Origin of the sequence: Rhodanobacter sp. FW021-MT20, from assembly GCF_041107475.1 — a bacterium.
Classification (GTDB): Bacteria; Pseudomonadota; Gammaproteobacteria; order Xanthomonadales; family Rhodanobacteraceae; genus Rhodanobacter_A; species Rhodanobacter_A glycinis.
In genome coordinates this window covers 57,355-115,025 of sequence record NZ_JBGBPX010000013.1, presented here as the reverse complement: position 1 = coordinate 115,025, position 57,671 = coordinate 57,355, and the positions used below count along the sequence as shown (strand labels likewise).

At 64.5% G+C, this 57,671-nt stretch carries 39 protein-coding genes and 1 pseudogene (2 of these 40 only partly in view); 22 read left to right on the top strand and 18 right to left on the bottom strand.

Going from position 1 to position 57,671, the window contains the following annotated elements:
• Window positions 1–684: the 3' portion of an ATP-binding protein gene (locus AB7849_RS14085; RefSeq protein WP_369501190.1), read on the top strand. It extends 300 nt beyond the left edge of the window; 684 of the gene's 984 nt are visible here — the last part of the coding sequence; its start codon lies off the left edge, out of view; its stop codon occupies window positions 682–684.
• A 1,932-nt stretch (window positions 685–2,616) separates the two neighbouring features.
• Here the strand turns inward: AB7849_RS14085 and AB7849_RS14080 are convergent.
• From AB7849_RS14080 to lexA, 4 genes are read right to left on the bottom strand one after another with little or no spacing between them, the layout of a single operon-like run.
• Window positions 2,617–5,685, bottom strand: a complete 3,069-nt coding sequence (locus tag AB7849_RS14080; protein WP_369501189.1) for an error-prone DNA polymerase — start codon at window positions 5,683–5,685, stop codon at window positions 2,617–2,619.
• A complete protein-coding gene (locus tag AB7849_RS14075) occupies window positions 5,682–7,088 on the bottom strand; it encodes a Y-family DNA polymerase (RefSeq protein ID WP_008214344.1) in 1,407 nt (468 codons plus the stop codon). The genes AB7849_RS14080 and AB7849_RS14075 overlap by 4 nt, the downstream gene beginning before the upstream one ends.
• A gap of 12 nt (window positions 7,089–7,100) precedes the next feature.
• Window positions 7,101–7,724, bottom strand: coding sequence for a translesion DNA synthesis-associated protein ImuA (imuA, locus tag AB7849_RS14070; protein ID WP_008214345.1), 624 nt, complete (start codon window positions 7,722–7,724; stop codon window positions 7,101–7,103).
• The gene (lexA, locus tag AB7849_RS14065) at window positions 7,724–8,344 is read right to left on the bottom strand and encodes a transcriptional repressor LexA (RefSeq protein WP_008214347.1); all 621 of its coding nucleotides are present in this window, start codon (window positions 8,342–8,344) and stop codon (window positions 7,724–7,726) included. Before lexA ends, imuA begins: the two co-directional genes overlap by 1 nt.
• Window positions 8,345–8,546: 202 nt before the next feature.
• On the opposite strand from lexA, the pseudogene AB7849_RS14060 reads away from it, so the two are divergent.
• The 4 genes and pseudogenes from AB7849_RS14060 to AB7849_RS14045 all read left to right on the top strand — a co-directional run bounded on the left by AB7849_RS14060 (window position 8,547) and on the right by AB7849_RS14045 (window position 12,577).
• Window positions 8,547–10,955, top strand: a pseudogene (locus AB7849_RS14060) (DEAD/DEAH box helicase).
• Window positions 10,952–11,773, top strand: a complete 822-nt coding sequence (locus AB7849_RS14055) for a ribonuclease H-like domain-containing protein (protein ID WP_192810844.1) — start codon at window positions 10,952–10,954, stop codon at window positions 11,771–11,773. The pseudogene AB7849_RS14060 and the gene AB7849_RS14055 overlap by 4 nt, the downstream one beginning before the upstream one ends.
• Window positions 11,774–11,937: 164 nt before the next feature.
• Complete coding sequence (locus AB7849_RS14050) at window positions 11,938–12,072, top strand: hypothetical protein (RefSeq protein ID WP_256364925.1); 135 nt, start codon at window positions 11,938–11,940, stop codon at window positions 12,070–12,072.
• Window positions 12,056–12,577 carry a hypothetical protein gene (locus AB7849_RS14045; RefSeq protein ID WP_008214351.1) on the top strand — a complete coding sequence of 174 codons (522 nt, stop codon included), beginning with the start codon at window positions 12,056–12,058 and terminating at the stop codon, window positions 12,575–12,577. Before AB7849_RS14050 ends, AB7849_RS14045 begins: the two co-directional genes overlap by 17 nt.
• Window positions 12,578–12,627: 50 nt before the next feature.
• Here the strand turns inward: AB7849_RS14045 and AB7849_RS14040 are convergent, their stop codons facing one another.
• Both AB7849_RS14040 and AB7849_RS14035 read right to left on the bottom strand, forming a co-directional pair.
• Entirely contained in the window at window positions 12,628–14,034 is a 1,407-nt protein-coding gene (locus tag AB7849_RS14040) for a sensor histidine kinase (RefSeq protein WP_369501188.1), read from the bottom strand.
• Window positions 14,021–14,698, bottom strand: coding sequence for a response regulator transcription factor (locus AB7849_RS14035; protein ID WP_008214357.1), 678 nt, complete (start codon window positions 14,696–14,698; stop codon window positions 14,021–14,023). Before AB7849_RS14035 ends, AB7849_RS14040 begins: the two co-directional genes overlap by 14 nt.
• Window positions 14,699–14,897: 199 nt before the next feature.
• On the opposite strand from AB7849_RS14035, the gene AB7849_RS14030 reads away from it, so the two are divergent.
• The 6 genes from AB7849_RS14030 to AB7849_RS14005 all read left to right on the top strand — a co-directional run bounded on the left by AB7849_RS14030 (window position 14,898) and on the right by AB7849_RS14005 (window position 20,602).
• Window positions 14,898–17,546 carry a TonB-dependent receptor gene (locus tag AB7849_RS14030; protein WP_008214359.1) on the top strand — a complete coding sequence of 883 codons (2,649 nt, stop codon included), beginning with the start codon at window positions 14,898–14,900 and terminating at the stop codon, window positions 17,544–17,546.
• Window positions 17,547–17,786: 240 nt separating this feature from the next.
• Window positions 17,787–18,866: a hypothetical protein gene (locus tag AB7849_RS14025; RefSeq protein ID WP_008214360.1), complete on the top strand. Its 1,080-nt coding sequence runs from the start codon at window positions 17,787–17,789 to the stop codon at window positions 18,864–18,866.
• Window positions 18,867–18,882: 16 nt separating this feature from the next.
• Window positions 18,883–19,053, top strand: coding sequence for a hypothetical protein (locus AB7849_RS14020; protein WP_157618174.1), 171 nt, complete (start codon window positions 18,883–18,885; stop codon window positions 19,051–19,053).
• A 5-nt stretch (window positions 19,054–19,058) separates the two neighbouring features.
• The gene (locus AB7849_RS14015; protein WP_369501186.1) at window positions 19,059–19,400 is read left to right on the top strand and encodes a hypothetical protein; all 342 of its coding nucleotides are present in this window, start codon (window positions 19,059–19,061) and stop codon (window positions 19,398–19,400) included.
• A 285-nt stretch (window positions 19,401–19,685) separates the two neighbouring features.
• A complete protein-coding gene (locus tag AB7849_RS14010; RefSeq protein WP_037101463.1) occupies window positions 19,686–20,069 on the top strand; it encodes an HU family DNA-binding protein in 384 nt (127 codons plus the stop codon).
• 110 nt (window positions 20,070–20,179) lie between these two features.
• Window positions 20,180–20,602, top strand: coding sequence for an H-NS histone family protein (locus tag AB7849_RS14005; RefSeq protein ID WP_008214363.1), 423 nt, complete (start codon window positions 20,180–20,182; stop codon window positions 20,600–20,602).
• Window positions 20,603–20,689: 87 nt separating this feature from the next.
• Here AB7849_RS14005 and AB7849_RS14000 read toward each other — a convergent pair whose 3' ends face one another.
• On the bottom strand, window positions 20,690–21,013 hold the full coding sequence (locus AB7849_RS14000) for a thiamine-binding protein (protein WP_008214364.1): 324 nt from the start codon (window positions 21,011–21,013) through the stop codon (window positions 20,690–20,692).
• A 176-nt stretch (window positions 21,014–21,189) separates the two neighbouring features.
• On the opposite strand from AB7849_RS14000, the gene AB7849_RS13995 reads away from it, so the two are divergent.
• Entirely contained in the window at window positions 21,190–22,614 is a 1,425-nt protein-coding gene (locus AB7849_RS13995; protein ID WP_008214366.1) for an FAD-binding oxidoreductase, read from the top strand.
• 99 nt (window positions 22,615–22,713) lie between these two features.
• Here AB7849_RS13995 and AB7849_RS13990 read toward each other — a convergent pair whose 3' ends face one another.
• Window positions 22,714–26,625, bottom strand: coding sequence for a GH36-type glycosyl hydrolase domain-containing protein (locus AB7849_RS13990; RefSeq protein ID WP_369501185.1), 3,912 nt, complete (start codon window positions 26,623–26,625; stop codon window positions 22,714–22,716).
• 277 nt (window positions 26,626–26,902) lie between these two features.
• On the opposite strand from AB7849_RS13990, the gene AB7849_RS13985 reads away from it, so the two are divergent.
• Both AB7849_RS13985 and AB7849_RS13980 read left to right on the top strand, forming a co-directional pair.
• The gene (locus AB7849_RS13985) at window positions 26,903–28,186 is read left to right on the top strand and encodes a glucoamylase family protein (RefSeq protein ID WP_369501184.1); all 1,284 of its coding nucleotides are present in this window, start codon (window positions 26,903–26,905) and stop codon (window positions 28,184–28,186) included.
• On the top strand, window positions 28,186–29,712 hold the full coding sequence (locus tag AB7849_RS13980) for a mercuric reductase (RefSeq protein WP_008214372.1): 1,527 nt from the start codon (window positions 28,186–28,188) through the stop codon (window positions 29,710–29,712). The genes AB7849_RS13985 and AB7849_RS13980 overlap by 1 nt, the downstream gene beginning before the upstream one ends.
• 149 nt (window positions 29,713–29,861) lie before the next feature.
• On the opposite strand, the gene tkt is transcribed toward AB7849_RS13980, so the two are convergent.
• From tkt to AB7849_RS13945, 7 genes are all read right to left on the bottom strand, one after another.
• A complete protein-coding gene (gene tkt, locus AB7849_RS13975) occupies window positions 29,862–31,910 on the bottom strand; it encodes a transketolase (RefSeq protein WP_369501183.1) in 2,049 nt (682 codons plus the stop codon).
• 102 nt (window positions 31,911–32,012) lie between these two features.
• Window positions 32,013–32,669: a VIT1/CCC1 transporter family protein gene (locus AB7849_RS13970; RefSeq protein ID WP_008214376.1), complete on the bottom strand. Its 657-nt coding sequence runs from the start codon at window positions 32,667–32,669 to the stop codon at window positions 32,013–32,015.
• A 100-nt stretch (window positions 32,670–32,769) separates the two neighbouring features.
• A complete protein-coding gene (locus AB7849_RS13965) occupies window positions 32,770–33,312 on the bottom strand; it encodes a cytochrome b (protein WP_037101419.1) in 543 nt (180 codons plus the stop codon).
• Between the two features lie 67 nt (window positions 33,313–33,379).
• Window positions 33,380–35,029, bottom strand: a complete 1,650-nt coding sequence (gene pgm / locus AB7849_RS13960) for a phosphoglucomutase (alpha-D-glucose-1,6-bisphosphate-dependent) (protein ID WP_369501182.1) — start codon at window positions 35,027–35,029, stop codon at window positions 33,380–33,382.
• Between the two features lie 84 nt (window positions 35,030–35,113).
• A complete protein-coding gene (gene tal, locus AB7849_RS13955; RefSeq protein ID WP_008214383.1) occupies window positions 35,114–36,199 on the bottom strand; it encodes a transaldolase in 1,086 nt (361 codons plus the stop codon).
• The gene (locus AB7849_RS13950; RefSeq protein ID WP_008214385.1) at window positions 36,196–36,924 is read right to left on the bottom strand and encodes an HAD family hydrolase; all 729 of its coding nucleotides are present in this window, start codon (window positions 36,922–36,924) and stop codon (window positions 36,196–36,198) included. Before AB7849_RS13950 ends, tal begins: the two co-directional genes overlap by 4 nt.
• 206 nt (window positions 36,925–37,130) lie before the next feature.
• On the bottom strand, window positions 37,131–45,785 hold the full coding sequence (locus AB7849_RS13945) for a glycoside hydrolase family 94 protein (RefSeq protein WP_008214387.1): 8,655 nt from the start codon (window positions 45,783–45,785) through the stop codon (window positions 37,131–37,133).
• Between the two features lie 248 nt (window positions 45,786–46,033).
• Between AB7849_RS13945 and AB7849_RS13940 the strand changes: the two genes are divergently transcribed.
• The 7 genes from AB7849_RS13940 to AB7849_RS13910 all read left to right on the top strand — a co-directional run bounded on the left by AB7849_RS13940 (window position 46,034) and on the right by AB7849_RS13910 (window position 53,922).
• Window positions 46,034–46,630, top strand: coding sequence for an IMPACT family protein (locus tag AB7849_RS13940; protein ID WP_008214389.1), 597 nt, complete (start codon window positions 46,034–46,036; stop codon window positions 46,628–46,630).
• Window positions 46,631–46,834: 204 nt separating this feature from the next.
• Window positions 46,835–47,959 carry an acyltransferase family protein gene (locus AB7849_RS13935; RefSeq protein WP_008214391.1) on the top strand — a complete coding sequence of 375 codons (1,125 nt, stop codon included), beginning with the start codon at window positions 46,835–46,837 and terminating at the stop codon, window positions 47,957–47,959.
• Window positions 47,960–48,016: 57 nt separating this feature from the next.
• A complete protein-coding gene (locus tag AB7849_RS13930) occupies window positions 48,017–49,786 on the top strand; it encodes an ABC transporter transmembrane domain-containing protein (RefSeq protein ID WP_008214392.1) in 1,770 nt (589 codons plus the stop codon).
• Between the two features lie 321 nt (window positions 49,787–50,107).
• Window positions 50,108–50,725: a TetR/AcrR family transcriptional regulator gene (locus tag AB7849_RS13925; RefSeq protein ID WP_369501181.1), complete on the top strand. Its 618-nt coding sequence runs from the start codon at window positions 50,108–50,110 to the stop codon at window positions 50,723–50,725.
• Window positions 50,722–52,110 (top strand): cytochrome P450, encoded by a 1,389-nt coding sequence (locus tag AB7849_RS13920; RefSeq protein ID WP_008214396.1) that lies wholly within the window; start codon window positions 50,722–50,724, stop codon window positions 52,108–52,110. The genes AB7849_RS13925 and AB7849_RS13920 overlap by 4 nt, the downstream gene beginning before the upstream one ends.
• 41 nt (window positions 52,111–52,151) lie before the next feature.
• On the top strand, window positions 52,152–52,709 hold the full coding sequence (locus AB7849_RS13915) for a DUF3228 family protein (protein ID WP_008214399.1): 558 nt from the start codon (window positions 52,152–52,154) through the stop codon (window positions 52,707–52,709).
• Window positions 52,710–52,782: 73 nt separating this feature from the next.
• Window positions 52,783–53,922 carry an MBL fold metallo-hydrolase gene (locus AB7849_RS13910; protein ID WP_008214402.1) on the top strand — a complete coding sequence of 380 codons (1,140 nt, stop codon included), beginning with the start codon at window positions 52,783–52,785 and terminating at the stop codon, window positions 53,920–53,922.
• 181 nt (window positions 53,923–54,103) lie between these two features.
• Here the strand turns inward: AB7849_RS13910 and AB7849_RS13905 are convergent, their stop codons facing one another.
• Entirely contained in the window at window positions 54,104–55,156 is a 1,053-nt protein-coding gene (locus tag AB7849_RS13905; RefSeq protein ID WP_008215614.1) for an NAD(P)-dependent alcohol dehydrogenase, read from the bottom strand.
• Between the two features lie 196 nt (window positions 55,157–55,352).
• Complete coding sequence (locus AB7849_RS13900) at window positions 55,353–56,336, bottom strand: aldo/keto reductase (RefSeq protein WP_008215616.1); 984 nt, start codon at window positions 56,334–56,336, stop codon at window positions 55,353–55,355.
• A gap of 282 nt (window positions 56,337–56,618) precedes the next feature.
• Here AB7849_RS13900 and AB7849_RS13895 point away from each other — a divergent pair, with 282 nt between their 5' ends.
• Window positions 56,619–57,512: a LysR family transcriptional regulator gene (locus AB7849_RS13895; RefSeq protein WP_008215618.1), complete on the top strand. Its 894-nt coding sequence runs from the start codon at window positions 56,619–56,621 to the stop codon at window positions 57,510–57,512.
• 126 nt (window positions 57,513–57,638) lie between these two features.
• On the opposite strand, the gene AB7849_RS13890 is transcribed toward AB7849_RS13895, so the two are convergent.
• On the bottom strand, window positions 57,639–57,671 hold the 3' end of the coding sequence (locus AB7849_RS13890; RefSeq protein ID WP_008215620.1) for a serine hydrolase domain-containing protein. The gene runs 1,182 nt beyond the window's last position; only the last 33 of its 1,215 coding nucleotides appear in the window; the start codon falls outside the window, past its right edge; its stop codon occupies window positions 57,639–57,641.

Sequence of the window (57,671 nt, the reverse complement as noted above, 5' to 3'; positions counted from 1 at the left end):
ACTAATACCGACCGCCTCTCACCCTGCAAGGGGAAGGATCGCCTGATCAACTTCGTCAAAACGCGCTGTGGTCAGGCCGAACAGGACCTCATGGTGATGTTTATCGACAACGCGCAACGCATCACGCGTGCAGAGTTCGACTATCTCGCCGATGTTGACGAACAATTGACCGACGCCAGACTTCGCCTGTTCATCGTGTTCTTCAAGCAGAGCGATGCGTCGGGTGTCGACGTACGCGACGATTGGTCTGAATACCCAAGCCACATGTTGCGTCGGTGGTTCATGGGGACGCACCCCTTTTCGCCGCTCGTCGGCATCGCAGAGATCACGCACGCGCTCGATCGCTATGATCGATCAGTCTGCTGGCCAGCTGCTGATATGCCGTACTCACGGTATTTCGCCTGTGAGGCCTTTGACAACGGCTGGACGCTTGCGAGTCAAGCACCGTTGATGATGGAAGTGGTGGCGAGAATCCGTGCCGAGGCCAACCTCACCCCGAGCGATGCATGGCCGATGTCGACTTTTACCGGCGTGGTTAAACACCTGCTCGCGCACGTTGCGCCGACAACCCCAAACTTCCAGGAGTTCACCGCACAGCAAATCGAACAGGCCATCCGGGTGAGCGGGTATCTCCGCCTCGAGTTTGTCCGCGCGAATCTGCTTGTTACCGGTGAGGCGGCATGAACGCGTGGCGGGACATCCTTTCGTATCGGGTGGAACGGCCCGAATTGCTCGGCGTGGAGCTGGAGCCATTTCCCTACATTTCGGGCTTCGGGATAGCGTTTCGGATCTGTCGCCTGTCTTGCCTTGAGCCGAAGGACCTGTTTCCCGTGCTCGGCATCCGGAGGTCGCAGGACCTCAACCTTTTGCAGGCTTGCCACCGACCGGGTGCGTCCCGCCACCGGTTCGAGGAACGGATTGGGCTCCGCTATACGCAGGCACCCAGGTACTGGACTGTGGGTGCCTGGAGTCCACTGGATCTCCACGGCCATTGGCGTGGCGAAGATCTTCCTCTGCGACATTGCCCAAGGTGTGCGCGATACGGCTACCACTGCGCGCTGTTTCAACTCCCGTCCATAGAGCTCTGTCCCTGGCATGAGGTTCCGCTGCGAACCACCTGCGAACGGTGCGAACAACCGTACGCTTCAAGTACGACGGCCGAACTGGATGTAGGCCGTTGTGCTTGTGGACTGGATCTATTTGACAGCAGCGATGCAGCCACGATGATGTGGCACTTCCCGTACGAGCAAGCCTCGGAGACGCTCAAGGACTACCAGGCATGGGCGTCGTCCGAGCGAACGCGGCGGCACTTTCTGGCACCGCCCAGCGAACCATTGGCACACGCTGGGTTCGCAGTGCTTGCACGACCTCCGATGAAGTGGAACAAGACCACGACCGATAGGCAGACCGAGATAGTCACCTATCGGACGCCTGTCTCTTCGACACCTTCACCTGGTGCGTTCTGGGGGTGGTCGATGTTGGGAACAGACAGGCCGCCTGCATTGGCTCGATTGTCGACATCGGCGCACGGCCGCTTGGCGGATCTATCCAAATCCCGACTTGAACAAGCTCAATCTCAAGCGGTAAACCCGAAGGCCATCGAGAAGTTCATCCCGCCCCTCGACGTCACGCCAGGCGTGGATCGCTGGTTACACCTGTCCGCAGTAGATCCTCGAGCACTGCACACCTGTGCTCTCCTTACAGATGCAGTGTGCAAGTACATGGGCGATATCGACGAACTCGACCTGTACCGTTCGCCCATGGTTCAAAGGTCTAATGCCTTGGACCGTGTTGCTGGCCGGGGCCTTCTCGATCGCGCGCTTGAAGACGTTCTGGTAAAGGGGTACGAGCAAGGCCTCGACGCATTGTGTAGCGCCCACCTGGCACAGCCCTCGCAAATACGGAGGTGGAGAGCTCCGGTGGCGGAAATCGTGGGCCACCAGGGACTCCTAGAACAAGTCCGCATGGCGTGGGTCCCTGCAGTTCCCCTCGTAGCGGAGCCATCGACGGAGATGAATACCGCACGAAGGGGACGGGCGAAAAAGGCTCAACACACGTTCGGAGCACCACGAGCATCGCGTCGCGCCAATGTACAGCGCAAATTGAAGCGCTAGATCTAACGACAAATTCGCGGCGGATTGTTCGTCGCGCCTGCGGATTTGGGTCACATTGTTGGCTCGTCCTCCATTTTGGAGGCGGGTTGTCGGTTGAGCGGCAGATATGCGGCGGGTTGTTGGCTTGTGGACTACACAACAACTCGCCGCGGCCAATCGATGCATTTGTTTAGATTCAAGCACTTACAAATGCGGCAGTTTCAAGTCGTCAGACACGTGAGCAGGTTCCCCAACTTTGGCGATGGATCGATCCATAGGCTCAGTATGGCGGGTCCGGCCACAGAATTTGGCATCGGATCGACTGGCTGACGACGTTGGTCAAGTTGTCCGGTGAGCCTGAGCCTGGTCACCTGTGCCGGTGCTGATTGGTCAGCCAGACATCGAAGGGCAGCTATGGAGCGACTTGATAGAGACGACGACTGACTCAAAGTGGCCGATAGCCGCCATTCTTCGCCGGCCCGATTTCACCTCGGCACTTCGATGGCGGACGGCCCAACACACATCAATGAAAGTCCCGCGATCGCGTGTCCAAGGTACCCAGCAACGGACTCATGTCCAGCAGCCGACTTGCTATCAGATGGTGGACGCCATCGACGTTCTCCCACCGGCCATCGATGCCGAGCAAGGTCGCTTCGAGCAGCACCCGTCGCTGTGCCTCGGCCACGTCGCGCCAGACGATCACGTTCACCATGCCGTGCTCGTCCTCGACCGTCACGAAGGTCACCCCACTGGCCGTCGCGGGTCGTTGGCGCATCGTGACCAGCCCCGCGACACGCACGTAGCTGTTGTGAGGACGCGCGCGTAGTGCCTGCGAGTCCGTGCAGCGGGCGGCTCGCAATCGCATCCGTATCTGGCTCAGGGGGTGCGGGCCCAAGGTCAGTCCGACGCGCGCGTAGTCCGCCGCGGTGTCCTCGGCCTGGGTCGGTGCGGGCAACGCCACCGGCGTTTCGTCCGGGCTGGCGTGGCCGAAGAGTGGCAGCTGCTTCTCGACGCCTGCCACGGCCCAGCGCGCGCGATGCCGGTTGCCGGCCAGTCCCTGCAGCGCTCCAGCCTCTGCCAAGAGCGACTTGTGCCGTTCGTCGAGTTGCGCGCGTGCGCACAGGTCGGGAATGTCTTCGAAACTCCGCCTGGTCCGCGCGGCAGCTATCCGATTGGCCGCCGCCTCGGCAAATCCGCGAATCTCCCGCAGACCCAAGCGAATCGACAGGGATCCATCGCTCTCTTCCAGCGTGCATTCCCACCGACTGCCGCGGACATCGACCGGAAGGACCGCGATGCCATGGCGACGGACGTCCTGGACGATTTGACTAGGCGAGTAAAACCCCATCGGCTGGCTGTTGAGCAAAGCGCAGGCAAATGCCGCCGGTGCGTGACACTTCAGCCAGCAACTGGCGTAGACGATGCCGGCGAAGCTGGCGGCATGGGATTCGGGGAAGCCGTAGCTGCCGAAGCCCTTGATCTGTTCGAACAGCTTCAGCGCGAAGTCGAGGGTATATCCGCGGGCCAACATGCCTGCGGTGATGCGTTCCCGGTGACGCTCCATACCGCCTCGACGTTTCCACGCCGCCATGTCGCGCCGTAGGGTATCCGCTTCGCCCGCGGTGTAGCCGGCAGCAATCATCGCCAGCTGCATCACCTGCTCCTGGAACAGCGGCACGCCCAGGGTGCGCTCAAAAACGACTTTGAGCTCGTCGGAGGGATAGACGACGGGCTCTTCCCCACGCCGGCGACGCAGGTAGGGATGCACCATGTCCCCCTGGATCGGCCCTGGCCGCACGATTGCCACCTGGATAACGAGGTCGTAGAAGTTATCAGGACGATGGCGCGGAAGCATCGCCATCTGTGCCCGGCTCTCGATCTGAAAGACGCCAACGGTATCCGCGCGCTGGATCATCGCGTAGGTGGCCGGATCCTCCGGCGGCAGGGTGGCCATCGAATAATCCTGGCCATGATGTGTCCGCAACAGATCCAGGCATTTGCGCACGCAGGTCAGCATGCCCAGCGCCAGGCAATCGACCTTGAGCAGGTTCATCGTGTCCAGGTCGTCCTTGTCCCACTGGATGATCGTGCGGTCGGGCATGGCCGCGTTCTCGACCGGCACCAACTCGCTCAAGGGAGCATCGGCGATGACAAAACCGCCCACGTGCTGGGAGAGGTGGCGTGGCATGTTCAGAAGCTCGGCCGTGAGCTTGACCACCCGGCGGATAACCGCGCAGTCGGGGTCGAAGCCGTGCTCACGCAGATCGTCCGCCAGCGACGAAGCCCCATCCCACCACGCGAACACCTTGCTGAGCAGATCTACCTGGTCGAGCGGCAGCCCAAGTGTCTTGGCGACATCGCGTACGGCACTCTTGCCGCGGTAGGTGATCACCGTGGCGGCGAGCCCTGCCCGTTCGCGACCGTATTTGCGGTAGATGTACTGGAAGACCTCCTCGCGTCGTTCGTGCTCGAAGTCGATGTCGATGTCCGGCGGCTCATTGCGCTCCTTGCTGATGAACCGTTCGACCAGCAGGCTCATGCGCGCCGGGTCCACCTCGGTCACGCCAAGTGCGAAGCACACGGCGGAGTTGGCTGCGCTGCCGCGCCCTTGGCAGAGGATGTGGCGACTGCGCGCAAACCGCACGATGTCGTAGACGGTGAGGAAATACGACTCGTAACGCAGCTGGGCGATGAGAACGAGCTCGTGTTCGATCTGCGCGCGCACCTTGTCGGGTACGCCACCGGGCCAGCGCCACCTGGCCCCTTCCTCGGTCAGGTGACGCAGCCAGCCCGTCGGTGTGTACCCCTCGGCCACCACCTCGGCGGGATAGCGATAGCGGAGCTCGTCCAGCTGGAAGGTGCAGCGGGCGGCGATCGCTACGGACGCTTTCATCAGGGCGGGTGGGTAGAGGGCCGCCAAGGCATCACGCTGGCGCAGATGGCGTTCGCCGTTCTTGAACAGCACCGCCCCCGCCTCGGCAATCGTCAGGCGGTGGCGGATGGCAGTGAGCGTGTGCAGCAGGGGGAGGCGCCGGCGGATGTGCATGTGCACGTCACCGGCCGCCACCATGGGCAGGTTCAGGGCCTGGCTTAGCGCGTCCAGGTCACGCAGACGTTTCGCATCGTTTGGGCCACGGTGCAGTTCCACGGCGAGCCATGCACGGTCGCCGAAGGTGGTACGCGTCCAACGTCCTTCGTCGACGTCCGGTATCCGGCCCGGGAGCCACAACGCAAGCGTCCCCGGCAGACCGCCAGCGACGTCGGCACGGGTCAGTCGATAGGTACCCTTCGCCGAGGCGCGCCGTCCGGTGGTAATCAACCGGCAGAGCGCCGTGTAGCCCGCCTTCGTTTCGCATAGCACCACCAGTTTCGGTCCGTCCTCCAGTTGGAACTCAGCCCCCACGATCAGCGGCAATCCGGTCTCGCGCGATGCTTCCAGCGCACGGACAATGCCGGCCAGCGAACACTCGTCGGTGATCGCCAGCGCGGTGTAGCCGCAGGCCTTCGCCCGCTCGAACAGTTCGCGCGCACTGGACGCCCCGCGGCCGAACGAGAAGTTCGACAGGCAATGAAGCTCGGCATAGGCGGTCATGCGAACCACCCGTGGATCATCCAGCCGGACTGCTCGCCCGGTGCGCAGAACACCCACGCACACTGCCCCTGCGCGGTTTCCACGGCGTAGTAGTCGCGACACACCTCGCCGCCATCCCACCAGCCGGTTTCCAGCCGCTCGGGGCCGGCAAGGATACGTGGGGCCGGTCCGCGCAACGGTATCGGGCGATCGAGCAGCCACGTCGGACGCGGGAGTACCTCCGCGTCGTTCTGCCACTCGCCTTCGATGGACTGCGCACGCTCCGGGCGGGGATCCACGGTGTCGCGCAACCGATAGACCGCCTGGTCACCGAGGCGAGCGCGCAAGCGTTCGCGCAACTGATCCATCGACACCGCATGCGCGGGCCGCTCGTCGAACAAATCACGGCCAGCGGGTACGAACGGTGGCAGGTCACGCGCGACCAGGCGCATGGCCACGACCGGTTCGGGCAGTTGGACATGATCCAGGCGGCCGCGGGCCAACTCGAACAGCATGGCCGGCTCGCGTTCGGGCGAGAGCAGGCCGACCGGAACCTCCGTGGCGTGCCCGGCGCGATGTTCGAGCTGTACCACGAAGCGCTGCACGCCCCCATCGCGACCGGCCAGGTACGCCGCCAGGTCACCGGTCATGCGTCGCAACGGAAACACCAGGGCGCCGAGATGCTCCACCTCGTGCAGCAACTCGATACGCAGGTCGAAAACATCGGGCGGCACGAAAGGCACCAGGCCGTGCGGTCGATCGCCCGTCAGCCGATCCAGCGCCATCAACAACTCGTTGCCGAACCGGCGACGCAGGCCGTCCCGCGGCAACGCAAGCACCTGGCCCAGCGTGCGCAGGCCCATGCGCGGCAAGGCCGCCACCGCCGTCGCCGGCAACCGGGACTTGCTGACGGGCACCTGCTGGCAGGCACGGCGCAGGGTTTCCGAGGACAGGATCGCCACGCCGTCCTGCACACCCGCCAATACGTACGCGGCATGCGGCGTAGGCGCGGCGGCGATGCGATGACGAAAACCGAGCCGGGTGAAGTCCTCGCGCAGCATCGACTCAAAGCGCGGCCAAGGTCCGAAGAGCCCCATGCTTCCGCTGACTTCAAGCACCACCGCATGGGGGAGCAGGCTGACGTCGGAGCTGTAGCGGTAAGCCACCGCCGCCAGGAAGCGATGCCAGCGCATCGCGTCGGCCGGGTCGTACGGCAGCGCTTCGAATTGCGCCAGCAGCGATTGGGCCGCCGTCAATCGCTGGCCGACTCTCAGCCCCGCCTCGCGTGCGGGGCCATTGGCTGCCACGATCGTGCGTGCGTTGGTCGGCCCATCGACCAGTACCAAGGGACCCGCGAGCTCAGGGCGACGTCGAAGGACCCCGTCCAGCGCCAGGTGCGGCAGCAAAATGCACGCCCATGCCATGGCCGGCGGCCATCAATGCAGCGCGAACGTCAACGGGATCGGCCGTACCGGCACGGCCCCACCGCGGCATTTGCGCACCCACAGCTGATGGTGTGGCTGCGCCTCCAGCTCCAAACGCAGCGGTGCGGGCGACGCGTTCGGCAGGTGCTTGCGATCGCGGAACAGGAAGGCCAAAGCCTTGCCGGTATCGGCGGCGACTTGCAGACGGCGCAAGGCACCGGCATCGGCCTGCGTGGACCAGGCGAGCACGGCCGCACAGCTGCCCGAGCGCAGGCATTGCTCCGTCGCCCACAGCACATCCGTGTCCTTCGCCGCGACGAGCTCGACTCGGCGCATATCCACGCCGTGCTGCCGCCAACCTGTGACATAAGGTGCATAGGGTGGCGCGACGACCACGACGCTTTGGCCTGCCTGCGTGAGACGCGCCAGTGTCGGCAGCACCACGCGCAACTCGCCCACCCCATCGGCCGGCAGCAGGATTTCCGACAACGAGGCGGCCGGCCAGCCGCCCGTGGGCAACACCGCATCCAAGGTTGGCCAGCCGGTGGGCTGGTCCCCGGTGGGCACGGGCATGGCGCGGCCACGCCAGACTTGCCGGGCATCGAGCAACGAGGCAAGGGGCATCACGGCGCTCATCAGCTGCCCCGCAGCAGGCCGGCAAACAGCCCTTCGATGGCGAAGTCTTCCGTGGGGTCGACGTCGATTGGCCTGAAGCCCGGGCTGTTGGGCATCAAGCGGATGACGTCGCCTTTCCAGTGCAGCCGTTTGATCGTGAAGCGATCACTCTCTACACGGGCCGCCACCACCTGGCCATGACGGGCCACCGGCGTGGCATGCACGCCGACCAAGTCGCCATCCAGAATGCCTTCGTTGCGCATCGAATCGCCCACCACCCGCACGAGATAGTCCGGGCGTAAACGGAACAGCCAACGCGATACCCGCAGGCTGCGTTCAACGCGCGCTTCCGAAAACAGCGGCTGGCCCGCCGCAATCCGGCCAACCAGCGGCAGGTCCAGCGTGTCCGCATCCATCGGGTCGGGCTCGTGCACCAGCCGAATGCCGCGTGCCTGGTTCGGCTCGATCGCCAACCGCCCTTTGGCCTGCAGCGAGCGCACGTGCTTGAGCACCGCACTCACGTTCGCGATGCCCAGTGCGTTGCCGATTTCCTCCAACGCGGGCGGCTGCCCATCGCGCTCGATCCGCGCACGGATGAAGGCCAGGACGTTCGATTGGCGGCTGGTGATCTGGAGGGTCATGGCTCGCACAGTTTCACCTTTTATGGTGAAAATGGAAGATGCAAATACACCACGAAAAATCGCCCGTGGGGGATCAACGACTTACCGCGACGATCGCATCCGGTCTCGAACCGCGATTCCGCACCAGCCTCGCGCGAAGCGGTCTCACGGGGTGAGATGGTCAGCCGGTTAACTTCGCATCCACCGTCCGCCAGGCCTTCGCATGAACGCTCTTCTTGACCGCTACGCCTCCGATGAGCTCGTGCTGCGCCACCCCAGCGATGGCCGCACGCTGGCTCAGCGTCTGACGAAACGCTACGCCGCGCGCATTACCGGTGCCTTCGTCGTGCCCGGCCGCGAGGGTTCCTTCGCGTCCCTGCCGGACGATTTGCCACCGGCACTCGCGCAGGCCTTGCGCTCGCGCGGCATTGACCAGCTGTACAGCCATCAGGCCGAGGCGTGGACGGCGACGCAGTCCGGCGCGCATGTCGCCATCGTCACGCCGACCGCATCCGGCAAGTCGCTGTGCTACACGCTGCCGGTGATCACGGCGGCGATGACCCAGCACGCCAAGGCGCTGTACCTGTTTCCGACCAAGGCGCTGGCGCAGGACCAAGTCGCCGAACTGCTGGAGCTCAACCAGGCCGGCCACCTTGGCGTCAAAGCGTTCACCTTCGACGGCGACACCCCGGGGGATGCGCGCCAAGCCATCCGGCTGCATGGCGACATCGTGGTCAGCAACCCGGACATGCTCCACCAGGCGATCCTGCCGCACCACACGAAGTGGGCGCAGTTCTTCGAGAACCTGCGTTACGTGGTGATCGACGAGGTGCACACGTACCGGGGCGTGTTCGGATCGCACGTGGCCAACGTGATCCGCCGGCTCAAGCGGGTGTGTGCGTTCTACGGCGTCACCCCGCAGTTCATCCTCTGCTCCGCGACGATCGGCAACCCGAAGGAGCATGCCCAAGCGCTTATCGAAGACCAGGTCACCGCCATCACCGAAAGCGGGGCACCGACCGGCGACAAGCACGTGCTGTTGTGGAACCCACCGGTCGTCAATCCGGACCTGGGTTTGCGCGCCTCGGCCCGCTCGCAAACCAACCGCATCGCACGGCTGGCCATCAAGTCCGGTATGAAGACTCTGGTGTTCGCGCAGTCACGCACGATGGTCGAGGTGCTGACCAAGTACCTCAAGGACGTGTTCGATCACGACCCACGCAAGCCACCCCGCATCCGCGCGTATCGCGGTGGTTACCTGCCGAAGGAGCGTCGGGCCGCCGAGCGTGACATGCGCGCCGGCACGATCGACGGCATCGTCAGCACCTCGGCGCTGGAACTGGGCGTGGACATCGGCAGCCTGGATGTCGTGGTGCTCAACGGCTATCCCGGCTCGGTGGCCGGCACGTGGCAGCGTTTCGGGCGTGCCGGCCGTCGCCAGCAATCCGCACTGGGTGTCCTGGTGGCAAGCTCCGATCCGCTGGATCAATAACTGGTACGCCATCCGGAATTCTTCCAGGACGCCACGCCGGAACACGCGCGCATCCAGGCGAACCAGCCATTGATCCTCCTCGATCACATCCGCTGTGCCGCCTTCGAGCTGCCCTTTGTCGGGGATGCAATGTTCGGCACTGAAGTGGCCACGCCCTGGCTTGACGTGCTGGGAGAGGAAGGCGTGCTGCATCGCGAAGGCGACCGCTGGGAATGGATTGCCGACAGCTACCCGGCGATCGCGGTGTCGCTGCGCTCCGTGGCCGACGGAAATTTCGTGGTGGTCGATCGCACGGACGGTCGCCAGACCATCATCGCGGAGGTCGACTACACCGCCGTGCCGGTGACGCTCTATGAAGGCGCCATCCACATGGTGCAGTCCGTGCCCTACCAGGTGGAACGGCTTGACTGGGAAGGTCGCAAGGCCTACGTCACGCGCACGCAAGCGGACTATTACACCGACGCAATCGACTACACGAAGTTGAAGGTGCTCGATTGCTTCGACACGTCGCACGCGGGCCGCGGACAGGCCCACCACGGCGAAGTGCATGTGGTGAGGCGCGTGCCCGGCTACAAGAAGATCCGCTTTTATTCGCACGAGAACATTGGCTACGGCCCGGTCAACCTGCCCGATCAGGAACTTCATACCACGGCCGTCTGGTGGCAGCTTCCGCAACAGGTGCTGGAAGCGGCCTTCGAGAACCGACAACAGGCGCTCGATGGATTCCTGGGCGCCGCCTACGCACTGCATATTGTGGCCACTGTTGCCGTGATGGCGGAGGCGCGCGACCTGCAGAAATCCGTGGGCAGTGGCGATGGTGCGTGGTTCGTCAGCGCCGACAGTCAGGGTCGGGGTCAGCTGCGTGGCATCGACGGCCAACGGACCCTCCTTGCCGCCCATGCGCCCTTCACGCCGACGGTGTACCTCTACGACGCCTTCCCCGGCGGCATCGGCCACAGCGAACCGCTGTTTCAGCGTCGCGAGGATCTCGTCGCCCAAGCCGTCACCCTGATCGAGCGATGCGATTGCCGTGGCGGTTGTCCGGCCTGCGTGGGTCCGGTGCTCGCGGCCGACGAAGAGGCCACGACAACACCTAAGTCGCTGGCCTTGCGCGTGCTCGCGCAGTGGGCCGCGCTGTGAGCGCCTTGCTGCAGCGCTTGCGCGGACTACGCACCGAAGCAGGACTACCTGCACATGGCCATGTGCAGGTGCGCACCCCCGCGGTGCCGGCCGAGGTCCGTCGACTGCTGGACGTTCGCGCAAAGCTTACGCGTGCCACGCCGACTCCTCGCTCACTTGATCGGCGAGTGCCCGGCGAGGAAATCGCGCCGGGACTGCAATTCACCGAGGCCTACGCAGACTGGCTAGCGCCACCAGGCGTCATGGATGCGCGTTTTGCCCGGATCGAGGATCCAATTCATGGAGCCAATCTCCTTCACTTCGATACCGAGACGACCGGGCTCGCGGGTGGAACGGGAACACGCGCTTTCATGATCGGCGCGGCGGATTGGGTCGATGGGCGATTTCGTATCCGCCAGCTGACGATCACTGCGATGGGGGCGGAGACGGCCATGCTGCGCACCTTTGCTTCATGGCTGCATCGCGACACCGTACTCGTCAGCTACAACGGCAAATGCTACGACGCACCGCTCTTGGCCACCCGTTACCGATTGGCTCGTTTGCCCAACCCGTTAATGGAATTGCGGCACCTCGATCTCCTTCATCCCGTGCGACGTCGCTGGAAAGGGGCGTGGGAGAACTGTCGCCTCGCAACGGCAGAGCGACAGCTGCTTGGGGTCGTGCGCGAGGATGACTTGCCGGGAGCAGAAGTGCCGGCTGCGTGGCTGACGTATCTGCGCGGCGGCTCGGCAGCCAACTTGCGACGCGTGGCTAACCACAACGCCCAAGACCTTCGCAGCTTGGCGGGCGTGCTGCTATACATGGTGGGGATTCCCTGACGCACCGCGTCGACAACGGCTGCTTCAAGTCATTGCATGGCGAGGACACGATGGCGTCGTCCCGCGAGTCTGGACCGAACCGACTGGATGTCAGGCCCTGCCGACGTCGGACGAGTCAGGTGGCACCGACGAGCGGGATGCTACAACTTCCAGGCCGAGCAACGATGAACATCGCCTACCCCATCGACGAACGTCGCGGTAGCCTGATGTCGAACTTGTTTGCGCTCTACGTTATCTTTGAAGACAAGCAACACCCGTACTACGAACAAGAAGGCAGGCTGCATGAGTTCGACGTTTGAGCGTCTGGACGAAATCCTGGGTGTGTCGTTTGGCGACATCGTTCCAGAGTTTGAAGGTGTGCTGGTCGACGTCCATATCCGCGCCAACATAACTTTTGGGGGGAAAGAAGGCACTCGAGGGGGCCTCTTGCTTCATACGGGCGTGGTCAGAGGTCTGGTAGCCGGGCTGCCCGAAGTGATCGAAGCGATGCGAAAAGATGGCGCGGACCACGACCTCCTGCCACCCGCGGCACTCCCTGTTCCCGCGTGGAATGCAGGCCCGCGATGGAACCCCGGTAGATCCGGCGTGCATCTGTGTATGGGCTTCGGCGTGCGCGCCATTGCGCCTGAGCATGGTGCCGCTGTGATGGTCATTCAGTCGGGCAGCCCTGAGGGCACACCCGGAATGCCCGATGTCGCGGACTATCTGATGGGATGGAGCGTGCTTCTGGGATTCGAGGAAGCACTACCCAAGGTACTGCGAAAGCTCGAGCGCGTTGCCACTCCGAAATGGCGACGTCAGTGAGGCCAACGCAGCCCTACCCTCGATAACCCTTCATAATCGCAGCCGGCACATCATCCAACCCGCCTACGCGTCAACCTTCCCCTCGGTGGGCGCTCGACGTACTGAAGTTCGACCCGCAAGCCGGGTACGGCATCTTTCAACTGCAACACTATGCCGTGTAGATCGGCAACGGCAACGACCAGCGCCAGTCCCAAACCATTGCCAGGAGTACTCCGGCTGCTTTCCAACCGGACGAAACGGCCGAGTACGTGCCGGTGTAGCGCGGCCGGTATGCCTTGGCCATGGTCGGTCACCGAGCCGAGCCAGCCTCCCGCACATCGACGCAGGCTGAGTACAATGCGAGTGCCCTTTGGTGTGTGGTGAAGCGCATTCTCGATCAGATTGGCAAGACTCTGCGTCAGCAGCGACCGGTCACCATGCATCTGCACGCCAGCGGCAATATCGGAAGAAAACGGATAGCCATCGTCTTCCGCCACCGGTCGGTAGGTTTCGGCCACGTGCTCGAACAGTGCGGACAGATCCACCAGATCGAAGCCGCTGTGGCGCTGTTTCGTCTCAACGCTGGCAATCCGCAGCAATGCACTGAAGGTAGCCTGGATGCCATCGACATCATCAATTGCTTGGTTGACCACGGACTTCGGGATATCACCTGTTTCGTTTCTCGTCAGGCTGGCTTCTAGCCGTTGCCGCAGCGTGCCCAGTGGCGTGCGCAGATCGTGAGCAATGTTGTTGGAGACCTGCTGCATCCCCGCCATCAGTACTTGCGTCCGCGCCAACATCTGGTTTAGGCGTGTTGCCAATCGATCGATTTCGTCGCCGCGCCCGCTACCGATGAGCGGTAGCTCATGGTTGCCCTCCAGCACTCGTTCGGCACGGGCTCCCAGTGTGTCGATGCAATGGAAGTAACGCCAACCGACCAGTCCACCGCTGAGTAGCACTAGCGCGATGGCGAGCACACCCAGTTCGATGAAGCTCTGGCTGAGAACTTCACCCAGTTCAATCAGCGAGCGGTTGTCACGGCCCACCACCAACCAGCGGCCATCCGCCAGATGCGTGACCAGCAAATGCACCTGATCGGCATCGCTGTGGTCTGCGCCAATCGCCCCCTCCAACGGCACTATCTGCCAGCCGGGGGCCGTGGGCCGGTAATGCAGGTTGCCCTCGATCAGCTGCTGCCGGGCATCAGTCAGAAGATAGTATTCGGACGCGGCGACGTGGCCGGACAATTGGCGCCGAAGCCGCGCCGGCAAAGTGCCTGACGCAGCCGCCTGACGCAGATTGCTCACCTCGCCGACTACCTCGTCGTGCAGCTCGCTTTCCGCGTAGTGATTGATCTTCTGCCAGACCACGCCCAGCAAGGCCGTCAACATCAGCGCGAACAGGCCGGCCTGCCACATGGCCATGCGAAATGCCGCGGTGCGCAACAGCGGGCCGCGAAATCGATCAGTCAGCGGCACGCAGGATGTACCCGACATTGCGCACCGTATGCAGGAGTTCATCCTCGAAGCCACGATCGATCTTGCTGCGCAACCGGCTAATGTGAGTCTCCACCACGCTGGTTTGCGGGTCGAAATCAAACTTCCATACATGCTCCAGCAGCATGCTGCGAGTGACCACGCGTCCGGCCTGGGACATAAGGTAATCCAACAGGCGAAACTCACGCGGCTGCAGCTCGATCGTGCGCCCGCCTCGACACACTTCACGGCTGATCCGGTCCAGCGTGAGGTTCCCTAATGCCAATTGGGTAGGCGCTGCGGCGAGGCGTGGCCGACGTGCCAGCGCCATAATCCGGGCATGCAGCTCAGTCATCGCAAAGGGCTTGGCTAGATAGTCGTCGGCACCGGCCTCCAACCCGTCAACCCGTGACTGGACCTCGGCCAGCGCCGACAGTATCAGTACCGGCACCTGCGCATCCCGTGCGCGCAGCTCACGCACCAGGCTGAGTCCATCTAAGCCGGGCAGCATGCGGTCGACAATGAGTAGGTCGTATGGTTGGTGCAGCGCCAGATCCAGACCCTGGTGGCCGTCGTCAGCATGCTCTATCGCGACGGCATGCTGACGGAGTTCCGTCATGATATGCGTGGCAGTCGACTGGTTGTCTTCGACGATCAGGACTCTCATCGGAATATATCTGTCGCGTGCACTGACACCAACTCATGCGACGGGCGAAATCGCCCGGGCTCCTGCTGACTTACCGATCGGTAAGTCCGGCGCAGTCCAGCTGTAATAACACGCACTTAATGTCGCGCTGATGACAGGCCGCGGCCAGCGCTGCGCCCCCCCCTTCACGCCTGATCCCCTCTCCAGCACGAGGTTTCCAATGTATCGTTCGCCTGCCCGCAACCTGTTGTTCGGTTGCATCGCTCTTGGTGGTATCGGTTCCGCCCACGCTGCCACGACAGCATTGTCCACAATGGCCACAAAGAATGATGGTGGCCCCTTGGTGGGCGACAGTGTGACGGCGACTGGCGTCTCCGGTGCATTCGGGAAAAAGTTGGCGATCAAGACGCTCCAGGATGTGCACGTGGTGGCACCACGCACCACCGCAGAGATGGCGCGCCAGACTCAGCAGGACGCCCCCAACCTGATCAATATCCGTACCGAGGGCCAGATCAAACAGCTGCCAGATGTGAACACGGCCGAAGCAGTACGGCGAATTCCCGGCATCTCGATCGAGACCGATGAAGGCGAGGGGCGCTACGTCAATATTCGCGGATTCGACGCCGATCTCAACAGCACCACCTACGCCGGTGTGCATCTGCTACCTACCAACAATGCCTCGCCTTTCGGCGGCTATCGAGCGGTGGCGCTGGACTCGATTCCAACCGGCTTCATCGGTGCCATCAAGGTCACCAAATCCAATCTGCCCAGCCAGGACGCTCAGGCACTTGGCGGCACTATCGAGGTGCTTCCAAAGACGGCACCAGAGGAACAAGGATTGTTTCTTCAGGGCAACGTGGGCGGCGGCTACGAGCCGCTGCGCGGCACCGGGGTCACCGATTTCTCCGTGGTCGGCGGCGGGCGCTTCGGCCCCTTCTCGCTGGTGCTCACTGCCTCCAATTACACCGACTCCAGGGGCATTGATGACGTCGAACCGGCCTATTTCGACGACTCTGCGCACCCCTATCAGGCGGTCAACAACATTGAGCAACGCGACTACGAACTGCACCGTCGTCGCCATGGCTATGCCATCGACTTGGGGTATCAACCCGACGAGAACAACGAGTGGTATTTCCGTGCCTTCAATGCCGGTTACACCGAGAACTACAAGCGCCAATTCACCGATATCAACCCGGACGGCAACACGACAGTCGCGCCAGGTGGCGCCATCCGAGACACGCTGAGCTTTCCCGGTGGCATCCAGAAATCACTGAGAAATGAACAGGAAACCTCGGTCGAGCAGTTTTACATGGTCGGCGGCAAGAACGTGCTCGGCTCCAGCACGCTGGACTATCACGTGGCCTATGTACAGGGCACCTACAAGAAGCCCTACGATTATGGCGCATCCTTCGATTACAACCCCGCGACACCATCCACGGGGACCATCGTCTACAGCCCCACCGGCCCCGGCCATGTGCCGCTGTACAGCCTCAGTGGCGCCCCCGGCCATCTCGACCCGAACAATTACACTTTGAGCAGCCTGAGCAACAGCACGGCCAACAACTTCGACCGTGAAATGTCGTATGCGGTTAACCTGAACGCCCCGCTGGACTGGGGCGATCTGGACGACGAGAACATCAAGTTCGGTTTGAGCGCGCGCATCCGTCATAAACGCACCACGGCCCAACCGTATTCACTCAGCCCACCTGCGTTGTCGATGGCCTCCGTGTCATCCGATCCCACCGAGACCTACTACGACGGCCACTACCAGAACGGCGTCGACATCGTGCCGGGGCGACTGCGCAGCATGTTTGGCCAGGGCACCATCACTCCGTCCGATACGGTCAGCAGCCAGCAGCAGTATCTGGATGCGCATGAGGATATTTACGCTGGCTATGGCGAGTACACAGCCACCTGGGGCAAGCTCGGCATTCTCGGAGGGGCACGCTTCGAGCGCACGCGAGACCGTGCTAGCGCCTACTCGGCAGGATTCGATGCGACAGGCAATCCTTTTTCGTTGCCCATCGCCACTCGACACAGTTACAACAATTTCTTTCCCAGCCTGCAGCTGCGTTACGCCCTCCAGCCAGACCTGATCGTGCGGGCGGCTTTCTCTTCAACCATCGCCCGGCCCGGCTTCAATCAAGCCAATCCGGCCTTGGCGATCGATATCGGCTCGGGCATTGTCACCACCGGCAACCCGCAGTTGAAGCCAGCCACGGCAAGCAATTTCGATTTCAGCATCGAGAAATACCTGTCCAACGGCGGCATCCTGTCTGCAGGTATTTTCGACAAAGTACTGAGCCATTACATCATTCCGGTCGAAACTACGCAGACTTTGCCAAACACCAATCTGTATCCTGGTAGCCCGCAACCCTTCAAGGTATTTACCTTCAAGAACGCCGGCTCGGCCTATGCGCGCGGGCTGGAGGTGAACTGGAAGCAGACCTTTTCAATGCTTCCCGGCATCTGGCGCGGTCTTGGCGCAGGCATCAACTACACGCTGGTCGACTCGCGCGTTGAAATCCGCTCCGGCGAATACTCCCAGCTTCCCTCAACCTCAAAGAACACCTGGAACGCGAATCTGTTCTACAACTACGACGGTCTCACGCTGAATCTTGCTGCCTACTACGTCTCAGCCGACCTGTTCGGCATCGGTAACGGAAAATCCAGCGACGTCTACAACGGCGAACGCACCTCCATGGACTTCGGTGCAAGCTATCAGTTTCCGGGCCACTGGACTGCCTATTTCGACGTCAAGAACCTGCTGAATACACCACACACCTTCTATCAGGGAACAGCGAACCGGCCGATCCAGCGCGAGTTCTACGGCCTGACGTATCTCGGAGGTGTGCGGTTCGAGTTCTGAAATGGTGTCAGAACTATCTGAATTTCGATTGAGCCCCGCTTGCTGACCCAACGAGAAGGCGGATTGGACTCTGAAGTGCGGCGTGTTTGAAAGATAAGATCAGCACGCTTGTTCGCGATGGCCGACCGGCATGAGTCCTAAGCTCAACGAAAGCAGCGCGCAGGAGAATGCCGTGTCAGCCGCCCTCCCCCGCAGGCCACGTGCCCCACTGGCCCGCATCGAGACCCCAGGATTGTTCCGATGAAAAAAACCTTTCTTGCATTACTCGCCGTGGCCACCCTGGTGCCTGCCACCGCAGCCATGGCTACCCAGGGTACGCATGGCACCGGACTACGTCGCACCGCGACCATTGCCGTGCCAGGCCAGCCGCTGAAGAGTTTTGACATCAGCGCCTTTTCTGCGCCCGCGGGTATCTACGGCTTTTCGGACCGATCAAACCATTCAGTGGACCTGTTCAACGCCAAGACCAATGCTTTCATCGCGCATGTCGACGGCTTTGCGCACGGCGGTCCGAACGGTCTGGTTGCGGTCGGCAAGGATCAGTTCTGGGCCGGCGATGGCGGTAGCATGCTGCGCATCGTCGACATCAGCACGCGCAAGATCATCGGCACGGTCGATACCGGCGGCAAGCAGCGTGTCGACGAGATCGCGTACGATCCGCGCCAGCAGGTCGTCATTGCGGCGAACAACGACGACGCGCCACCGTTCATCAGCTTCGTCTCCACCGCGCCAGGCCATCGCATTCTCGGCAAGCTCAGCTTTCCTCAGGCCACCAGTGGGTTGGAGCAGCCGGTATGGAACCCGCAGGACGGATTGGTCTATCTGGCAGTGCCGGAGTTGAATAAGCAGCAGGCCGATGGCGGCGTCGCCGTCATCAATCCATCCACGCACAAACTGGAACAGATGATCCACGTGAGCAAGTGCGTGCCGGCTGGGCTGGCACTGGGACCGCACGACCAACTGCTGGTGGGCTGCAGCGACGATGCGGTGGCGGCCGGTTTTGCGCCCAAGTCGCTGATCATCAGCCTGCGTACGCGTAAGGTCGTCGCCGATATACCTCAGGTCGGTGGCTCCGACGAAGTCTGGTATGACCCGGGTGCCCGCAAGTACTACCTGGGGGCCGTGGCCAACACCGGTGGCCCAGTGCTGGGCGTGATAGATGCCGTGGACGGGGTCTGGCTAGGCAACCTTCCAAGTGGCCCCAAGGCGCACTCGGTGGCAGCCGACCCGCGCAGCGGCAAGGTGTTCGTGCCGGTCGCTGCCAATGGCAAGGTCGAGGGCTGTGACAACGGTTGTGTCGAGGTGTTTGGCAAGAAGTAATCCGCGAGAGGTGTTCGTGACAAGTGCGCGTCCGGAAAGGCTGATCATCGGGGCCTTCCTCGATATCAACATCTTTACGGCGCGCCTGTTGCATGAAGAATCGTCGCTTCATGATGGGCACTTGCTTGACGTTGTCATCCCCGCAAAAGCGGAAATGGCGATATTTTTCAGCGGGTGCCTCAAGTAAGTGCCATGCTTTCCCGACACCTTTCCCGGATGCTGCATGTGACCCAAAAGAAACTTCGCAACGTGCTTCTCGGAGGCGTTGCGCTGGTGCTTGTGCTCGGTGGCTTCTGGCACTTCTCTCGCGGACGTGCGGCGGCGGCCAAACCGCACAACAAAGCAGCACCGGTGCGGGTGGCAACAGTGCAGCGGCGCGACATGAGCGCCGTTGTGCACACTCTGGGCAGCATCGTCGCCAATGCCACCGCGCAAGTTACACCGATGGTTCAGGGCACACTTGAATTCGCCTGCTTCAAGGAAGGGCAATTCGTTAAGCAAGGAGATCGGCTGTTTCAATCTGTCTCGCTATGAGACTTTGTACGGCAAGCACCTGATCTCGGCGCAACTGCACGATACGTCCGCAACCAATGTGGACGTGCTTGCCGCTACGGTTTGGCACCCTCGCTTTCCCCTACCGGAAGCGCCCTCTGCTCTTCGCTCAGCCCTGCTGCTGCCAAGCCGACACGACCTCCTTTTTAACCCTGCGACCGGTTCCGTGTCGTTGAAAGTGGCTTAGAACACGAGAACCACGTAGATTTAGCGGGCCGGACGGCCATCGCTTCATGAGGAGCGGTGCATCGTATGAGACCCAAGATCATGGCTACCAAATCCACTGCCAAGAAGACCACGAAAGCAAAGGCTGCCCCCAAGGCGGCACCCGCCATCAAGCCGATCAAAGACGCTTTCAGCAAATCAGCGCTGATCGCACACCTGGCCGAGCAGGCCAGTGTCGAAACGAAGCACGTCAAGGCCGTGCTTGCGGCACTTGAGCAAACCGTGCTCGGCGCGGTGCACAAGAAGGGCGCTGGCAATTTCACCCTTCCCGGCCTGTTCAAGATCAACGCGGTGAAGGTGCCGGCAAAGCCGAAGCGCAAGGGCAAGAATCCCTTCACCGGTGAAGAGCAGGTGTTCGCCGCCAAGCCGGCGTCCGTGAAGGTGAAGGTGCGGCCGCTCAAGAAGCTCAAGGATGCGGCACTCTGATTTCTGCCCGGGATCGCCTGCAGCCGCCTCGGCTGCAGGCGGTCACGGACGGAAAGTACACTGACACATCGCAACAAAGTGATTTGCTGGTTCTATTCTCGAGGACAAACATGGCTATCAATCTCGACTCACTCTCCCCTGCCGAACTCCAGGCACTCATCAAAAACGCCGAAGCGCAGATGGAATCTTCCCGAAAGAATCAGATCCAGGAGGTCCGCACCAAGATCGAGGCACTTCTCAAGAGCTCCCGCCTGAGCATTGATGAGGTTTACCCCAGGCGCGGCGGCAAGGCCGCGAAAGGCACGAAGGCCGCGGTTGCACCGAAGTATCGGAACCCGGCGAATGCCACCCAGACCTGGTCTGGCCGCGGCAAGCGTCCGTTGTGGTTTGTCGACGCGCTCAAGAAGCGCGGGGTGACTGCCGAGAGTCTTCTGATCGAGGGAGCAACGAAGAAGGCTCCTGCAAAAGCGGCCAAAAAGACCGCGCGCAAGACCGCAAAGAAGGCTTCGGCAAGGAAAGCGGCAAAGAAGTAAGCCACGCCTCGCGGTAAGACAGGGCTCCGCAGTGCGCGGCCCTGTCTTGTTCCGGGCGCTGCCGCTTTGCGTGGCAAGGCGAGGTGATCACGATGGAAGCCCTGCCGAGTCCTGCGCCGTGATGGCTTTTTCCAGGCGTTCCACCTTGCCGGTGATCTCGTTCCGGTGCCCGGGACGGATATCGGCCTTGATCACCAGGCCGACTCGGGATCCGTAGGCGGCGACGGCTTCGGTCGCCTCGCGAATCACCTTGAACACTTCGTCCCATTCGCCTTCGATGGTGGTGAACATCGCATCGGTGTGGTTCGGCAAGCCGGACGCGCGCACGACGCGGACGGCCGCAGCAACGGCGTCATGCACGGAATCGCCTTCGGAGCCACCGTGCGGCCAAACGGAAAAAGCTGCCAACATGTCCATTCTCCCTTCAGGATGATTTCGGATGCACCGGTGAATTATGCGCCGGTCTCACCCGAGGCAAGGTTCAAGGAATGACACCGCATCGATGACCTCCTTTCGCAGGGCGAGCCTCCCGGGCACCGCGTGGCCCTACAATGCCCGCCTCCCCTGCCCTGGATTCGGGAACGACCATGAGCCATCTGGATGACTTGCGCCTTGCCGCAGGCGAACCACACGTGCTGACCGGCATTGATGCTGCGCCGTATCTGACGGATTGGCGTGAACGCTACAGCGGCCGCGCGTTGGCCGTGGTGCGCCCGGGTTCGACCGATGAAGTGGCTGCCGTGGTGCGTGCGTGCGCCGCTGCCGGCGTGCCCATCGTTCCACAGGGCGGCAATACGGGCCTGTGCGGTGGCGCCACGCCGGATGAGTCCGGTCATGCAGTGGTGCTTTCGCTGCAACGCCTGAATCGCGTGCGCAGCATCGATCCGGACAATGACACGATGGTGGTCGAGGCCGGTTGCGTGCTGCAAACAGTGCAGGAGGCTGCGCACGGCGCGGGTCGATTGTTCCCACTGAGCCTGGGGGCCGAAGGCAGTTGCACCATCGGCGGCAATCTTTCCACCAATGCCGGCGGCACCCAGGTGCTGCGCTATGGCACGATGCGCGAGCTTACGCTCGGACTCGAAGTGGTCACGGCGCAGGGCGATGTCTGGCATGGCTTGCGCGGGCTGCGCAAGGACAACACCGGCTACGACCTCCGTGACTTGTTCATCGGCAGCGAAGGCACGCTGGGCATCATCACCGCCGCCACGCTCAAGCTTTATCCGTTGCCGGTGGCACGCTGCACCGCGCTGCTGGCATTGGCGTCGATCGAGGATGCGATCGGCATGCTGTCGCGCGCGCGCCGCGGTTTTGGCGCTTCACTCACCGGCTTCGAACTGATGTCCGGCGACTGCCTGGCATCCGTGGTGCGCTGCTTTCCCCAGCAAAGCCTGCCGTTCGAAGGCGGAGCTGCCGCCCTGCCCTGGTATGCCCTGCTGGAACTGTCCGACAGCGAAAGCGAGACGCATGCGCGCGAACGTTTCGAAACCGTGCTGGGCGAGGCCATCGAGTCGGGTTGCGTCAAGGATGCGGTGATTGCCGGTTCCGTGGCGCAAAGCAACGCCTTGTGGCATCTGCGCGAAAGCATTCCGCTGGCGGAAAAGGCCTTGGGCAAGGCCATCAAGCACGATGTATCGATTCCGGTGTCGCGCATGGCGGATTTCGTGCGCGACACCAACCATGCCTTGCAGCAGGCATTCCCAGGGATTCGCAACGTGGTCTTCGGCCACCTTGGCGACGGCAACCTGCATTACAACGTGGCGCCCGGCGAAGGCTGGACCGACGCCAGTCTGCTGGCCCGGCAGGACGACGTGTTCGCACTGGTGCACGACAGCGTGCATGCCGTGGGCGGATCGATCAGTGCCGAGCATGGCGTCGGCCAGCTCAAACGCGATGCGCTGGTGCGTTACAAGGAACCGCTCGAGCTGGCGTTGATGCGCTCCGTGAAGCAGGCGCTGGATCCGCTGGGGATCATGAATCCGGGCAAGGTGCTGGCGGTGGCTTCCCGCTGAAGGAAGGCTTCGGGCCTGTTTTCGCCGCGGCGATGCAGGCCGAGTGAGCCGCAGGAATGACGGGAAAAAGCACCCGCACAGGGTCGCGGATGGTTGAAATTATTCCGGACGGCGGTGCGCGTTCCCCAGGACGATTCGCACCTGATGGGTTTTCCCGTCGTCGACTAGCGCAATACCTGGGCTTTCGCCAGCACCTTGCGATGGCACCGCGCCATCCAGTTCCAGCTTGGCAACGCCAGAGCAAACATGATCCGGATTCTCGACGGTGATCTCGTAACGCGTGAGGGTGTCCTTGTCGCCGTGACGGCAATAGGTGATTTCGTAGTGTGACCAGTCCCTGGGAATGCAGGGATTGATCAGCAAACGGTCGCCTTGCAAATGGAAGCCGAGGATGGCTTCAAGTCCCGCCCGATAGATCCATGCCGCCGAGCCGGTGTACCAGGTCCAGCCGCCACAACCCACGTACGGCTTTACCGAATAGACGTCCGCACAAGCCACGTACGGCTCCACCCGATAACGCTCGATGGCGGCGGCACTGCGGCTGTGGTTGATCGGGTTGAGCCTGTCGAACAATTGGCCGGCACGATTGCCCTGGCCAAGTTGCGCCAGGGCGAACACCGACCAGGTGGCGCCATGGGTGTACTGGCCGCCATTTTCGCGGATACCGGGTGGGTAACCCTTGATATAACCGGGATCCTTCGGTGTGCGGTCAAAGGGCGGCGTCAACAGCAGGGCGATGCCCTTGTCGTGCATCACCAGATATTTCTCCACGGCATCCATCGCTGCAGCGGCGTGCTGCCGGTTGGATGCGTTGGCCAGCACGCTCCACGACTGGGCAATGACATCGATGCGGCATTCCTCGCTGGTGCGGGTGCCCAACGGCGTGCCGTCGTCGTAGTAACCGCGTCGATACCACTCGCCATCCCAGCCGGCTTCGCCATCCAGTGCGGCTCTCAGATCGTCGGCATGTTGGCGCCATCGTTGGGCGCGGTCGCCGTCGCCACGGGTTTCGGCGAAGGGCGCGAAAGCTTCGATGGTGGACAGCAGGAACCAGCCCATCCAGACGCTTTCGCCCTTCCCTTGCGCGCCCACGTTATTCATGCCGTCGTTCCAGTCGCCGGTACCCATCAACGGCAGGCCGTGCGAACCGGTGGCCAGGCTGGAATCGATGGACCTGGCGGCGTGTTCGTACAGGCTGCTCTTGTCGTCGGAGACGCCGGGGAAGAAGAACGCATCAGTGGCATCGGGTTTGACCGCATCGCCTTCGAGGAAAGGCAGCGCTTCGTCGAGCACGGCCTGGTCGCCGGTGCTTTTGATGTAATGAGCGGCAACGTAAGGCAACCACAGGCGATCGTCGCGAATCTTGGTGCGGATACCCTTCCCGGTCGGCGGCAACCACCAATGCTGCACATCACCCTCGGCGAACTGGCGCCCGGCCGCACGCAGCAGATGCTCACGCGCAACATCGGGACGCGACACGCATAGCGCCATCGAGTCCTGCAACTGGTCGCGGAAACCGTAGGCACCGCTGGCCTGGTAATAGGCGGTGCGCGCCCACATCCGACAACCCAGCGTCTGGTAGGGCAGCCAGTCGTTCAGCACGATATCCATGGCCCGGTTTGGCGTGTGCACCTGCACGGTGTCGAGCACCCGGTCCCAGGTATCGCGTATTCCGGCCAGCACGGCGTCGACATCGGTGTCGCGATACTTTCGTATCAATGCCTGCGCCTCGGCTTCCGATGCGGCATCGCCAAGCATGAACACCAGCTCGACCTGTGCGCCTGCCGCCAGTTCGATACGCGTTTGCAACGCACCGCACGGATCAAGCCCGGCACCGGTGTGGCCGGAGAGCGGCTCGCCTCGGATCAGACCATCCGGTCGACCCACGTCGCCATGCTGGCCGAGCACTTCGCGACGATCACCGGAACACGTGGTGCCCTGCCCGCCAAGATCGATGAAGGCCACGCGTTCGCCGAATTCCTCGCGCCACGCATTGCGGGCGAACATGGCGCCGGTGGATTCGTCGCGGGAGGTCACCACATACGGCGTCGTGACGGCACCGTTGGGACCCAACGCCCATTCGACATAGCTGGTGACCGTCAGATGCCGCGCATGCGCCGAACCGTTGCGCAGACGCAGGCGCGACAACTTCAACGAACCGCTGGACGGCACGCATTGCAGCAGTTCCACCTCGATGTCGTGCGCCCGATGCGTAAAGCGGCTCCAGCCCTTGCCATGCACGGTGCGATAGCGCGCGGAGGGCACCCGGATCGGCGAAGCTGTGGCGCTCCACACCTCGCCGCCGTCTTCGTCGCGCAGGTACAGCGCCTCGTGCGGCATGTCGGCCACCGAGTCGTTGGGCCACGGCGTCAGCGCGTTTTGCTGGCTGTTGATCGACCATGTGTAGCCGCCACCTTCGGCCGACACCAGGCAACCGAAATCCGCGTTGGCCATCACGTTGACCCATGGCATCGGCGTGCGCTGCTCGCCCTTCAGGCTGATGGCGTAACTGCGGCCACCGTCGACAAAGCCACCCAGGCCATTGTCGAATTCGCGTGCCTCGGTGTCGTTTTCATCGGGGGATTCACGCGTGGGAGCACGCGGAATCGGCGCCCTTCCGGTCGGCGCACTGTCGATCGACTGCCGACCATAATCGGCTGCGGGCCACGGCTTGGCGGCGTCCAGCTCGATGCGCGCCACGGTGCGAAGGCCATCGCGCACGCTCGCGTCGATGGCCGCGTCGTCCAATGCGAAGCACTCCGCCTTCACGGCGTTCTTTGCCGCTTTCAGCGTGTCGTTCTGCGCTTTGGCCAGCTTGGCCAGCGCGTCATGCTGGTCAGCCGCGCCCAACATCACCACATCGCAGGCCAGTCGTTTCGACTGCCAATAGCGCTGTGCCCGCAGCAACTCGTGGGCGGAGGCCAGGCCGGCTTCATCCGCAACATGCAGCAACACGATGGGTCGATCGCCGGAAATGCTGGAGCCCCACAACACCGGGGCACCGCCATGACCACGGGCCACGACCTCCGCCGGCGCACGACAATGACTGTCGGCGCGAAGCAGCGGTCCGATCATGCCGTCGAAATGCGCTGCCTGCGACACATCGATATCCTGTTGCTGACGCCGCGACGCCGCGTGCGCTTGTGCGCTGCGGAGCAGCTGATCGGCAGCGTCCGCCACGCGTAATGCCGGCAGCAACGACAGCACGCTTTCGCGCGAATCGGCCAGCGCGGTCCAGAACATGGCTTTCACGCTGGCGCCGGGTGCAAGTGTCACGCCACGGCGCAGGCTGAATACCGGATCGAGCACGCAGCCGCTGCTGTTCGACAAGCCGATGCCGGGCCGCATGGCGTGTGCGTCGCGCAGCACGTGGCCACGCCCGAGAAAGCGCAACCGGCTGGATTCGAATTCGTGCGTATCCCCATCCTGTCCGTCGACAAGCAGCATGTGCGCAGCCCATACGCTGGGCTCGTCCGAACTGCGTTTGCGTCGCGTGGCCAGCAGCACGCCGCCCTGCTCCACCCATTCGGTCTGCACGAACATCTTGGAAAAGGCCGGGTGCGAGGCATCGGCACCGGCTGGCCCGAGCACCAGTTCCGCATACGAGGTCAACGTGATCGTGCGCGGGCGATCGCCGTGGTTGGTCAACGTGATGCGCCGAAGTTCCACGTCATGTTCGCCAGCCACTGCCACGTCGAGCACGCTTTCGAGCGTGTCGTGGCAACGCTGCACGCGCACCGAGCCTTCATGGAAGTCGACGGCAAATTCTTCCGCTTCGCCACCGCAGGGCTGTTGGGTGGCCGACCACGTTTCACCGCTGTGCTCGTCGCGCAGGAAAATGAAGCTGCCCCAGGCGTGGCCCACGGGATTCTCGTGCCAACGGGTAACCGCCTGCCCCCGCCAGTGGCTGCCGCCTGAACCGGACGCGTCGAGAAAGGCGGAATAGCTGCCGTTGGAAAGCCATTGCACGGGATGCGCAACGTTCACGCGTGACGAAGCTTGCGAAGACATGGGTGGGGGAAACTCCTCCGCACGATCCGTTTCGGCCTCGCCGCTACGGTCCCGTGCGCGTCAGACGGGGAAAGCACGAGACTAAGGCCCGCCCGGGGAAATGCCGCGTGAAATCAGCGGCACGTAGCGCTCTACACACGCTCGATGCACGTCGCGCGGGATGATTCCGGGGATTCCTGCCACTGACCGGCCCACCATGCCCGAAGAACGATCATCATCGTCCATTCCGTCCAGCGCCGCCGCTGCCGCGGAACTTTGCGCGCTCGCCGATGACGCCATGCTTGATCGCCTCGAACAGGCTTCGTTCAACTACTTCATGCAGGCGTGCAATCCGCGCAACGGGCTGGTGGCGGATACCTCGCGCGAGCATTCGCCATCGAGCATCGCCGTGGTCGGCTTCGCCCTCTCCACTTACCCGGTAGCAGTGGAACGCGGTTGGATGAGTCGCGCCGATGCCTTGCAGCGCAGCCTTGTCACGTTGCGCTTCTTCCGCAACTCCGACCAGAGCGGCAAGCCCGATGCCACCGGCTACAAGGGCTTCTACTACCACTTTCTGGACATGGACCGCGGTACGCGCGTGTGGTCGTCAGAGCTGTCGATGATCGACACCGCCCTGCTCATCGCCGGCATGCTGGTCGCGCGCACGTATTTCGACGCGGATTCGCCCGGGGAAAAGGAATTGCGCGACCTGGCCGATGCCTTGTATCGCCGCGTCGACTGGCGTTGGGCACAGGATGGCGGCCCCACGATCCGCCAGGGCTGGAAACCCGAATGCGGCTTCCTGCATTACGGCTGGGAAGGCTACAGCGAGGCGATTCTGCTGTATGCGCTGGCCGCCGGCTCGCCCACGCATCGCATCACCGATGATTGCTACAAGGAATGGACGGCCACCTACCAGTGGGAAAATCTGTACGACCAGGATTACCTCTATGCCGGCCCGCTGTTCGTGCATCATTTTTCGCACGCGTGGATCGACTTCCGTGGCATCCATGACCATTTCATGCACGAGAAGCGTTCGGATTATTTCGAGAACAGCCGACGCGCCACGCTGGTCCAGCGCGAATACGCCAGGATCAACCCACACGAATTCGCGGGCTATGACGAAAATTGCTGGGGACTGTCGGCCTGCGATGGTCCTTCCGACGACCAGCCGGACGTGGCCAACGAAGAACGCCGGCTGTTCGGCTACGCCGCGCGCGGCGTTCCCTACGGACCGGACGACGGCACGCTGTCGCCGCCGTCAATCCTGGCCTCGCTGCCGTTCGCTCCGGACATCGCGCTCGGCACGCTGCGGCACGTGCTCGATCATTATCCCGAGGTTCTGCACCAGGATCGTCTGGCGGCCAGCTTCAATCCCTCGCTGGCCGGTGACGATGGCCGCGCCTGGGTATCGCCGGGGCATTACGGTCTGGACCAGGGCATCGTGCTGATGATGATCGAGAACTTTCGCAGCGGCCGGCTCTGGCAATGGATGCGGCGTTGCCAGCCTATTATCGATGGCCTGCATAGGGCGGGCTTTCGTGATGGCTGGCTGGCCGATGCCGCGGAGGATGCGCGCTGATGGCCGGGACGACGAAAAAGGATGCGCCAGCGACACCGCGGGATGACGCCGAGCAACAGCGGCTGGCCAACGTTCGCCCCGAAGGGTGGCGCAATCCGCAGCCGGCGACGCGCTATCACCTGGCCATCATCGGTGCCGGCGCGGCCGGGCTGGTGGCCGCGGAAACGGCGGCCGCGCTGGGCGCCAGGGTCGCGTTGATCGAGCGCGCGCAAATCGGTGGCAGTCGCCTCAATACCGGCTGCGTGCCGTCCAAGGCGCTTATCCGCACCTCACGCCTGTATGCGGAAATGCGCGACGCAAACCACTACGGCGCCCGCGCCCCCGATGACATACCTCCGGACTTCGCCCGCGCCATGGAACGTGTGCGGCATGTGCGTGCCCACCTCAGCGGCGACGACTCCGTGCAGCGGCTGATCGCCGCGGGCGTGGATGTGTTTTTCGGCGATGCCCGTTTCGAAAGCGCCGACTGCCTGCGCATCGGTGAGCAGGCCCTGCGCTTCGACAAGGCGCTGATCGCCACCGGGGCTCGGCCGAGCATTCCGGATATTCCCGGCTTGAAGCAGGCAGGCTACCTGACCAACGAAAACGTGTTCGATCTCACCAGGCTGCCCTCGCGACTGCTGGTGATCGGTGGCGGCCCGCTGGGCTGCGAGCTGGCGCAGGCATTCTGTCGGCTGGGAGCCAAGGTCACCATCGTGCAGGACAAACCGCTGTTCCTGCCACGCGAGGAACGCGACGCGGCGCAACTGCTGTCCGACGCGTTTGCACGCGATGGCCTGGAAGTGCGCTTGAACACCACCGTCACCGAGGTACGCAGCAGCAACGGTTGCAAACAGGTCGACCTGGTCAGCGACAACTATCGCAACACCATCGAAGTGGATGCCATCCTCACCGGCATCGGGCATGTGCCGAACGTGCAGGGTCTGGGACTGGACACCATCGGGGTCGATCACGATGCCGAGCGCGGCATCCACGTCGACGATTTCCTGCGCAGCAGCCAGCCGAACGTCTACGCCGCCGGCGACGTCTGCATGGAGCACAAATACACCCATGCCGCTGCCGCCGCCGCCCGCATCGTGGTGCAGAACGCCCTGTTCCACGGTCGCGAGCGACTGAGCGAACTGGTGATTCCGTGGTGCACCTTCACCGACCCGGAAATCGCCCACGTCGGCTTGTACGTGCGCGAAGCGAACCGCCTCGGCATCCCGGTCCGGACCTTCACCGTGCCCATGCACGAGATCGATCGCGCCGTGACCGACAGCGAGGAACGCGGCTTCGTGAAGATCCACGTCAAAGGCCGCACCGATCGCATCATCGGCGCCACCATCGTGGCCAGCCACGCCGGCGAGATGATCAACGGCATCACCCTGGCGATGGTGGCCGGGCTGGGGCTGCGCGGCCTTGGCCGGGTGATCCACGCCTACCCCACCCAGGCCGAAGCCATCCGTCGCGCCGCCGACGCCTATCGACGCACACGACTGACGCCACGCATCCGCGAGCGACTGGGGCGCTGGCTGGCGCGTTGAGGCTAAAGCCTCCGCCTATCCCCGTGCCCTCTGTAGGAGCCCGCTAGCGGGCGATGCTCTTTGCTCTGACGCTCTCCGAACCGGAAAACAACAGCATCGCCCGCCAGCGGGCTCCTACCATTGGGGCGGAAAGGGTGCAGGGGGCGTGCTCAGCCCAGCAAGGCTTTCGCACGTTTGCACACGTTGTCGACGGTGAATCCGTACTCGCGCAGCAATACCTCGGCCGGAGCGGACGCGCCGAAACGTTCCACGCCGAGCATATCGCCGTGCGGGCCGACGTAACGCTCCCAGCCCTGCGACACGCCCAGCTCGACCGCCAGGCGCGCGGTCACGCCGGGCGGCAAGACCTTGTCGCGCTCGGCCTGCGGCAAGGCGTCGAACAGCTCCCAGCTCGGCATCGACACGCAACGCACGGCGATGCCTTCGCCGCGCAGGCACTCGGCCGCCGCCAGGATCAGGGCCACTTCGGAGCCACTGGCGATCAGGATCAGCGACGGCTTGCCGTCCTTGGCATCGCTGAGCACATAGGCGCCGCGACGCAAGCCGTCGGCGCCGGCGTACTGCTGGCGGTCCAGCGTGGGCAAGGCCTGCCGGGTCAGCACCAACACCGCCGGGCGGTCGCGGGTTTCCAGCGCCACGCGCCAGGCCTCGGCGGTTTCGTTGGCGTCGCACGGACGGATCACGGTGAGGTTGGGCACCGCGCGCAGGTTTGCCAGTTGCTCCACCGGCTGGTGGGTGGGGCCGTCCTCGCCCAGAGCGATGCTGTCGTGGGTGAACACGTTGACCACGTGCAAGCCCATCAGCGCGGCCAGGCGCATCGGCGGACGCATGTAGTCGGAGAAGATCATGAAGGTGGCGGTAAACGGGATGAAGCCGCCATGCGCGGCCAGACCGTTGGCAATCGCGCCCATCGCGTGTTCGCGCACGCCGAAATGCAGGTTGCGGCCAGCGCGGCTCCAGCCGCCGCCATCGGAACCCTGCTCGTCTTCGCCGGGCGATGGCGACGGATTGAAGTCGCCCAGGCCCTTCAGTGCGGTCTTGGTCGAGGGATCGAGATCGGCCGAACCACCGACCAGCGCGGGCAACGCCGGCGCGATCGCATTCATCACCTTGCCGGAAGCCTCGCGCGTGGCCAGTCCCTTGGCATCGGCAGGAAACGCGGGAACGTCCGCATCCCAGCCCGGCGGCCGTTCGCCGCGCAGGCGGCCCAGCAGCTCGCGCGCCAATTCGGGGAAGGCACGGACATACGCAGCCATGCGCTCGTCCCAAGCCGCTTCGTCGCGGGAGCCGCGCGATACGGCCTGGCGGAAATGCTCGCGTGCTTCGTCCGGAACCAGGAACGTCGGCTCGGTGGGCCAGCCGAGCTTCTGCTTGGTGGCGCGCACATTGTCTTCGCCCAGCGGCGAACCGTGCGCCTTGAAGCTGTCCTGCTCGGGCGAACCGAAACCGAGATGCGTGCGCACCAGGATCAGCGACGGTCGCGTGGTTTCCTTGCGCGCTGCCTGCAGTGCGGCATCGATCGCATCGAGGTCGTTGCCATCTTCCACGGTCACGGTATGCCAACCGTAGGCCTCGAAGCGCTTGGCGCGATCCTCGGAAAAGGTGATGTCGGTGCCGGCGGACAGGGTGACGTAGTTGTCGTCGTACAGGCAGGTGAGCTTGCCCAGTTGCAGGTGACCGGCCAGCGAGGCGGCTTCCGATGCCACGCCTTCCATCAGGTCGCCGTCGCTGACGATGGCGAAGGTGTGATGGTCGACCACTGCGTGATCAGGCCGGTTGTAGCGTGCGGCCAGTTGCGCTTCGGCCATGGCCATGCCGACGGCATTGGCCAACCCCTGTCCCAGCGGGCCGGTAGTGGTTTCCACGCCCGGCGTATGGCCCCGTTCGGGGTGCCCGGGGGTCTTGCTGCCCCATTGGCGGAACTGCTTCAGATCGTCCAGCGAGAGGTCGTAGCCGGCCATGTACAGCAGGCTGTAGAGCAGCGCCGAACCATGCCCGGCCGATAGCACGAAGCGGTCGCGGTCGAACCAGTGCGGGTCCTTCGGCTGGTACTTCATGTGCTTCGTCCACAGCACATAGGCCATCGGTGCCGCACCGAGCGGCAGGCCGGGATGGCCGCTGTCCGCTTTTTGCACCATGTCCACCGACAGGAAACGCAGGGTATCGATGCATTGCTGGTCGAGTGTGGCGTCGGTCATGGGGCTAGCCTCGCGCGGACGGGAATGAGTACTCGCACAGGATGACCGGGCGCAGGTCAAGCGGACGTCATCCCGTCCTGCCGCCGGGACGCCGGCGGCTGCTCAGCCTGCCACGCCGAACAGCATGCCGACACCGGTAGTGATCGCCATCGCCAGCGCACCCCAGAACGTGATGCGGATGGCACCGGCGCGGATTCGGGCACCGCCGGTACGGGCAGCCAGCCCGCCGAGGATGGCCAGAAAGACCAGCGAGGTGATGAACACCGACCACAGCAGCACGGAGGCCGGACTCAGCAGCACCACCAGCAGCGGCAATGCCGCACCGATCGCGAAGCTCAGCGCCGAAGCACCGGCGGCCTGCAGCGGCTTGGCCCGCAGGATCTCGGTGATGCCCAGCTCGTCGCGGGCGTGGGCATCCAGCGCATCGTGCGCCATCAGCTGTTCGGCGACCTGGTTGGCAAGTGCCTTGTCCAGCCCGCGACCGACGTAGATCGCCGCCAGTTCCTTGTGCTCGCCGGCCACGTCGGTCAGCAGCTCGTGCCTTTCCTTCTCCAGTTCGGCATGTTCGCTGTCGGCCTGCGAGTGCACCGAGACGTATTCGCCGGCCGCCATCGACATCGCACCGGCGACCAGCCCGGCACTGCCGGCGACCAGGATGGCATGGCCGGAAGCATGAGCCGCCGCCACGCCCAGCACCAGGCTGGCAGTGGAAACGATGCCGTCATTGGCGCCGAGCACGGCCGCGCGCAACCAGCCCATCCGGCGGGTGAGGTGTCGTTCGTTGTGGTGGCGTCGGGACACGCATGTTCTCCGCGATCAGGGCATGTGCATGGACCGTACCCTGCCGGATACGGCGTGTTCAGAGCATCCGCTTCAGGGTGTCGTCGCGGCGGCCGAAGTGGTGCCACAGCGCGGCCAGGATATGCAGCGCGATCACGTAGTAGAAGATGGTGCCGATAGTGCCATGGATTTCCTCGATCTGGTGCGCCAGCGCCCGGTCGGGCTGGCCCACGAACGAGGGCAGCAGGGTCAAGCCGAACAGCACGACCGGCTTGCCCTCGATCTGCAGCGTGATCACGCCCAGGATCGGCTGGATCAACAGAAACGCATAGAGGGCCAGATGGGTGAGCTTGCCCATCAGTTCGCTCCAGCGCGGCGGCGGCGGCGAGATCGGCGGCTGGCCGTTGCGCAGTCGCAACCATAGCCGCGGCAATATCAGCAGCAGCACGGCGATCCCGGCAACGAAATGCGAGGCGAGCACATTGGCACGGGCGGCACTACCCTTGGCAAACAGCTCGAACAGGTTGATGCAAAGGTAGGCCAGCAGCACCAGGGCGAAGATAATCCAGTGCATCCACCGGCTGGATGCTGCGTAGCGTGATTTCAGGTTTGTGGAAGGCATGGACGACCCCGGACAGGTGACAAGGAAGGCGCAGTGTGTGTGCAGTCAAGGCCACGGCAAACCGGAATCAGCCCGCGATGGCGCCATCGACGATTTTCTGTGCCTCGGCCAGAATGCCTTGCAATTCTTCGGGATTGCTGAAGCTCTCCGCGTAAATTTTGTAGATTTCCTCGGTGCCGGACGGGCGCGCGGCAAACCAGCCGCTGGCCGCCACCACCTTGATGCCGCCGATCGCTGCACCGTTGCCCGGTGCATGGCTCAGTACCTGTTCGATCTTCTCGCCGGCCAGCCGCTCGATCTTCAGCTGGTCCGGCGACAGCTTGGCGAGCCGGGCCTTCTGTGCCGGCGTGGCCGCCGCCTCGACCCGGTCGGCGAACGGCTTGCCCAGCTCGCCGGTCAGTTTGGCATACAACTGGCCGGGGTCCTTGCCCTCGCGGGCGGCGATCTCGGCCGACAACAGCGCCGGCACCAGGCCGTCCTTGTCGGTGGTCCACACCGAACCGTCGTGGCGCAGCAACGAGGCACCGGCGCTTTCCTCGCAGCCGAGGCCAAGCGAACCGTCGAACAGCCCCTCGGAAAACCACTTGAAGCCCACCGGCACTTCATAGAGCCTGCGCCCCAATCGCTTCGCCACGCGGTCGATCAGGGCCGTACTGACCACGGTCTTGCCCACCGCCGCGCTGGCGTTCCACTGCGGCCGGTGGCGGAACAGGTAGTCGATCAGCACCGACAGGTAGTGGTTGGGCGCCATCAGCCCACTGCTGCGGGTGACGATGCCGTGGCGGTCGTGATCGGTGTCGCAGGCAAAGGCCACGTCGTACTGGTCCTTCAGCCCGATCAGCCGCTGCATGGCGTAGGACGAAGACGGATCCATGCGGATCTTGCCGTCCCAGTCCACCGTCATGAAGCCGAACTGCGGGTCGACCTCGTCGCTGACCACGGTGAGGTCGAGCTTGTAGCGTTCGGCGATCGGCGCCCAGTAATGCACGCCGGCACCGCCGAGCGGATCCACGCCCATGTGCACGCCGGCGCTGCGGATCACGTCGAAGTCGACCACGTTGGCGAGATCGCCGATATAGGCCTCGCGGTAATCGTGCTCGCGGGTGGTGTCGGCGCGGCGGGCCTGCTCGAACGGCACGCGCTTGACCTCCTTCAACCCGCCTTCCAGCAAGGCGTTCGCACGTTGCTGGATCCAGCCGGTGATGTCGGTGTCGGCCGGGCCGCCATTGGGCGGGTTGTACTTGAAACCGCCGTTGTCCGGCGGATTGTGCGAAGGCGTGATGACGATACCGTCGGCCAGCCCCGCGTTGCGCTTTTCGTTGTAGGTGAGGATGGCATGCGATATCACCGGCGTGGGAGTGAACTCGCCGCGCCTGGCAATCAGCGTTTGCACGCCGTTGGCGGCCAGCACCTCCAGCGCGCTTTCGAACGCCGGCTGCGACAGCGCGTGCGTGTCGAAGCCGATGAACAGCGGGCCGTCGATGCCCTTGCCCTTGCGGTACTCGCAAATGGCCTGGCTGATCGCCAACACGTGCCACTCGTTGAAGCTGCGCTCGAACGAACTGCCGCGATGACCGGACGTTCCGAAGGCCACTCGCTGGGCCGGTACCGAAGGATCAGGGCGCAAGTCGCCATAGGCTGCCAACAGCTTGGAGACGTCGACCAGCAGCGAGGCCGGTGCCGGCTTGCCGGCGAGCGGGCTGACGTGGGTGCTCATGCGAATACTCCCCTGCCCTGCAAAGCGGCGCAATCGACTGGCGGATAAGACGAAATGGCGAATGAAGTCATGAAGGGTCCGTATTCAGCCCGCGCGCGCCAGGGCGGCGCCGCGATCGGCAATGTTCTGCAGGAGGTCCTGCCAGGATTTCACGAAGGCGGCGGCGCCCTCGTGCTGCAGCTGGGTGGCCAGTGCGTCGAGGTCGACACCCGCCTGGGTGAAGCGCGCCAATTGCGCTTCGGCATCGCCGCCGTCCGGTGCCATCACTCCGCCCACTTTGCCGTGCTCGGCAAACGCATGCAGGGTTTGCTCGGGAATGGTGTCTATCGTGTCGGGGGCGGCCAGCGTCTCCACGTACAAGGTGTCCGGCGCGGCCGGGTCCTTGGTGCCGGTGCTGGCCCAGAGCAGCCGCTGCGGATGCGCACCGGCGTCGGCCAGCTTGCGCCAGCGCGGCGACGCCAGCCGTTCGCGGTAGGCGCGATACGTCTGCCGGCTTACCGCGATGCCGAGCTTGTTGTGCAGCTCGGCCGGAACCTTGTCCTTTACCGCCACGTCCCAGCGGCTGACGAACAGCGAGGCGACCGAGGCCACGTCCGGGCTCAGTCCGGCCTCGATGCGGCGTTCGATGCCGCGTGCCCACGCCTCGGCGGCGGCCTGGTATTGCGCACACGAGAACAGCAAGGTGACGTTGACCGGCACCCCGGCGAAGATCGCTTCCTCGATGGCCGGAACGCCTTCGGGCGTGCCGGGAATCTTCACGAACAGGTTCGGCCGCCGGGCCTGCTGATGGATGTCTTTCGCGGCCTTGATGCTGCCCTCGGTATCGCTGGCCAGCAGCGGCGACACTTCCATCGAGACCCAGCCATCGACGTGATCGGTCGCATCGAATACCGGCTTGAACAGGTCGGCGGCACGGCGCAGGTCTTCCAGCGCCAGCTCGATGAACAGTGCCTCGCCGGACTTGCCGGCCAGCACCTTGGCGTGGATGCCGGGATCGTAGGCGTGGCCGCTGCCGATGGCCTTGTCGAAGATGGTCGGGTTGGAGGTCAGCCCGGTCACCGAATATTCGTTGATGTAGTGGGCCAGGCCACCGTCATCGAGCAATTCGCGGGTGATGTTGTCCAGCCACAGGCTCTGGCCGAGATCATGCAATTGTCGGGTCGCTTTCATGAGGCCTCCGGGGCGGCTGCGGTTCGAAGTGAGGAATCCCCTGTGGCATGCGCAAGCGTGCGGATGTCGGACATGGTCAGGTTGCACAGGTCGCCGATGTGCGCAATCGCGTGATCGGGCGGCGGCGTGACGGATGCGTTGTCGCTGGCGGCGGCGTAATGGCCTTGCCGCACGAACACCGTGGTGAGGCGATCGCCCAGCACGCGTTTCATCGCGGCCAGCAGTTTCGGCTTGTCGTCCACCATCACGTAATGACTTGCCGGGAAATGCCTTTGCATGGCATCGAGCATGCGCTCCTTGTGCACATACACCAGCACCTTGCCGTCGACGGCATCCCACAGGCCCGCGCGGTGGATCTTGCGCGGCTGGAACACGATGTCGCCATCGGACAGGATGCCGACCGTGCCCAGCGTACGCAGGTGGGCGATGGCCTCCAGCGCGCGTGGATAGAGGCGTTCGGCGAACGGGTAATCAAGCAGGAAGCCGGACATCTGCAGCAGTTGGTCTTCCCGGTCGTTGCCGTCGCGGAACGCCTGCAACGCACCGAGATAATCGGCGTAGCCCACTTCGTCGCGCCGGGCCTCGTAAAGGGCGTGGTAGCGGTCGCGCTCGCTTGCGCCGAAATCCCGCTCCAGCCGCGCGGCCAGGTCATCGCCGAAACGGTCGTTGTCCAGCAAGGTGTCGTCGACGTCGAGCAGGAATACCAGGTCGTCAGGCGTGGACATGGGGCAGTTCCGGCGAAGTGAGGGTGGGTTCGATCAGCCGGGACCGGCCGCGGAAATCTCGTGGTCGCATGACCTTCATGACGCGTTGTTCGCTCCGGGGTCGATGGAAAAGCTGCAGCATGCCGCCAGGCGACACGGTTTCCAAGCATGCGCGGATCAACGTAAACATCGGGTATGCACGCGGCAGGTGCGACACCACGCCACGTTTACCGCAGCTCCTCCGGTGAGTGGCAATACACCTCGACCCGATGCTCGTGGCCGTCGTCAACCAGCGTGAGGAAAGGCTCGGCCTGCACCTGGCCGTCGAGGATGTAGCGTTCTTCATCGCTGGGGTGGTCCGTCCGTTGCACGATGACGTGGTAATCCGTCTCCCGGTAACGATAATCCAGCGCGAATGAACGCCAGTCGGCGGGCAGCACCGGCGCGAAGCGCAGGCGTTCGCCTTCCACGCGCATGCCGAGCAGCGATTCGACGATCAGCCGGTACATCCAGCCCGCCGAGCCGGTATACCAGCTCCAGCCGCCGCGCCCCACATGCGGTGGCACGCCGTAGACGTCGGCGGTCACCACGTAGGGCTCCACCTTGTAGACATCGATGCCGTCGCCCTGGCCGTGGTTCACCGGGTTGATCATGCGCAGCAATTCCCAGGCACGGGCGCTGTCGCCCAGCTCCGCAAACGCCATCGCGGCCCAGGTGGCCGCATGCGTGTACTGGCCGCCGTTTTCGCGTACGCCCGGCACATAACCCTTGATGTAGCCGGGGTCCAGAGCCGACTTGTCGAACGGCGGGTCCAGCAATTGCACCAGCCCGGCATCGCGGCGTACCAGGTGCGCATCCAGCGATTCCATCGCCTGGCGTTGTCGCGCCGGGTCGCCGGCACCGGAAATCACCGACCAGCTTTGCGCGATGGAGTCGATGCGGCACTCGTCGTTGGCGGCCGAGCCCAACGGCGTGCCGTCGTCGAAATACGCGCGGCGATACCAGGCGCCGTCCCAGCCGTGTTGATGGATCGCCGCCTGCAACGCCGCCGCTTCGCTTTCGCATTGATCGGCGAAAGCCTCCTCACCACGCAGGCGCGCCACCGGCGCGAAACGGTGCAGGACGTGGTGCAGGAAGAAGCCCAGCCAGATGCTCTCGCCCAGGCCGCCCTCGCCCACCTTGTTCATGCCGTCGTTCCAGTCGCCGCTGCCCATCAGCGGCAGGCCGCGCGCACCCCGCGACCGACCATGTTCCAGCGCGCGCACGCAATGCTGGTACAGCGTTTCGTGCAGTTCCGAATGCGCGGGAAGGTCGTAGTAGGACTCTTCGCCGGCGCCAAGCAGCCGCCCTTCGATGTAGTCCACGCGCTCGTCGAGTACCGCATGGTCGCCGGTGACCTCCAGGTAGCGGCACACCGCCAGTGGCAGCCACAGGTAGTCATCGGAGCAGCGCGTGCGCACGCCGCGGTCCAGCGGCGGGTGCCACCAGTGCTGCGCGTCGCCTTCCGGGAACTGGTGCGCGGCGCACAGCAGCAGGTGCTGGCGCACGCTGTACGGCGAGGCGTGGACCATGGCCATCGCATCCTGCAACTGGTCGCGGAAACCGATCGCGCCGCCGGACTGGTAATAACCGCTGCGCGCCTGGAAGCGGCAGGCGATCGTCTGGTACATCAGCCAGCCGTTGACCAGCACGTCGACTGCGGGGTCCGGGGTATGCACCTGCACCTTGCCCAGGGTCCAGCGCCAGTGCATGCGCACCGCGTCCAGCGCCGCACTCGCCGTACCTCGGCGACGGAAGCGTTGCACCAGGTCGCTGGCAGCCTTTGCGTCATGCGCCGAGCCCAGGCGGAAAATGACTTCGTACTCGTCATCATCGTCCAGCTCGAATGCCACCTGCACGGCACCGCACGGGTCCATGCCGGCGCCGAGTTGCCCGGACAGCCGCGCATTCGCCATCGCTGCCGGTTGGCGCAGGCTGCCATTGCGGCCCAGGAATTCGACGCGGTCGCCGGTGACGCTGCGCGCGGGGTGATCGACATCGATAAAGGCCACGCGGCCCTGGAATTCCGTATTCCACGTGTTGCGCGCCATCAAGGCGCCGCTGGCCGGGTCCGAGCCGGTGACGACGTGCATGGCGGCCTTTTCGCGCAAGTCGCCGAGTACCCATTCCACATAGCCGGTGGCGCTGAGCTTGCGCGCACGCCCGGAGCGGTTGCGCACCTTCAGCACGGAAAACTTCACCGGCGCATCCAGCGCCACGTACACCCACAGCTCGCTGCGAATGCCGTCCTGCTCGTGCTCGAACACGCTATAGCCGAAACCGTGGCGCGTGCGGTAGCTGCCATGGCCGCGGCACGGCAACGGCGTGGGCGACCAGAACGCGCCAGTCTGCTCATCGCGCAAGTAGAACGCCTCGCCGCCGGCATCGGTGACCGGGTCGTTGTACCAGGGCGTCAAACGGAATTCGTGCGCGTTCTCGGACCAGCTATAGGCGCTGCCGCTTTCTGAAATGACGGTGCCGAACTGCGCATTCGCCAGCACGTTCACCCACGGCGCCGGCGTGGCCTGGCCGGGCGCCAGGGTCACCACGTATTCGCTGCCGTCCTTGCTGAAACCGCCGCAGGCATTGCCCAGCTGCAGTTCGCCGGTCGGCGCATTGCCGCTGCCCGTCGCTGCAGGCTCAAGCGTGCGCTCTTCGCTGGGCTTGAACGGCGCCGGCAGCGACTGCATCCGGCGCCGCTCGATCTGTTCGGCCAGGCTGCCGCGGCTGTCCGACAGCACCAACCGTGCCGCCGCCTGCATCAACAGTCGTTCCTCGCCGGACAACTGTTGCGCCGGCCGCACGTAGATGCCGCCGGGCCGGTCGATCAGGCTGGCCTCGGCGCCGGAGGCGATCAGCCCCATGATCAGGTCCTGCAACTGTTGCCGGTATCCGGCGTGATCCTCGTTCCAGATCACCAGGTCCACCGCCAACCCTTTCAGCCGCCAGTAGGCGTGGGCTTGGACCAGCTGCCGCACCAGCTCGATCTTCGACTGGTCGGCAATGTGCAGCAGCACGATCGGCAGATCGCCGGATACCGACTGCCCCCACAAGCCGGATTGCCCGCGCCGATTCGCGCGCAGGATGCCGGCATCGGCGCGCAGCGAGGCATTGGCATAGACAATGGACGTGGCCATGTGCTCGTAGAGCTGCGCGTCGGCGAGACTGGCATTGAGCTGGCGCAGCAGCACCTGGCTGTGCGTCCAGGCCAGGTCGAACACGCGGTCGGCCAGGTGGCGGTCGCGGTATTTTTCGATCAGACGCATGCAGCCATCGCGGTCATCGCCCACCCCGGTGACCAGGTCGATCACCGCCGACTGCTCCGGCTCCAGCGTGATGCGGCAGCGGATCGCCACGATGGGATCAAGCACCGCCCCTTCGCTGTCGGACAGCACGCGATGTTCATCGCCCGGGTCCAGCGCCTGCGGCGCGGCCAGGCATCGACCGCGACCGATGAAACGATTGCGATCCGTTTCGTAGGAGATCTCGTCGATGTCGGCGTTGTGCACGGCCAGCAGATGGCACATCCACGGCACCTGTTCGTCGGCCGAACGCGGCCGCCGCGTGCAGACGATGGCCTGCAGCGCACGCACCAGCTCGGTCTGCACGAACAACTTGCTGAAGGCCGGGTGCATCGCATCGGCCATGGCCGGGGCCAGCACCACTTCGGCATAGCTGGTGATCTCGATGGTACGGCGCGTTCGCGAGCGATTGGTGATGCGCGTGCGGCGCAGCTCGATGTCGTCCTCCGGCGACACCACGATTTCCGTGTGTGCGTCGAACTCGCGCTCGCGTACGCGGAACTCGGCGCGCGCATCGGAGAAGATCGCCTCGTGGAATGCCGTCTTGCGACGCGTCGGCTGGTGCGTGGTGGCCCAGAACTCGCCGCTCTGCACGTCGCGCAGGTAGCAGAACTGGCCGGCGGCATCGCGGCTGATGTCTTCCTGCCAACGGGTGACCGCCATGCCCTTGCAGCGGCTGTAGCCACCGCCGGCGCTGCTCACCATCACGTGGTAGCGGCCATTGGAAAGCAGCTGCACGGCCGGGCGTGGCCGGTTGGGATCGGCGAACACGCGCAGGCGGGTTTCCGCACCGCGCGACAACGCCTCGGGCGTCGGGAATGGCGCGGTGTGCTGGTACTCGGCGGCGCTGCGTGGCACGCGTTCCTGCAACAGCAGCAAGGTAGCCTGCAGGCCGGGATCGGTGGTGAAGCGTCGCTGCATCGGCTGACCACACAGCACGTGGTCCAGCGCCAGCAGGCTCATGCCCTGGTGATGCGCCATGTACGAGCGGATCACCGCCGAATGCTGACCGGTCGGCAGGCGCGCGGGCGTGTAGTCCACCGCCTCGTGCATGCCGAAGCGCCCTTCCACGCCTTCATCGGACAGCCGCTGCAGGTTGGCGCAGGCCTCTTCGGGCGCCACCATCAAGGCCAGCGCCGAGGCGTACGGCGCCACCACCAGTTCCTCGCCAAGGCCGCGCTTGAGGCCAAGGCCCGGCACGCCGAACGCGCGATACTGGTAATTGAAATGGACGTCCATCGTGTTGTAGCCCGATTCGGACACGCCCCACGGCAGGCCGAGCTGGTGGCCGTATTCGATCTGCCGCGCCACCGCTGCCTGGCAGGTCTGGTCGAGCAGCGTGCCTTCGTAGCTGGGCATCACCAGCATCGGCATCAGGTATTCGAACATCGAGCCGGTCCACGACAGCAGCACCGGCTCGCCGCCGGTGGTGGTGAGCAGCCGTCCCAGCGCAAACCAGCTGGCCTGCGGCAGTCGTTCCTGCGCGATCGCCACGAAGCTGGTGAGCCGTGCCTCGGAGGCCAGCAAATCGTAGAAGCCGCTGTCCAGGCGACGCTCGTCCACGTTGTAGCCGATCGACAGCAGGTCGCGACGCTTGTCGTGCAGGAATCCGTATTCCATGGTGGCCAGCTCGCCGGCCTGGCGCACCAGCCGGTCGATCCTCACCAGCAGGCCGATCGCGCGGCGGCGTGCTTCGAGCAAGGGAATGGATGCCTGCGCCTCGTCCGTTTCCGCCACCTGCCGCAGCGACGGGATCGCCACGCCGCCCTCGTCCGACTGCAGACCGGCGAACGGATGCAGGTAATCGCGGGCGTCCCGGCATTGCGTGCACAACGACTGCAACCAGAATTCCGCTGCACTGTCCGGCTCGACCGTCAGCGCTGCAGCAGCCGAGTCCGCGCAGTCACGAAGTTTTTCCATGCACGTCGCGGCAGCCGCAAGCGTGCCCGGCGGCTCGGCCAGCGCCGCGTCCAGTTCCCCGCGCAATGCGGCCAGAGCCTCGGCGCCGGGATCGGCCGCCGCCAGCGCTCCCTCGAGAATGTCGAGCGTGTCCACCAGGCCATCGAGCAGGCGCCGTTCGAACAGCGGCACATCGGCCAGTTCCATCAAGCCCGGTCGCAGTGTCAGCAAATGGCCAGCGAGGTTGCCGCTGTCCACGGTGGAGACATACAGCGGCGGCAGCGGCTGCAGCGACAGGGTGTCGTACCAGTTGTAGAAATGCCCGCGATGCCGCGGCAAACCCTGCATGGTGTGCAACGTGGCGTCGGTGCGATCGATCAGGCGCGCGGTGCTGACATAACCCAGGTCCCAGGCCGACAGGTTGGCCAGCAGCGCCAGACCGATATTGGTGGGCGAGGTGCGATGGGCGATCACCAGCTCGGGCGTTTCCTGGCGGTTATCCGGCGGCAGCCAGTTTTCCTGTGGCCCGACGTGAACCTCGAAGAAGGCCCAGGTCTTGCGCGCCAGCTTGCGCAGGTAACGCAGGTCTTTCGGCGTGGCGGCAAAGGTGCGTGGCCGTGGCGGTCGGCTGATCCACCACGCCACGGATGGCGAGACCAGCCACAGCAACAGGAATGGCCACGCCACGCCCAGCGATGCCGGGCGATGCACCGCCATGGCCACGACGCCAAGCACTGCCAGCAGCGGCCCGATCCACATCGACCGCCACAGGGCTGCATGGCTGCTGCCGCTGCGCGCCACCTGCCGCGACGGATTCCATTGCAGCAGGTGCCGTCGGCTGACCAACAAGCGCCACAGCGTGCGCAGCACCGCGTCGAGGGTGTACAGGGCTTCGTGCGGCAGCCACACCAGTCCCAGCACGGTGCGCGCGACATGCTGGCCGACCCCGCGCAAGGCCGCGCGCAGATGCTGGTCGAACACCGCATCGCGCGGTTTCTGGAACAGTTCCAGCAAGGAGGACAGCAGCAGCGGCACCAGCACCACCAGCAAGGCCGCAAACGTCCACGACGGCTGGTGGGTGTGCGCCGCCAGCCAGCCGAACCACAGCAGCACCAGCAGCGAGGGCGCCACCAGGCTGCGCCGCAAATTGTCCAGGATCTTCCAGCGCGACAACGCCGACAGCGGATTGCGTTGCCAACCGCCCCGCCCCGACGGTGCCCACGGCAACAGCCACGGCAACAGCTGCCAGTCGCCGCGAATCCAGCGATGGCGACGTTTCACGTCATCGCCGTAGCGCGCCGGGTATTCCTCGTAGAGCTGCACGTCGCTGATCAGTCCGGAACGCGTGTAACAGCCTTCCACCAGGTCGTGGCTGAGGATGTGGTTGTCCGGGAAGCGACCGTCGATGACCTGCTCGAACGCATCCACGTCGTAGATGCCCTTGCCGATGAACGAGCCCTCGTCGAACAGGTCCTGGTAGACGTCCGACACGGCGCGCGTATACGGGTCGATCCCGGCGTCGCTGCCGAACAGCCGGGCGTAGGACGAGCGCGTGGCGCTGGACAGGCTGATGCCCACCCGCGGCTGCAGGATCGCGTGCCCCGCCGTGACACAACGCCTGGCCGGGTCGATCACCGGGCGATTGAGCGGGTGCGCCATGGCACCGACGAAATGCCGGGCCGAGTCGCGCGGCAATTGCGTGTCCGCATCCAGCGTGATCACGTAGCGCACGCTTGCCAGCGCTTCGGTTTGCCCCACCACCAGCGAGAAGCAGTCATGCGCACCGCCGCGCAGCCACGCGTTCAACTCGGCCAGCTTGCCGCGCTTGCGCTCGCGGCCCATCCATTTGCGCGCACGCGGGTTCCAGCGACGTGGTCGATGAAACAGGAAGAAGCGATCGGCGCCCTCGGCGGCATGAATGTTGTTCAATGCTTCGATGCGCTGCTGCGCCAGCGCGAGCAAGGCATCGTCCTGCGGCAGGCTTTCGCTGTCGGCATCGGTAAAATCGGTGAGCAAGGCGAAATGCAGGCAGGGATCGCGGTTGCCCAGGAAGCGCACTTCCAGCGCCTCGACCAGGTCATCCACGTCTTCGGGACTGGCGATCAACGCCGGCACCGCAACCAGGCTGCGCATCGCCGGCGGCAATCCGTCGGCATAATCCATCCGCGGCAGGATGTTGGGGCTGGTGGCGATCGTGGCGATCCAGTTCACCAGACTGATCGCCAACTGGCTGCTTACCAGCACCGCGGGCACCACCAGCAGCGCGAGCAGCCAGCCGTATTCGCCATCGATCAGCATGCTCTCGGCCAGCGGCCACGCCAGCAGCACCGTCAACAGGGCGATCAGCCCCAGATACAGCACCAGCGCCGGTCGCCCGCTCAGCATCCAGCGCGAGGCTCGCGCGCCGACCGCACGCACGCCAAGGCGGCGTTCCAGCGCATCCAGCCCGCCATCGACCAGATAGAAGCCGACATGCGAGCGCGCTTCCGGACGCGGACCGTCGCGACCGGCTTCAGCCAGTTCGACAGCAGCCTTCGCCACCTCGATTTCCGTATGCGGGCAGTGCTTTGCCAGGCGTTCCACCGCGTGCCGGTAATGGTCACGGGTAGCGAAATCCATATGGGCATAGACGCCGGCCGGATCACCGCACAAAGCCTGTTCGACCAGGCTGGTGTTTTCGACAAAAGCGGGCCAATCCATCGCCGACAACATGCGCAGGCTGCCGATGCTGTTGCCGATGGACACCTGGTCGGCGGCCTGCTGCTGCGCTTCCATCTGCACCAGGTGCTCGACGCCCAGGCCCGATTCGGAGAGCCGCTGTTCGACCCAGGTCAACGGCAATGCCAGTGCCGGGCCCTGCCCCTGCAACCGACGCGCCAATTCGGCCACGAACGAACCGACCATCGGCGGATTCGAACGCGCCATGTCGGCCACCGCCAGCACCACGCTCTTGGGGTCGCGCTCGGCGATCTCGGTCATCCGGGTCGCCCAGCGGGCGGCCAGCCGGCGGTCGCCCCAGTCGGTCATCACGCGCGCGGCCACGCGGCGCAGGTTTTCGATCAGCGCCAGCCGCAGCATGATCGGAATCGCCCACAGTTCGCCCAGGGTCAGCGGTGCCACCGTCTGGTATGAAGCCACAAAGCGGCGCAGGCTTTCGCCGTCCACGCGGCCGTCACCATGCGCGATGGTTTCCTGGGCAATCTCGTACACCCGCGGCATGTGCGCACACGGGCCACTCAGCAACACCGGCAGCTCGCGGTTGTAGCCCTTGGGCAGATGCCGCTGCGCGGTGCGGATCTGTTCCTCGATCAGGTAGTAGTTGTCGAGCAGCCACTCCGCCGCCGGCGTGATGCGACGGCCATCGCGCATGGCCTTGGTAAGGCGATCACCCGCATGCGCCAGTACGCTGCGATTGCTGGCCAAGCGCGTCAACAGCGCATTGGACCGCGTCAGCGGGCTGATCCGGTGCCGCTCGGCCAGCGCTGCGCCGTGCTGGTCCATCTGGTCGGCACTGAACAGTTCAGCGCGAAGCGCCGACTCGGGCTCCAGGCGCCGATTGCGCATGGAGCGCAGACGGAACACGGCCCGCAGGCGGTGGAAATTGAGCATGGCGAGCCGATGGCCGATCTTCAACAGCAGCATTCCTCGTGAAAGTCCGGCAAGCCGTCACTACCCGGTAGCGGCGGGGGGATCTGCCGGAACACGGACAGCCTCTGGATTCAGCCCCGTCCCCCATTCATATCGGGCGGAGCGAAAGCGCTGCGTGAAGGCCGACCCCGAAGACCATCCGATTCGCTCATCCGTACCTGCATCCGGCCGGGCAATCGCTTACCCTCGTCCCATGCTTCCTGCCGTCTGCGCCCCGCCATGCCACGCCCCCTGTCTTTCACATGAATGAGCCGTTGCACACGTTGGCGCAGGCAAGCCAGCACGCCCAGGACATCCGCAAAAGCCGCTTCCTGGCCCAGGCCGCGCCGGTAGAGAGCCCCGAGCAGGCGCTGGCCTTTCTGCGCGAGATCGCCGACCCCGCCGCCACGCACAACTGCTGGGCCTGGCGCATCGGCCAGGACTACCGCTTCAACGACGATGGCGAACCCGGCGGCACCGCGGGTCGGCCGATCCTGCAGGCCATCGAAGGCCAGGGCATGGACCATGTGATGGTGGTGGTGACGCGCTGGTATGGCGGCATCAAGTTGGGTGCCGGCGGTCTGGCCCGCGCTTATGGCGGCACCGCAGCCGAATGCCTGCGACTGGCCGAGCGCGTTCCGCTGATTGCGATGACCCACTTGGCCACCCGTTGCGACTTTGCCGAACACGCCTTGTTCCGGGCCCGCCTGAAGGAACTGGGCGCCGACATCGAGCAGGAACATTTCGAGGCCGACGGCGTTTCGCTGCACTTCCAGTTGCCGCAGGACCGCGTGGACGAGGTGCGTCAGCGCATCACCGACCTCAGCCGCGGACGCAGCGAAGTGCGCGTATTGGAGTGAGCCTCGATTGCTCGTCATTCCGGCCTTCGCCGGAATGACGTAACTTGCGAGGTTTTTCGAAACCCTCCCGAGCAATCCTTACAGAAACATCCAAGCCCAGCCTTGCCATCGAATCGCCAGAAATCCGCCACGCGCAGCAAAGCTTTCCGTTGCAGGCTCTCCGCAGCCCGGACACGCGTCCCGGCGCCGCCATCCGGGGAATCCATGAAACGTCTGCCAGGGCTCGACCTGCTGCGCGCCATCGCCATCGTGTGGGTGATGCTGTTCCATTCGTGGATCGTCGGCGGGCTGGGTGGGCCTTTCCAGCCTGTCGCCGACTATGGCTGGATGGGCGTGGACCTGTTCTTCGTGCTCAGCGGCTACCTGATCGGTTTCCAGTTGCTGGAACCATTGAGCCGGGGCGAACCGCTGCGTTTCGGGCGCTTCTACCTGCGTCGGGCCTTCCGCATCCTGCCGGTGTTTCTGGTGGTGCTGGCGATATACACGTGGTTGCCGTCGTGGCGCGAAGCGCCGGGCATGCAGCCGGTCTGGCAATTCCTCACCTTCACCGTGAACCTGCTGATCGATTACCCGCGCAACCAGGCGTTTTCGCATGCCTGGTCGCTGTGCGTCGAAGAGCATTTCTACCTGGTCTTCCCGTGGTTGGCGTGGCTGCTGACGCGGCGGCCGTCGCTTCGGGTGACCATTGCCGTCGGCGTGGGCATCGTGGCGGCCGGCATGCTGATTCGCGGCTACGTCTCACTGCACGACATGGATTTCATCAAGAGCGTCTATTTTCCGACGTGGTCGCGACTGGATGGCCTGCTGGCTGGCGTGGTGCTGGCCACCCTGCAGATTTACCACCCGTCAGGCTGGAAAGCCTGGCAGGCGAAAGCCAACCTCGTCGCACTGGCCGGCCTCGTCGTAACGGGCGCGGCCATCTGGCTGTTCCGGCACCGCGCGTCGTTTGCGGCGGATGTGTTCGGTTATCCGTTGCTGTCCTTTGGACTGGCGCTGCTTGTCACTGCTGCCGCCAGCCCGCACGGTTGGCTCGGACGCTGGCGCGTGCCCGGTGCAGGCTGGATCGCCGCGATCTCCTACAGCCTCTACCTCAGCCACAAGCTGGCCATGCACCGGGTCGAAACCCTGCTGGCTGCGCACCCCGGCATCCATGGCCTGGCGGCTTTTGCCGCCTATGCGATCGCCATCTTCGCCACCGGCGCCCTGCTCTACTACACCGTGGAACGGCCCTTCCTGCGCCTGCGCTCGCGGTTGATGCGCCACCAACCTGCCAGCGCAGGCTTGCCCGCGGCCGGGACCCCGCGCGAAGCGCTCGCCGTGAATGATTGAATCGGCACGCGACAGCCCCATGTAGCTTGATTCCGGATTCGCCCGAAACGGTTACCCATGACGACCAAGCCCGCCGCTGAACGACCGAAACGCCGCATCGGCGCCCTCCGCGGCATGTGGCCGTTCCTGAAGCCGCACAAGACACTGGCATTCGGCTGGCTGCTTTTCCTGTGTCTCTCGTCGGGCGCCTCGCTGGTGCTGCCGCTGGCCTTTCGCTACATCATCGACAAGGGCTTCGGGCATTCCAGCCAGGCGGTGATCAACGAGACCTTCATCGCCTTGTTCGGCGTGGCGGTCGTGCTCGCGCTGGCCACTGCCGCCCGCTATTTCTGCATCACCCTGCTCAGCGAACGCGCACTGGCCTCGCTGCGGCAGACGCTGTATGCGCAGGTGATCCGCCTCGACGTGGGCTTCTTCGAGCGCAGCCGCGTCGGCGAACTGCTGTCGCGCCTCAGCGCCGACACCGAAGTGGTGCAGGCGCTGATCGGTTCGGGCGTGTCGGTCGCGCTGCGCAGCGCGGTGATGCTGCTTGGTGCCAGCGCCATGATGGTGTGGACCGCACCGTCGCTGGCTGGGCTTACCGCGCTGGTGATTCCCGCGGTGATGCTGCCGATCCTGGTCTTCGGCCGCCGCGTGCAGAAGCTTTCGCGTGCCAGCCAGGATCGCCTCGCGGACGCGGCGGCCATCGCCAACGAAACCCTCAACGCCGCCACCGCGGTGAAGGCCTACGCCCGCGAAAACATCGAGAGCACCCGTTACAGCAACGCCATCCTGCGCGCGCTGGCCACCGCGCGTCGGCGCATCGGCATGCGTGCGCTGCTGACCATGGCAGTGATCGTGCTGGTGTTCGGCGCCATCACCCTGGTGCTCTGGGCCGGCGCCCGCCACGTGCTGGCCGGCACGCTGGACCCGGGCGTGCTGGGCCAGTTCGTGCTGTACGCCGTGTTCGCCGCCGGTTCGGTGGCCGGCTTGTCCGAAGTGTGGGGCGACGTGTTGCGCGCCGCCGGCGCAATGGAACGCCTGAGCGAACTGCTGGATGAGCGCCCGGACATCGTCGAGCCGGCGCAGCCGCTGGCGCTACCGCGCCCGCTCAGCGGCGCCCTGCATTTCGATCACGTGAGCTTCCACTACCCCACCCGACCCGACACCGCCGCCCTGCACGACTTCACCCTGGACGTGCGCCCCGGCGAAACCGTTGCACTGGTTGGACCCTCCGGCGCCGGCAAAAGCACCGTGTTCTCGCTGCTGCTGCGCTTCTACGATCCGCAAAGCGGCAGCATCAGTGTCGACGGCATCGACCTGCGCGCCGTGACTCTCAACGACCTGCGCAGCGCCATCGCGCTGGTCCCGCAGGAAACCGTGATCTTCAGCGGCAGCGCCGCCGACAACATCCGCTTCGGTCGCGACGGCGCCAGCGACGAGGAAGTGCACGAAGCCGCCCGCGCCGCCGAAGCCCATGATTTCCTCAGCGCGCTGGAAGACGGCTACCAGTCCGAAATGGGCGAACGCGGCGTACGCCTCTCCGGCGGACAACGCCAGCGCATCGCCATCGCCCGCGCCATCCTGCGCGACGCCCCGCTGCTGCTGCTCGACGAAGCCACCTCGGCCCTCGACGCGCAATCCGAAGCGGCCATCCAGCAAGCCCTGGAACGGTTGGAGAAAGGCCGCACCACCCTCGTCATCGCCCACCGCCTCGCCACCGTGCAACGCGCCGACCGCATCGTGGTACTTGATGGTGGCCGCATCGTGGCGCAAGGCACGCACGAAAGCCTGCTGGCCGAAGGTGGGTTGTATGCGGAGCTGGCAAGGCTGCAGTTCGTGGCCTGAGGGCCTGCTCACAACCTTTTCCCAGTAGGAGCGGCTTCAGCCGCGATGCCTTCGATCTTTCGAACGCCACAGCAAAAGCATCGCGGCTGAAGCCGCTGCTGCCCCGGGGCCGGCCGGGATAAATGGCCGCCATTCTCCGGATGCACATCAAGATGCGGGCTAGTAACCGCCATCAGCCGACGCCTGTCGCTTGACGATAATAACCATACGTCGTATGTTTTTATCCATAGTCTACATATGGCGAATGCGATGACAGACTCGAAACCGGCATCGGAGCCATCAGGGCGCAGGCAGCGAAAGCGGCAGCGCATGGCATCCCACATGGCGACGGTCGCCTTCGAACTGTTCGAGATGTCCGGCTACGAGGCCGTCACCATGGAGCAGATCGCAGCCGAGGCCGACGTGGCAAAGGCCACGCTGTACAGCTACTTCCCGGTGAAAGAGGCGCTGGTCGCACATCGGCTCAAGGATGAAATCGCCGACGGCATGGCCGCGCTCGCGGACCGGCTCAGCACACACCGCAGCTTCATGTCGCGGATGCGTTTCCTGTTGCGCGAATCCGCCGCATGGCACGCCGCGAAGCGGGCATACCTGCCGCATTACCTGCGCTACCTGAACAGTGTCGCGGAGTACGCCGTCAGCGACGTACGCAGGGAACCCGGCAGCAAACTGACGTGGGACATCATGACCACGATGTTCCGCGCCGGGCAGCAAAGCGGTGAAGTCGCCACAACCCTTCCGGCCGAGAAACTGGCCTGGTCGCTGCATTACCTGCTGTACGGCGCGGTCACTCACTGGCTCGTCCATCCCACAGCAGACCTCGCCAAGGAATTCCTGCAATCGTTCGACCTGCTGATGAAGGGTGCGGCAGCCGGCCGGCCCACCAGGACACACAAAGCTGCAGTCACGGGTAAAAAGCCCAAGGAGAAAACCCGATGACGCCGAGACAAGCGCCCGTCCGGCCATGGCCCTTCGGACTGCCGCTGTTGCATGCCATCCGCCGCGACCCGCTCGGCTTTCCCGCGCGACTGCACGCGCAGCATGGCGACATCGCGAGGCTGAAGGTGCTCTCCACCGACGTCTACTACCTGTTCAGGCCGGAAGCGGCACGGCAAGTGCTGGTGAACCACCACGACGACTTCGCGAAGGACGAGCGCGTACTGGAGATCATGCAATCGGTGCATGGCGCCAACGTGATCACGACGGAAGGCGCCCTGTGGGAGCGCCAGCGTCGGATGCTTGCGCCCGCCTTCGCGCCGAAACGCATCGTGGCCTGCGCGACGTTGATGGCCGCGGCAGCGGATGAATGCGCCAGTCGCGAGCTGCCGGCCGAAGTGGGTGCCAGTACTGTCGTCGACGTGGATGGGCTGACCACCCGCATCACCATGGACGTGATCCTGCGGGCGCTGTTCTCCTACCGGTACCAGCCAGCGGAAGCTGCCGCCGTGTCCACGGCCATCCGCGCGTTGTCGCGGCAATTGATGCGGGAATTCTTCTGGCCGTTGCGGCCGGTCGCATGGCTACCCTCCCCCGGCCGTGCGGAAAAGCTGCGCAACCTTGCCGTGATCCACAAGCTGATCCGTGCACGGATCGAGGCGCGCAGGCGCGATGCGGCGAACGACGCCAGCACGACAGAGGACATCCTCGGCCTGATGCTGGCCGCCCGCGACGAGCAGGCCGAGGCGCCCCAGAAGGCATTGAGCGAAACGGAAATCCTCGACAACTGCGTCGGCCTGTTCGGCGCGGGGCACGATACCTCGGCGACGGCGCTGACCTGGTGGATCGGACTGATGGCCATGCACCCGGACATCGCTACGCGAGTGCGCGATGAAGTGCGCAGTCTGCCGGAAGATCATGTCCTGGCAGTGAAGGAGATCGCGGAGGCGAAGCTGCTCAACGCCACGATCAAGGAAGCCATGCGCCTGTACCCGCCATCGGTGGCGACGTTCTCACGGCGCGCCTTGCGCGACGTGGAACTGGATGGCCAGACGATCGGCAAGGGCGCGCTGGTCATCATTCCCATATGGAACCTGCATCACGACGAGCGCTGGTTTCCGGAACCCGGCGCGTTCCGTCCCGAGCGCTTCCTGCCGGGCGCGCCAGCCTTGCCGCGCAGCGCCTTCATGCCGTTCGGCATCGGCCCGCACTTCTGCCTGGGGCAGCAGTTCGCCACGGTGGAAATGGCGCTGATCGCGGCACGGCTGATCCGCCACCACGCATTTTCCCTCGACCACCGCGCGGCATTGCCAGCCCCCGAAGTGACCTTGGTATTGAAACCACGTGAGCGATTGAACGTACGCTTCACACGCCTCGAACACGCTTGAGCAGCACCGCTCCCGAACCCTGCCGATCAATTCAAGACGCCATGTCCATCATCCTCACCCCTTTCGCCCGCACCCGCCTGTTCCCGCGCGACCGGCGCCGCAGCGCCATCCAGGACTGCAGCGCCGAGGAATTCGAGCGGCACCTCAACGACGAAGCGCCCGTAAAAGTGTTGGATGGCTACGCCCCATTCTGCAAGTTGCATGTGCACCGCAACTGGACCAGTACGCGCTGCACCGCCACGCCGATCACCGAGACCAACCGCCACCTGCTGCGCTCGGCGTACGAGGCACGCAGTCGCGAGGAGCTGCCGGTGCTGGTGCGCTGGTTCGAGGGTATCGATCCGCCGGTGGCCAACTATCTGTTGCCGATTCTCTACAGCCGCGAGCAACTGGCGAAGGAAGGCGCGCCGATCGATGCCGACTGGGGCGTGGTCGGCTGCCTGTACACGATGGAGCCGGAGGAAATCCCGATGGTGCCGATCACCATGCTGCGCAATGCGCTGGGCGTGGCCGAAGGCGGCTCGGGCGTGCCGCTGGACCGCGAGGCGTATCGGCGTGCGGTGGCGTTCTGGGAAGGGCACGCGAACTGGCGCGGGTAATCCCTGGCCCTTGATTTGTGCCTGCGCCGTACGCATTCCTCGGATGTGCTGCACTCGCCACAGGAATCACGCCATGCGATCTTTCGGCAAACCCGCCCAGGGTGAACGTCTCGAACGTCTGCACGATCTGCCACTGTGGGATGGCGAACGGCTGCGCAATATCCATCCGGTGTTGCCCGGTTTGCGCGATGCGTCCGCGCCGCGGCCGACCATCCGTGACTTTGTCTTTGGCGGCGCGGATCGTACCCCGCCAGCGCCACTGCCTGCCGATGATCCCCGGGCGACATGGCTGAAACGGCCGACCAGCGGATTGCGCGCGACCTGGCTGGGCCATTCCACCGTATTGCTGGAGATCGATGGCTGGCGCGTGCTGACCGACCCGGTGTGGGGCCAGCGCGCCTCGCCATTCACCCTGCTCGGCCCGAAGCGCTTCCAGCCGGTACCGGTGAACCTGCGCGACCTGCCGCACATCGATGCGGTGGTGATTTCGCATGACCACTACGATCACCTGGACTATCCGACCATCCGCGCGCTGGCGAAATCGGAGGTTCCCTTCATCACCTCGCTCGGCGTGGGTGCCCATCTGGAAGCCTGGGGCATTGCCCCGACGCGCATCACCGAATTGACCTGGTGGCAGACCCACCGCGTGCCGGGCACCGGCCTGGACATCACCGCCGCGCCGTCGCAGCACTTCTCCGGACGCGGCCTGAAGGATCGCAACCAGACACTGTGGTCGTCACTGGTGATGCAGGGTGAACGCCACAGCGTGTTCTTCAGCGGTGACACCGGCCTTACCAACGAATACGAAGCCATCCGCGATCGGCTGGGTCCGTTCGACCTGGTGATGCTGGAGGTTGGCGCGTTCCATCCCTCGTGGGGCGACATCCACCTGGGTCCGGAAAATGCGTTGAAGGCGCACGCGATGCTCGGCGGTGGCGTGCTGATGCCAGTGCACTGGGGCACGTTCGCGCTGTCCACGCACGCCTGGGACGAGCCGGTGGAAACCCTGCTGTCGCAAGCTGATCCGCGATACGCGCATTTGCTGCTGCCCCATCTCGGCCAAGCGGTGGAGCCGGCGGAACGGCGACCGGCAACGCCGTGGTGGCGCAGCGGCGATGACCGCATTGAGCGAAAGCACGCGGTCGAGCCGGACCCTGTCGAGACTTCCGAGGCGGAACGCCTTGCAGGCTCGGTGCCCTGGCCGCTCGACTGATCGAGCCGGGATGCTCGGAGCGATAACCCGCGAGCCCGCCACATGGAAGGCCCGAAGTTTCAGCGATGCCGTAACCCAACACCAGTAGGAGCCCGCTCGCGGGCGATGCTCTTTGCCTTCAACGGGCGTCAGAGCAAGAGCATCGCCCGCGAGCGGGCTCCACATGGGACGCAGGCGAGACTCAGCCAGCCAGCGTGCTGCTGTCGATGACGAAGCGGTATTTCACGTCGCCCTTGAGCATGCGTTCGTACGCGTCGTTGATCTTCTGTACCGGGATCATCTCGATATCCGAGACGATGCCCTTCTCCGCACAGAAATCCAGCATTTCCTGGGTTTCGGCGATGCCGCCGATCATCGAACCGGCGATGGCGCGGCGCCTGAAGATCAAGTTGCCGATGTTCGGCGTCGGATGCGGATGCTCCGGCACGCCCACCAGTACCAGCGTGCCATCGCGTTTGAGCAGTGCGGTATATGCATCCAGCGAGTGGCTGGCGGCCACGGTGTTGAGGATGAGATCGAAGCTGCTTGCGTGCGCCTTCATCTCGACGGCATTGCGCGACACCACCACCTCGTCCGCGCCAAGATCCAGCGCCGCCTGACGCTTGTTCTCCGAGGTAGTGAAGGCGACCACATGCGCGCCCATCGCGTGCGCAAGCTTCACGCCCATGTGGCCGAGTCCGCCGATGCCGACCACGCCCACTTTCTTGCCCGGACCAACATTCCAGCGACGCAGCGGCGAATACGTGGTGATGCCCGCGCACAACAGCGGCGCGACGGCGGCGAGCTGATCTTCCGGGTGGTGGATCTTCAGCACGAATTTCCGGTCGACCACGATGCGCTGGGAATAGCCGCCCAGCGTGTGTCCGGGCGCGTCCTTGGTGCGGCCGTTGTAGGTGCCGACCATGCCGTTTTCGCAGTATTGCTCCAGGCCTTCCTCGCAGGACGCGCAGTGCTGGCAGCTGCCGACCATGCAGCCGACACCCACGGTGTCGCCGACCTTGAAGCCGGTCACGTCGCTGCCCACGGCGCTGACATGGCCCACGATCTCGTGGCCGGGTACGCACGGATACAGCGTGCCGGCCCACTCGGAACGCACGGTGTGCAGGTCGGAATGACAGACACCGCAGTATGCGATGTCGATCTGCACATCCTGCGGACCGGGTGCGCGGCGCTCGATGTCGATGGCTTGCAGCGGCTTGTCGGCGGCGTGTGCGCCATAGGCTTTGGTGGTCATGCAATGCTCCTCGGGGATGGGTGGGGGGGAAATCAGGGTGCCGGGGCGACACGATATGCCTCATCGGTCGCCGCCTCCACCCATTCAGGCACTTTGCGCGGGGACCGCGATATGGGTCAACGTCACGGTGGGCATGGCGCCATGCACACCGCGGGAATGGGAATGGCCACCGATGATGCCACCTGCATGCGCGGCATCACTTGTCCACATTGGCTGCAAGATGCGCCGGATAGCGGTCACCCTGCACCGTGATGCCGGCCAGCGCGTCTTCGATATGACGCAGTTCGTCGGCATCGAGCGAGAGGTCTGCCGCACCGATGTTTTCCTGCAGCCGATGCAGCTTGGTCGTACCGGGAATCGGCACGATCCACGGCTTCTGCGCCAGCAGCCAGGCCAGGGCGATCTGCGCCGGCGTGGCGTTTTTGCCGGCGCCGATGCGACCCAGCAGGTCGACCAGCGCCTGGTTGGCCTGGCGTGCCTGCGCCGAAAAGCGGGGTATGTTGCTGCGAAAATCATCCTTGGCAAGCGGGGTGGACGCATCCATCTTGCCGGTCAGGAATCCCCTGCCGAGCGGGCTGAACGGCACGAAGCCGATGCCCAGTTCTTCGCAAACCGGCAGCACCGCATTCTCCGGCTCGCGCCACCACATGGAGTATTCGCTCTGCAGCGCGGTGACTGGTTGCACCGCGTGCGCGCGACGGATCGACGCCGCGCCGGCTTCGGACAAACCGAAGTGCTTCACCTTGCCTTCGGCGATCAGGTCCCTGACCGTACCGGCGACGTCTTCCATCGGCACGTTCGGATCGACGCGGTGCTGATAGAAGAGATCGATGCGATCGGTTTTCAGTCGCTTGAGCGAGGCTTCCGCCACGTCGCGGATGTGCTCGGGACGGCTGTCCATCCCCGCGGAAGACATGCCGACCTTGAAGCCGAACTTGGTGGCAATCACCACGCGATCGCGCAGCGGCGCCAGCGCCTCGCCAACCAGTTCCTCATTCGTGAACGGCCCATAGACCTCGGCCGTATCGAAGAACGTCACGCCGGCCTCGACCGCCTGCCGCAGCAAGGCAATCGCCTCCTGCTTCGGCAGGGGCGTGCCATAGGCGTGGTTCAGCCCCATGCAGCCGAAGCCGAGGGCCGAGACTTCGAGTCCGCTGTTGCCGAGTTTGCGTGTTTGCATGCTTTTCTCCGGGAGCTGATGACCATGAACTGCCTTGCGGCAGGACCAGGAATCGGACTGCCCACAGTGTGCGCCGCCGGCTCCCGCTTTATTAGACGGGATAATCCGAATGCTCTTATGATCTGAACTCATCAATGCTCTTGGCCGGCACCGGCCCGCGGTCACCCTACTCCGTTCACCCTGAGCGTAGGCGCGAAGCGCTGAAGTCGAAGGGCCACGCTCGGCGCGAACGGAAATTCGTGCAGGGAATTGATGCCAATCAGGTCACACGAGACGCAACGCATGCCACGCGAGAACTACAACGACCTGCTGGCCTTTCTCGCCGTGGCGCGCGAACGCAGTTTCACCCGCGCCGCGGCGCAACTCGGTGTGTCCCAGTCGGCGCTCAGCCATACCATTCGCGGGCTTGAAGCCCGGCTCGGCCTGCGCCTGCTCACTCGGACCACGCGCAATGTCGCGCCGACCGAAGCGGGCGAGCGGCTGTTCCGGGAGCTGACGCCCAACTTCGAGGACATCGATGCAGCCCTCGCCCATCTGAGCGAACTACGCGACAAGCCCAGCGGCACCATTCGCATCACCACCGGCGAACACGCCGCCAGCGCCATCCTGTGGCCAGTGCTGCAGAAACTGCTGCCGGATTACCCGGACATCCGCGTCGAAGTGATCAGCGATTCCAGCCTCACCGATATCGTGGCCGATCGTTTCGACGCCGGCATCCGCCTCGGCGAACAGGTGGCCAACGACATGATCGCCGCACCCATCGGGCCGCCGATGCGCATGGCCGTGGTCGGCTCACCGGATTATCTGGCGTCACACCCCAAGCCGAAAACGCCGCGCGACCTCACCCGTCATGACTGCATCAACCTGCGTTTCCTCACCCGTGGCGGCCTGTACGCGTGGGAGTTCGAAAAGCACGGCCACCCGCTGAACGTGCGGGTTGAAGGCCGGCTGACCTTCAACAACACCCGTCACATCCTTGCCGCCGCACGCGACGGCTTCGGTCTGGCTTGCGTGCCCGAGGGCATCGTCAAGGCCGACCTCGCCAGCGGCAAACTGCAGCGCGTACTCGCCGACTGGTGCCCACCCTTCCCCGGCTACCACCTCTACTACCCGAGTCGGCGGCAACCTTCGCCAGCGTTCTCATTGTTGGTGGAAGCGCTGCGGCAGCAAGCCTGACGCCTGGCGCCCACGCGCCACGGAGCACCTCGAAAACCTGCGCGCGTCACCCAACCAAAAATCCTTCGCGCACAAGGTGCGCTCCCGCAAGGAATCCGGATGTTACGGAAAGACTTCGAGTAGCCCTCAATGCGCCGACCGTACCGGTTGCGCATCCAC

Bases quoted from the DNA above. Each gene is read 5' to 3' on its own strand.
- AB7849_RS14080 (WP_369501189.1), bottom strand. From the start codon at position 5,685: ATGACCGCCTATGCCGAGCTTCATTGCCTGTCGAACTTCTCGTTCGGC.
- AB7849_RS14075 (WP_008214344.1), bottom strand. From the start codon at position 7,088: ATGGCATGGGCGTGCATTTTGCTGCCGCACCTGGCGCTGGACGGGGTC.
- imuA (WP_008214345.1), bottom strand. From the start codon at position 7,724: ATGAGCGCCGTGATGCCCCTTGCCTCGTTGCTCGATGCCCGGCAAGTC.
- lexA (WP_008214347.1), bottom strand. From the start codon at position 8,344: ATGACCCTCCAGATCACCAGCCGCCAATCGAACGTCCTGGCCTTCATC.
- AB7849_RS14050 (WP_256364925.1), top strand. From the start codon at position 11,938: ATGAACATCGCCTACCCCATCGACGAACGTCGCGGTAGCCTGATGTCG.
- AB7849_RS14045 (WP_008214351.1), top strand. From the start codon at position 12,056: ATGAGTTCGACGTTTGAGCGTCTGGACGAAATCCTGGGTGTGTCGTTT.
- AB7849_RS14035 (WP_008214357.1), bottom strand. From the start codon at position 14,698: ATGAGAGTCCTGATCGTCGAAGACAACCAGTCGACTGCCACGCATATC.
- AB7849_RS14030 (WP_008214359.1), top strand. From the start codon at position 14,898: ATGTATCGTTCGCCTGCCCGCAACCTGTTGTTCGGTTGCATCGCTCTT.
- AB7849_RS14025 (WP_008214360.1), top strand. From the start codon at position 17,787: ATGAAAAAAACCTTTCTTGCATTACTCGCCGTGGCCACCCTGGTGCCT.
- AB7849_RS14015 (WP_369501186.1), top strand. From the start codon at position 19,059: ATGCTTTCCCGACACCTTTCCCGGATGCTGCATGTGACCCAAAAGAAA.
- AB7849_RS14010 (WP_037101463.1), top strand. From the start codon at position 19,686: ATGGCTACCAAATCCACTGCCAAGAAGACCACGAAAGCAAAGGCTGCC.
- AB7849_RS14005 (WP_008214363.1), top strand. From the start codon at position 20,180: ATGGCTATCAATCTCGACTCACTCTCCCCTGCCGAACTCCAGGCACTC.
- AB7849_RS14000 (WP_008214364.1), bottom strand. From the start codon at position 21,013: ATGTTGGCAGCTTTTTCCGTTTGGCCGCACGGTGGCTCCGAAGGCGAT.
- AB7849_RS13995 (WP_008214366.1), top strand. From the start codon at position 21,190: ATGAGCCATCTGGATGACTTGCGCCTTGCCGCAGGCGAACCACACGTG.
- AB7849_RS13990 (WP_369501185.1), bottom strand. From the start codon at position 26,625: ATGTCTTCGCAAGCTTCGTCACGCGTGAACGTTGCGCATCCCGTGCAA.
- AB7849_RS13985 (WP_369501184.1), top strand. From the start codon at position 26,903: ATGCTTGATCGCCTCGAACAGGCTTCGTTCAACTACTTCATGCAGGCG.
- AB7849_RS13980 (WP_008214372.1), top strand. From the start codon at position 28,186: ATGGCCGGGACGACGAAAAAGGATGCGCCAGCGACACCGCGGGATGAC.
- tkt (WP_369501183.1), bottom strand. From the start codon at position 31,910: ATGACCGACGCCACACTCGACCAGCAATGCATCGATACCCTGCGTTTC.
- AB7849_RS13970 (WP_008214376.1), bottom strand. From the start codon at position 32,669: ATGGGCTGGTTGCGCGCGGCCGTGCTCGGCGCCAATGACGGCATCGTT.
- AB7849_RS13965 (WP_037101419.1), bottom strand. From the start codon at position 33,312: ATGCCTTCCACAAACCTGAAATCACGCTACGCAGCATCCAGCCGGTGG.
- pgm (WP_369501182.1), bottom strand. From the start codon at position 35,029: ATGAGCACCCACGTCAGCCCGCTCGCCGGCAAGCCGGCACCGGCCTCG.
- tal (WP_008214383.1), bottom strand. From the start codon at position 36,199: ATGAAAGCGACCCGACAATTGCATGATCTCGGCCAGAGCCTGTGGCTG.
- AB7849_RS13950 (WP_008214385.1), bottom strand. From the start codon at position 36,924: ATGTCCACGCCTGACGACCTGGTATTCCTGCTCGACGTCGACGACACC.
- AB7849_RS13945 (WP_008214387.1), bottom strand. From the start codon at position 45,785: ATGCTGCTGTTGAAGATCGGCCATCGGCTCGCCATGCTCAATTTCCAC.
- AB7849_RS13940 (WP_008214389.1), top strand. From the start codon at position 46,034: ATGAATGAGCCGTTGCACACGTTGGCGCAGGCAAGCCAGCACGCCCAG.
- AB7849_RS13935 (WP_008214391.1), top strand. From the start codon at position 46,835: ATGAAACGTCTGCCAGGGCTCGACCTGCTGCGCGCCATCGCCATCGTG.
- AB7849_RS13930 (WP_008214392.1), top strand. From the start codon at position 48,017: ATGACGACCAAGCCCGCCGCTGAACGACCGAAACGCCGCATCGGCGCC.
- AB7849_RS13925 (WP_369501181.1), top strand. From the start codon at position 50,108: ATGGCGACGGTCGCCTTCGAACTGTTCGAGATGTCCGGCTACGAGGCC.
- AB7849_RS13920 (WP_008214396.1), top strand. From the start codon at position 50,722: ATGACGCCGAGACAAGCGCCCGTCCGGCCATGGCCCTTCGGACTGCCG.
- AB7849_RS13915 (WP_008214399.1), top strand. From the start codon at position 52,152: ATGTCCATCATCCTCACCCCTTTCGCCCGCACCCGCCTGTTCCCGCGC.
- AB7849_RS13910 (WP_008214402.1), top strand. From the start codon at position 52,783: ATGCGATCTTTCGGCAAACCCGCCCAGGGTGAACGTCTCGAACGTCTG.
- AB7849_RS13905 (WP_008215614.1), bottom strand. From the start codon at position 55,156: ATGACCACCAAAGCCTATGGCGCACACGCCGCCGACAAGCCGCTGCAA.
- AB7849_RS13900 (WP_008215616.1), bottom strand. From the start codon at position 56,336: ATGCAAACACGCAAACTCGGCAACAGCGGACTCGAAGTCTCGGCCCTC.
- AB7849_RS13895 (WP_008215618.1), top strand. From the start codon at position 56,619: ATGCCACGCGAGAACTACAACGACCTGCTGGCCTTTCTCGCCGTGGCG.